This window comes from Pseudomonas sp. PDM24, assembly GCF_019218905.1.
Lineage (GTDB): Bacteria > Pseudomonadota > Gammaproteobacteria > Pseudomonadales > Pseudomonadaceae > Aquipseudomonas.
On sequence record NZ_JAHUWR010000007.1, the window covers coordinates 229204 to 285935 of the forward strand.

At 58.9% G+C, this 56732-nt stretch carries 52 protein-coding genes and 2 pseudogenes (2 of these 54 only partly in view); 27 read left to right on the top strand and 27 right to left on the bottom strand.

Annotated elements, in window-relative coordinates; all coding sequences use genetic code 11:
• Together KW837_RS22765 and algW are read right to left on the bottom strand one after the other, a co-directional pair.
• A protein-coding gene (locus KW837_RS22765) for a TonB-dependent siderophore receptor (RefSeq protein ID WP_218398693.1) crosses the window boundary here: on the bottom strand, positions 1-922 show its beginning. 1184 nt of this gene lie to the left of the window's left edge; the window shows 922 of its 2106 coding nt (coding positions 1-922); its start codon is at positions 920-922; its stop codon lies beyond the left edge, outside the window.
• A gap of 119 nt (positions 923-1041) precedes the next feature.
• Positions 1042-2199, bottom strand: a complete 1158-nt coding sequence (gene algW, locus KW837_RS22770) for a Do family serine endopeptidase AlgW (protein WP_123499015.1) — start codon at positions 2197-2199, stop codon at positions 1042-1044.
• A 103-nt stretch (positions 2200-2302) separates the two neighbouring features.
• Between algW and KW837_RS22775 the strand changes: the two genes are divergently transcribed.
• From KW837_RS22775 to cysN, 3 genes are all read left to right on the top strand, one after another.
• Positions 2303-3061 (top strand): Nif3-like dinuclear metal center hexameric protein, encoded by a 759-nt coding sequence (locus tag KW837_RS22775; RefSeq protein ID WP_218398694.1) that lies wholly within the window; start codon positions 2303-2305, stop codon positions 3059-3061.
• A 256-nt stretch (positions 3062-3317) separates the two neighbouring features.
• A complete protein-coding gene (gene cysD / locus KW837_RS22780; RefSeq protein WP_008008639.1) occupies positions 3318-4235 on the top strand; it encodes a sulfate adenylyltransferase subunit CysD in 918 nt (305 codons plus the stop codon).
• A 9-nt stretch (positions 4236-4244) separates the two neighbouring features.
• The gene (cysN, locus tag KW837_RS22785) at positions 4245-6143 is read left to right on the top strand and encodes a sulfate adenylyltransferase subunit CysN (RefSeq protein ID WP_218398695.1); all 1899 of its coding nucleotides are present in this window, start codon (positions 4245-4247) and stop codon (positions 6141-6143) included.
• Positions 6144-6305: 162 nt separating this feature from the next.
• Here the strand turns inward: cysN and KW837_RS22790 are convergent, their stop codons facing one another.
• The 3 genes from KW837_RS22790 to KW837_RS22800 are packed head-to-tail and all read right to left on the bottom strand — an operon-like array spanning position 6306 to position 9713.
• Positions 6306-7214, bottom strand: coding sequence for an acyltransferase (locus KW837_RS22790; protein WP_218398696.1), 909 nt, complete (start codon positions 7212-7214; stop codon positions 6306-6308).
• Positions 7215-9314, bottom strand: a complete 2100-nt coding sequence (pta, locus tag KW837_RS22795) for a phosphate acetyltransferase (RefSeq protein ID WP_123499023.1) — start codon at positions 9312-9314, stop codon at positions 7215-7217. It lies immediately after the preceding gene.
• Positions 9315-9374: 60 nt separating this feature from the next.
• Positions 9375-9713 (bottom strand): DUF3565 domain-containing protein, encoded by a 339-nt coding sequence (locus KW837_RS22800; RefSeq protein WP_123499035.1) that lies wholly within the window; start codon positions 9711-9713, stop codon positions 9375-9377.
• On the opposite strand from KW837_RS22800, the gene KW837_RS22805 reads away from it, so the two are divergent.
• The 3 genes from KW837_RS22805 to KW837_RS22815 all read left to right on the top strand — a co-directional run bounded on the left by KW837_RS22805 (position 9682) and on the right by KW837_RS22815 (position 12086).
• On the top strand, positions 9682-10167 hold the full coding sequence (locus tag KW837_RS22805; RefSeq protein WP_007901600.1) for a peptidylprolyl isomerase: 486 nt from the start codon (positions 9682-9684) through the stop codon (positions 10165-10167). The genes KW837_RS22800 and KW837_RS22805 overlap by 32 nt on opposite strands.
• A gap of 123 nt (positions 10168-10290) precedes the next feature.
• Positions 10291-10773 (top strand): glutathione peroxidase, encoded by a 483-nt coding sequence (locus KW837_RS22810; protein ID WP_218398697.1) that lies wholly within the window; start codon positions 10291-10293, stop codon positions 10771-10773.
• A 209-nt stretch (positions 10774-10982) separates the two neighbouring features.
• Positions 10983-12086, top strand: a complete 1104-nt coding sequence (locus tag KW837_RS22815) for an NADH:flavin oxidoreductase (protein WP_218398698.1) — start codon at positions 10983-10985, stop codon at positions 12084-12086.
• 119 nt (positions 12087-12205) lie between these two features.
• Here KW837_RS22815 and KW837_RS22820 read toward each other — a convergent pair whose 3' ends face one another.
• Entirely contained in the window at positions 12206-13405 is a 1200-nt protein-coding gene (locus KW837_RS22820) for a glycosyltransferase family 1 protein (RefSeq protein WP_218398699.1), read from the bottom strand.
• A gap of 40 nt (positions 13406-13445) precedes the next feature.
• Entirely contained in the window at positions 13446-14201 is a 756-nt protein-coding gene (gene cysZ, locus KW837_RS22825) for a sulfate transporter CysZ (protein WP_218398700.1), read from the bottom strand.
• A gap of 316 nt (positions 14202-14517) precedes the next feature.
• Here cysZ and trxB point away from each other — a divergent pair, with 316 nt between their 5' ends.
• Complete coding sequence (gene trxB / locus KW837_RS22830) at positions 14518-15474, top strand: thioredoxin-disulfide reductase (protein WP_008070552.1); 957 nt, start codon at positions 14518-14520, stop codon at positions 15472-15474.
• 191 nt (positions 15475-15665) lie between these two features.
• Here the strand turns inward: trxB and KW837_RS22835 are convergent, their stop codons facing one another.
• From KW837_RS22835 to KW837_RS22865, 7 genes are all read right to left on the bottom strand, one after another.
• Positions 15666-16916: an aspartate aminotransferase family protein gene (locus KW837_RS22835; protein ID WP_218398701.1), complete on the bottom strand. Its 1251-nt coding sequence runs from the start codon at positions 16914-16916 to the stop codon at positions 15666-15668.
• 194 nt (positions 16917-17110) lie between these two features.
• Positions 17111-17449 carry a HopJ type III effector protein gene (locus KW837_RS22840; protein ID WP_218398702.1) on the bottom strand — a complete coding sequence of 113 codons (339 nt, stop codon included), beginning with the start codon at positions 17447-17449 and terminating at the stop codon, positions 17111-17113.
• Entirely contained in the window at positions 17442-17738 is a 297-nt protein-coding gene (locus KW837_RS22845) for a DUF1244 domain-containing protein (protein ID WP_018927179.1), read from the bottom strand. Before KW837_RS22845 ends, KW837_RS22840 begins: the two co-directional genes overlap by 8 nt.
• Positions 17739-17806: 68 nt before the next feature.
• Positions 17807-18178 carry a dihydroneopterin triphosphate 2'-epimerase gene (gene folX / locus KW837_RS22850; RefSeq protein ID WP_007901645.1) on the bottom strand — a complete coding sequence of 124 codons (372 nt, stop codon included), beginning with the start codon at positions 18176-18178 and terminating at the stop codon, positions 17807-17809.
• Between the two features lie 2 nt (positions 18179-18180).
• Positions 18181-18756 carry a GTP cyclohydrolase I FolE gene (folE, locus tag KW837_RS22855; RefSeq protein WP_123501388.1) on the bottom strand — a complete coding sequence of 192 codons (576 nt, stop codon included), beginning with the start codon at positions 18754-18756 and terminating at the stop codon, positions 18181-18183.
• Positions 18757-18778: 22 nt separating this feature from the next.
• Complete coding sequence (gene folM, locus KW837_RS22860; protein WP_218398703.1) at positions 18779-19489, bottom strand: dihydromonapterin reductase; 711 nt, start codon at positions 19487-19489, stop codon at positions 18779-18781.
• A gap of 176 nt (positions 19490-19665) precedes the next feature.
• Positions 19666-20235 carry an antibiotic biosynthesis monooxygenase gene (locus KW837_RS22865; RefSeq protein WP_218398704.1) on the bottom strand — a complete coding sequence of 190 codons (570 nt, stop codon included), beginning with the start codon at positions 20233-20235 and terminating at the stop codon, positions 19666-19668.
• Positions 20236-20444: 209 nt separating this feature from the next.
• On the opposite strand from KW837_RS22865, the gene KW837_RS22870 reads away from it, so the two are divergent.
• A complete protein-coding gene (locus tag KW837_RS22870; RefSeq protein WP_218398705.1) occupies positions 20445-21404 on the top strand; it encodes a MerR family transcriptional regulator in 960 nt (319 codons plus the stop codon).
• 19 nt (positions 21405-21423) lie between these two features.
• On the opposite strand, the gene KW837_RS22875 is transcribed toward KW837_RS22870, so the two are convergent.
• Both KW837_RS22875 and KW837_RS22880 read right to left on the bottom strand, forming a co-directional pair.
• Positions 21424-22029 carry a hypothetical protein gene (locus KW837_RS22875; protein WP_007901651.1) on the bottom strand — a complete coding sequence of 202 codons (606 nt, stop codon included), beginning with the start codon at positions 22027-22029 and terminating at the stop codon, positions 21424-21426.
• A 54-nt stretch (positions 22030-22083) separates the two neighbouring features.
• Positions 22084-22560 (bottom strand): PAS domain-containing protein, encoded by a 477-nt coding sequence (locus KW837_RS22880; protein ID WP_218398706.1) that lies wholly within the window; start codon positions 22558-22560, stop codon positions 22084-22086.
• A 103-nt stretch (positions 22561-22663) separates the two neighbouring features.
• Between KW837_RS22880 and KW837_RS22885 the strand changes: the two genes are divergently transcribed.
• The 4 genes from KW837_RS22885 to KW837_RS22900 all read left to right on the top strand — a co-directional run bounded on the left by KW837_RS22885 (position 22664) and on the right by KW837_RS22900 (position 26006).
• A complete protein-coding gene (locus KW837_RS22885) occupies positions 22664-23119 on the top strand; it encodes a flavodoxin (protein ID WP_218398707.1) in 456 nt (151 codons plus the stop codon).
• 167 nt (positions 23120-23286) lie between these two features.
• On the top strand, positions 23287-24069 hold the full coding sequence (locus KW837_RS22890; RefSeq protein WP_218398708.1) for a class II aldolase/adducin family protein: 783 nt from the start codon (positions 23287-23289) through the stop codon (positions 24067-24069).
• Positions 24070-24972, top strand: coding sequence for an alpha/beta fold hydrolase (locus tag KW837_RS22895; RefSeq protein ID WP_218398709.1), 903 nt, complete (start codon positions 24070-24072; stop codon positions 24970-24972).
• 122 nt (positions 24973-25094) lie between these two features.
• Positions 25095-26006 (top strand): SDR family oxidoreductase, encoded by a 912-nt coding sequence (locus tag KW837_RS22900; protein WP_063341524.1) that lies wholly within the window; start codon positions 25095-25097, stop codon positions 26004-26006.
• Positions 26007-26050: 44 nt separating this feature from the next.
• Here the strand turns inward: KW837_RS22900 and KW837_RS22905 are convergent, their stop codons facing one another.
• The 3 genes from KW837_RS22905 to KW837_RS22915 all read right to left on the bottom strand — a co-directional run bounded on the left by KW837_RS22905 (position 26051) and on the right by KW837_RS22915 (position 28789).
• The gene (locus KW837_RS22905) at positions 26051-26308 is read right to left on the bottom strand and encodes an immunity protein (RefSeq protein WP_218398710.1); all 258 of its coding nucleotides are present in this window, start codon (positions 26306-26308) and stop codon (positions 26051-26053) included.
• Positions 26305-28326, bottom strand: coding sequence for an S-type pyocin domain-containing protein (locus KW837_RS22910; protein WP_218398711.1), 2022 nt, complete (start codon positions 28324-28326; stop codon positions 26305-26307). The genes KW837_RS22905 and KW837_RS22910 overlap by 4 nt, the downstream gene beginning before the upstream one ends.
• Before the next feature lie 253 nt (positions 28327-28579).
• Entirely contained in the window at positions 28580-28789 is a 210-nt protein-coding gene (locus tag KW837_RS22915) for a hypothetical protein (protein WP_148050134.1), read from the bottom strand.
• A gap of 373 nt (positions 28790-29162) precedes the next feature.
• Here KW837_RS22915 and KW837_RS22920 point away from each other — a divergent pair, with 373 nt between their 5' ends.
• The 4 genes from KW837_RS22920 (at position 29163) to KW837_RS22935 (ending at position 38654) form a co-directional block, all read left to right on the top strand.
• On the top strand, positions 29163-30956 hold the full coding sequence (locus KW837_RS22920; protein ID WP_218398712.1) for a DUF1302 domain-containing protein: 1794 nt from the start codon (positions 29163-29165) through the stop codon (positions 30954-30956).
• Between the two features lie 23 nt (positions 30957-30979).
• Positions 30980-32347, top strand: coding sequence for a DUF1329 domain-containing protein (locus KW837_RS22925; RefSeq protein WP_218398713.1), 1368 nt, complete (start codon positions 30980-30982; stop codon positions 32345-32347).
• 140 nt (positions 32348-32487) lie between these two features.
• Positions 32488-35043 carry a LuxR C-terminal-related transcriptional regulator gene (locus KW837_RS22930; protein ID WP_218398714.1) on the top strand — a complete coding sequence of 852 codons (2556 nt, stop codon included), beginning with the start codon at positions 32488-32490 and terminating at the stop codon, positions 35041-35043.
• Positions 35044-35207: 164 nt separating this feature from the next.
• Positions 35208-38654 carry a dermonecrotic toxin domain-containing protein gene (locus KW837_RS22935; protein ID WP_218398715.1) on the top strand — a complete coding sequence of 1149 codons (3447 nt, stop codon included), beginning with the start codon at positions 35208-35210 and terminating at the stop codon, positions 38652-38654.
• A 17-nt stretch (positions 38655-38671) separates the two neighbouring features.
• Here KW837_RS22935 and KW837_RS22940 read toward each other — a convergent pair whose 3' ends face one another.
• A complete protein-coding gene (locus KW837_RS22940; RefSeq protein ID WP_218398716.1) occupies positions 38672-39451 on the bottom strand; it encodes an IclR family transcriptional regulator in 780 nt (259 codons plus the stop codon).
• A gap of 164 nt (positions 39452-39615) precedes the next feature.
• Between KW837_RS22940 and hmgA the strand changes: the two genes are divergently transcribed.
• From hmgA to maiA, 3 genes are read left to right on the top strand one after another with little or no spacing between them, the layout of a single operon-like run.
• Positions 39616-40920 (top strand): homogentisate 1,2-dioxygenase, encoded by a 1305-nt coding sequence (gene hmgA / locus KW837_RS22945; RefSeq protein ID WP_218398717.1) that lies wholly within the window; start codon positions 39616-39618, stop codon positions 40918-40920.
• A gap of 2 nt (positions 40921-40922) precedes the next feature.
• Positions 40923-42227: a fumarylacetoacetase gene (fahA, locus tag KW837_RS22950; protein WP_218398718.1), complete on the top strand. Its 1305-nt coding sequence runs from the start codon at positions 40923-40925 to the stop codon at positions 42225-42227.
• Between the two features lie 12 nt (positions 42228-42239).
• On the top strand, positions 42240-42875 hold the full coding sequence (gene maiA, locus KW837_RS22955; protein WP_218398719.1) for a maleylacetoacetate isomerase: 636 nt from the start codon (positions 42240-42242) through the stop codon (positions 42873-42875).
• Positions 42876-43119: 244 nt separating this feature from the next.
• Here the strand turns inward: maiA and KW837_RS22960 are convergent, their stop codons facing one another.
• The gene (locus tag KW837_RS22960) at positions 43120-43923 is read right to left on the bottom strand and encodes a SirB1 family protein (RefSeq protein ID WP_218398720.1); all 804 of its coding nucleotides are present in this window, start codon (positions 43921-43923) and stop codon (positions 43120-43122) included.
• A 183-nt stretch (positions 43924-44106) separates the two neighbouring features.
• Here KW837_RS22960 and KW837_RS22965 point away from each other — a divergent pair, with 183 nt between their 5' ends.
• The 4 genes from KW837_RS22965 to KW837_RS22980 all read left to right on the top strand — a co-directional run bounded on the left by KW837_RS22965 (position 44107) and on the right by KW837_RS22980 (position 48449).
• Entirely contained in the window at positions 44107-45126 is a 1020-nt protein-coding gene (locus tag KW837_RS22965; protein WP_218398721.1) for a Glu/Leu/Phe/Val dehydrogenase dimerization domain-containing protein, read from the top strand.
• A 108-nt stretch (positions 45127-45234) separates the two neighbouring features.
• Positions 45235-46329 carry a pyruvate dehydrogenase (acetyl-transferring) E1 component subunit alpha gene (pdhA, locus tag KW837_RS22970; protein WP_218398722.1) on the top strand — a complete coding sequence of 365 codons (1095 nt, stop codon included), beginning with the start codon at positions 45235-45237 and terminating at the stop codon, positions 46327-46329.
• Positions 46322-47311, top strand: coding sequence for an alpha-ketoacid dehydrogenase subunit beta (locus tag KW837_RS22975; RefSeq protein ID WP_218398723.1), 990 nt, complete (start codon positions 46322-46324; stop codon positions 47309-47311). The genes pdhA and KW837_RS22975 overlap by 8 nt, the downstream gene beginning before the upstream one ends.
• Positions 47312-47339: 28 nt before the next feature.
• Positions 47340-48449, top strand: coding sequence for a dihydrolipoamide acetyltransferase family protein (locus tag KW837_RS22980; RefSeq protein ID WP_218398724.1), 1110 nt, complete (start codon positions 47340-47342; stop codon positions 48447-48449).
• A 177-nt stretch (positions 48450-48626) separates the two neighbouring features.
• On the opposite strand, the pseudogene KW837_RS22985 reads toward KW837_RS22980, so the two are convergent.
• Positions 48627-48881, bottom strand: a pseudogene (locus KW837_RS22985) (YebG family protein); the annotation flags it as partial.
• A gap of 359 nt (positions 48882-49240) precedes the next feature.
• Between KW837_RS22985 and KW837_RS22990 the strand changes: the two are divergent.
• Positions 49241-49741 carry a phosphate-starvation-inducible protein PsiE gene (locus KW837_RS22990; RefSeq protein WP_007903272.1) on the top strand — a complete coding sequence of 167 codons (501 nt, stop codon included), beginning with the start codon at positions 49241-49243 and terminating at the stop codon, positions 49739-49741.
• Here the strand turns inward: KW837_RS22990 and KW837_RS22995 are convergent.
• From KW837_RS22995 to KW837_RS23005, 3 genes are all read right to left on the bottom strand, one after another.
• Entirely contained in the window at positions 49738-50055 is a 318-nt protein-coding gene (locus tag KW837_RS22995) for a DUF3509 domain-containing protein (RefSeq protein ID WP_123496706.1), read from the bottom strand. The genes KW837_RS22990 and KW837_RS22995 overlap by 4 nt on opposite strands.
• Before the next feature lie 354 nt (positions 50056-50409).
• Positions 50410-51711 carry a serine/threonine transporter gene (locus KW837_RS23000; protein ID WP_218398725.1) on the bottom strand — a complete coding sequence of 434 codons (1302 nt, stop codon included), beginning with the start codon at positions 51709-51711 and terminating at the stop codon, positions 50410-50412.
• A 78-nt stretch (positions 51712-51789) separates the two neighbouring features.
• Positions 51790-53166 carry an L-serine ammonia-lyase gene (locus KW837_RS23005; protein WP_218398726.1) on the bottom strand — a complete coding sequence of 459 codons (1377 nt, stop codon included), beginning with the start codon at positions 53164-53166 and terminating at the stop codon, positions 51790-51792.
• A 135-nt stretch (positions 53167-53301) separates the two neighbouring features.
• Between KW837_RS23005 and KW837_RS23010 the strand changes: the two genes are divergently transcribed.
• Together KW837_RS23010 and KW837_RS23015 are read left to right on the top strand one after the other, a co-directional pair.
• The gene (locus tag KW837_RS23010) at positions 53302-54249 is read left to right on the top strand and encodes a LysR substrate-binding domain-containing protein (RefSeq protein ID WP_123496709.1); all 948 of its coding nucleotides are present in this window, start codon (positions 53302-53304) and stop codon (positions 54247-54249) included.
• 216 nt (positions 54250-54465) lie between these two features.
• Positions 54466-54873: an HPF/RaiA family ribosome-associated protein gene (locus KW837_RS23015; RefSeq protein ID WP_008070486.1), complete on the top strand. Its 408-nt coding sequence runs from the start codon at positions 54466-54468 to the stop codon at positions 54871-54873.
• Positions 54874-55047: 174 nt separating this feature from the next.
• Here KW837_RS23015 and KW837_RS23020 read toward each other — a convergent pair.
• A pseudogene (locus KW837_RS23020) lies at positions 55048-55285 on the bottom strand (TonB-dependent receptor domain-containing protein); the annotation flags it as partial.
• A 26-nt stretch (positions 55286-55311) separates the two neighbouring features.
• Complete coding sequence (locus tag KW837_RS23025; protein WP_218398727.1) at positions 55312-56229, bottom strand: AraC family transcriptional regulator; 918 nt, start codon at positions 56227-56229, stop codon at positions 55312-55314.
• A gap of 255 nt (positions 56230-56484) precedes the next feature.
• Here KW837_RS23025 and KW837_RS23030 point away from each other — a divergent pair, with 255 nt between their 5' ends.
• Positions 56485-56732 carry the 5' end (the start) of a DMT family transporter gene (locus tag KW837_RS23030; protein ID WP_218398728.1) on the top strand. It continues 655 nt past the right edge of the window, so the window shows 248 of its 903 coding nt (coding positions 1-248); it begins with the start codon at positions 56485-56487; its stop codon lies off the right edge, out of view.

Here is a 56732-nt window from a genome sequence, read left to right on the forward strand (position 1 = left end):
GCAGTTTCCAGCGGTCGTTGAGCTGATGTTCGAGGGCGGCTTGCAGCAGATTGTTGTGGTTGTCGATGTCGCCATCGTTGGGTTCGCCAAGGAAGGTCGAACGGGAGACACCGCTCCATTTATTGTTCGGCGCGACGACACCGCGATCGAAGGTCGAGCTGTGGCGCACGAACTCACTCTCCACCAACAGGTGGGTGTCCGGGTTCAGTTGCCAGCTGAACGAAGGCGCAACGAACACACGCTGACTGTCGACGTGATCGCGGAAGCTGTGGTTGTCCTCGACAGCCAGGTTCACCCGGGACAGAACGTTGCCATCATCATCCAGCGGTGTGTTGACGTCCACGGCGGTGCGATAGCGATCCCAACTGCCGGTGCTGGTTTGCAGAGTGGTGAAGGCTTCAGGCTGGGGTTTCTTGGTGACGATGTTCACCGTACCGCCCGGATCGCCACGACCATAGAGGCTGGCGGCCGGGCCTTTGAGCACTTCGATGCGTTCGATGTTGGCCACGTCCGGCGTGCTTGGATAGCCGCGGTTGGCGCTGAAACCGTCCTTGTAGAACTCCGACGTGGTGAAGCCGCGCACGCTGTATTCGTAGAGCGTCAGGCCGCCGAAGTTGTTCTGTTTCGACACGCCGCCGGCAAATTCCAGCGCGCGTTCGACGCTGGTGCTGCCCAGATCCTTGAGCACACTGATGGGAACCACACTGATCGATTGCGGGATATCGCGAGTGGCCGTGTCGGTTTTGGTTGCGCTGGAAGAGCGCGTGGCGCGGTAACCCCTGACCGGGCCGGTGGGGGATTCGTAGTCGGAGGTGACGCTGATGGCGTCCAGTTCAACGGTTTGCGACTCTTTGGCGAAGACCGGATCCCCCAGCAAACCGAGGGCCAGGCCTGCGAGGGAAGCCATTGTTCGAGACGACATGTTATGTTGTTCCAATAGTGACATTGAAACAATATAACATGCCTAATGAGAATGTATTCGTTTAAGGCTGGCTGTCTCTGTGCTTTCAAAGACCTCGGAAAGATCGCAGCCTGCGGCAGCTACTCTTCTTTTTCCTTGATCGGCGCGGGTGGCGGACGCAAACCGATTTCTGCCGTGAGCTTGAGCTCTTTACCGTTGCGCATTACCTGAATGGTGACCTTGTCGGTCGGCTTGATTCGCGCCACCTGGTTCATCGAGCGGCGACCGTCGCCGGCCGGTTCACCGTCGATGCTAAGGATCACGTCGCCCAGTTGCAGGCCGGCCTTTTGCGCCGGGCCGTCACGGAAAATCCCCGCGACCACAATCCCCGGACGTCCCGACAGACCAAACGATTCCGCCAGTTCCTGACTCAAGGGTTGCACTTCGATGCCGAGCCAACCGCGAATCACCTGGCCGTGTTCGATGATCGACTTCATCACTTCCATCGCCAGTTTGACCGGGATCGCGAAGCCGATGCCCTGAGAACCGCCAGACTTGGAGAAGATCGCCGTGTTGATGCCGGTCAGGTTGCCATTGGCGTCCACCAGTGCACCGCCGGAGTTGCCGGGGTTGATCGCGGCATCGGTCTGGATGAAGTCTTCGTAGTTGTTCAGCCCCAGCTGATTGCGCCCGGTGGCGCTGATGATGCCCATGGTCACGGTCTGGCCGACGCCGAAGGGGTTGCCGATGGCCAGGGCCACGTCGCCGATGCGGATATTGTCGGAACGGCCGACGGTGATCGACGGCAGGTTTTTCAGGTCAATCTTCAATACCGCGAGGTCGGTTTCCGGGTCGCTGCCGATGACCCGGGCCAGGGTTTCACGGCCATCCTTGAGCGCCACCACGATCTGGTCGGCACCGCTGGTCACGTGGTTGTTGGTCAGCAGATAACCTTCCGGGCTCATGATCACGCCCGAACCGAGGCTCGACTCCATGCGCTTCTGCTTGGGCGAGTTGTCGCCGAAGAAGCGGCGGAACTGAGGGTCTTCGAACAGCGGATGGCTGGGCTTGTTGACCACTTTGGTGGTGTACAGATTGACCACCGACGGCGCGGCCGTGGTCACCGCGTCGGCATAGGACACCGGGCCCTGCTGCAGACCGATGGTTTGCGGGGCTTGCTGCAGATTGACGTCCAGGCTCGGTAACCCGACCCACTCCGGGTAACGCTGCATAATCAATAGAGCGATAAGCACGCCGGCCAACAGCGGCCAGCCGGAAAAACGCAGCGCCTTGAGCATTAAGCAAGTCCTACAGAGGTTGCAGGCGGTGTGAGACCGCCCATAATGTCGCGCATTATACGAGGCCGAGCGCGCCTCTGAACGGGATATTTAGGAGTCTTTTATGGCCGTTGCCCTGAGCACCCTGGTCGAAGAAGCCGACCGCTACCTGGCAAGTGCGAAGATCGCCGATTACTGCCCCAATGGTTTGCAGGTCGAAGGCCGGCCGCAAGTGATGCGCATCGTCAGCGGTGTTACTGCAAGCCAGGCGTTGCTGGACGCCGCGGTAGAGGCCCAAGCCGATCTGGTGCTGGTGCATCACGGCTATTTCTGGAAAGGTGAAAACCCGTGCATCACCGGCATGAAGCAGCGCCGGTTGAAAACCTTGCTCAAGCAGGATATCAGCCTGCTGTCCTATCACTTGCCGCTGGATCTGCACCCGGAAGTCGGTAATAACGTGCAGCTTGCCCGGCAACTGGACATCACCGTCGAAGGCCCGCTGGATCCGGACAATCTGAAAATCGTTGGCCTGGTCGGCTCGTTGAGCGAACCGATGACCCCTCGCGATTTCGCCCGTCGCGTGCAGGAAGTCATGGGGCGCGAGCCATTGCTGATCGAAGGCAGCGAGATGATTCGTCGGGTCGGCTGGTGCACCGGTGGTGGCCAAGGGTACATTGATCAGGCGGTGTTGGCCGGCGTTGATCTGTACCTCAGCGGCGAGGCCTCGGAGCAGACGTTCCACAGCGCCCGGGAAAACGACATCAGCTTCATCGCCGCCGGCCACCACGCCACCGAGCGTTACGGCGTGCAGGCATTGGGGGATTACCTGGCGCGACGCTTCGCCCTTGAGCACATCTTTATTGATTGCCCGAACCCTATCTGATTTCAAAACTGAATGGGGTTGCCCTGTAGGAGCGAGGCTTGCCCGCGAAGAACGATAACGCGGTTCATCAGGAATACCGCGTTATCGTTCTTCGCGGGCAAGCCTCGCTCCTACAGGGTGTGGTGCCAAACGAGGGGGTATATTCATATACCCTTTCGATCTAGCCAGCGTCCTGATTAGAAGAGGGCGCTGTGCTAGGATTCCCCGCTCGAACACGGCCCGCAGGCCGTCCATAAGATCGTTTTCGTGAGTAGCCATGGTCGACAAACTGACGCATCTGAAACAGCTGGAGGCCGAAAGCATCCACATCATCCGCGAGGTCGCCGCCGAGTTCGATAACCCGGTGATGCTGTACTCCGTCGGTAAAGACTCCGCCGTGATGCTGCACCTGGCACGCAAGGCATTCTTCCCGGGCAAACTTCCGTTTCCGGTGATGCACGTCGACACCCAGTGGAAGTTCAAGGAAATGTACGCGTTCCGCGACCGCATGGTCGAAGAACTCGGCCTGGACCTGCTGGTGCACGTGAATCCCGAGGGTGTTGCACAGGGTATCAACCCGCTCACCCACGGCAGTGCCAAGCACACCGATATCATGAAGACCGAAGGCCTCAAGCAGGCCCTCGACAAGTACGGCTTCGATGCGGCATTCGGTGGCGCCCGTCGCGACGAAGAGAAATCCCGTGCCAAAGAGCGCGTGTATTCCTTCCGCGATACCAAGCACCGCTGGGACCCGAAAAACCAGCGTCCCGAGTTGTGGAACGTCTACAACGGCAAGGTCAACAAGGGCGAATCGATCCGCGTATTCCCGTTGTCGAACTGGACCGAGCTGGACATCTGGCAGTACATCTACCTCGAAGGTATCCCGATCGTGCCGCTGTATTTCGCAGCCGAACGCGATGTCATCGAGATGAATGGCACCTGGATCATGATCGACGACGAGCGCCTGCTCAATCACCTGAGCGACGAAGACAAGGCGCGCATCGTCAAGAAAAAGGTCCGTTTCCGTACGCTGGGCGACTACCCGTTGACCGGTGCGGTCGAGTCCGAGGCCACCAGCCTGACCGACATCATTCAGGAAATGCTCCTGACGCGAACTTCCGAACGCCAGGGCCGGGTCATCGATCACGATGGCGCCGGTTCGATGGAAGAAAAGAAACGTCAGGGTTATTTCTAAGGGGTTGTCATGTCGCACGCATCTGATTTGATCAGCGAGGACATCCTCGCCTACCTGGGCCAGCACGAACGCAAGGAAATGCTGCGCTTTCTGACCTGTGGCAACGTCGACGACGGCAAGAGCACCCTGATCGGGCGCCTGCTGCACGACTCCAAGATGATCTACGAAGATCACCTGGAAGCCATTACCCGCGACTCGAAAAAAGTCGGCACCACCGGTGAAGACATCGACCTGGCGTTGCTGGTCGACGGCTTGCAGGCCGAGCGTGAGCAGGGCATCACCATTGATGTCGCCTACCGCTATTTCTCCACCGCCAAGCGCAAATTCATCATCGCCGATACCCCCGGCCATGAGCAGTACACCCGCAACATGGCCACCGGTGCCTCCACCTGTGACTTGGCGATCATTCTGGTCGACGCCCGTTATGGCGTGCAGACGCAGACCCGTCGCCACAGCTTTATCGCCTCGTTGCTGGGCATCAAGCACATCGTTGTCGCCATCAACAAGATGGACCTCAACGGCTTCGACGAAAAAATCTTCGAGTCGATCAAGGCCGATTACCTGAAGTTCGCCGAAGGCATCGCGTTCAAGCCGACCACCATGGCGTTCGTGCCGATGTCGGCGCTCAAGGGCGACAACGTGGTGAACAAGTCCGAGCGCTCGCCGTGGTACACCGGCCAGTCGCTGATGGAAATCCTCGAAACCGTCGAAATCGCCAGCGACCGCAACTACACCGACCTGCGTTTCCCGGTGCAGTACGTCAACCGCCCGAACCTGAACTTCCGTGGTTTCGCCGGCACCCTGGCCAGCGGCATCGTGCACAAGGGCGATGAAGTCGTTGTGTTGCCGTCGGGCAAGAGCAGCCGGGTGAAATCCATTGTCACCTTCGAAGGTGAACTGGAGCATGCAGGTCCTGGTCAAGCCGTGACGCTGACCATGGAAGACGAAATCGACATCTCCCGCGGCGACTTGCTGGTGCATGCCGACAACCAGCCGCAAGTGACTGACGCCTTCGACGCCATGCTGGTGTGGATGGCCGAAGAGCCGATGCTGCCGGGCAAGAAATACGACATCAAGCGCGCCACGACTTACGTGCCGGGTTCGATCACCAGCATCGTCAATCGCGTGGACGTGAACACCCTGGCCGAAGGTCCCGCCAGCTCGCTGCAGTTGAACGAGATCGGTCGGGTCAAGATCAGCCTCGACGCGGCCATCGCGCTGGACGGTTATGACAGCAACCGCACCACCGGTTCGTTCATCGTCATCGATCGACTGACCAACGGCACGGTCGCGGCCGGCATGATCATCGCTCAGCCGTTGAGCCATGGCAGCAGCACCCACCACGGCAAACTGGCGCATGTGGCTACCGAAGAACGCGCCCAGCGCTTCGGCCAGCAACCGGCCACCGTGTTGTTCAGCGGCCTGTCGGGCGCTGGCAAAAGCACTCTGGCTTACGCGGTTGAACGCAAGCTGTTCGACATGGGCCGCGCAGTGTTTGTGCTCGATGGCCAGAACCTGCGTCATGACCTGAATAAAGGCCTGCCACATGATCGTGCCGGGCGTACCGAAAACTGGCGTCGTGCAGCGCACGTTGCGCGGCAGTTCAACGAAGCGGGTCTGTTGACCTTGGCAGCCTTCGTTGCGCCGAGTGCTGAAGGTCGTGAGCAGGCCAGGGAACTGATCGGCAAGGAGCGTCTGCTGACGGTCTACGTCCAGGCCTCTCCGACGGTCTGTGCCGAGCGTGATCCGCAAGGTCTGTACGCGGCGGGTGGCGATAACATCCCGGGCGAATCCTTCCCGTACGACGTGCCGCTGAATGCCGATCTGGTGATCGACACCCAGTCGCTGTCGCTGGAAGAAAGCGTCAAGCAAGTGCTGGATCTGCTGCGCAAGCGTGGCGCGATCTAAGCGTTAGCTGCCAATAAAAAACCCGCAGATGAGTGATCGTCTGCGGGTTTTTTTGTGTCTGGGAGGACGCCTTCGCGGGCAAGCCTCGCTCCTACAGGTTAATTGCGATCACCCCGACCTGTAGGAGCGAGGCTTGCCCGCGAAGAGGCCGGTACAAACACCTCAAACTTTGGCGGGATACTCCCGGTGCATCTGCCCCAGCAGCGCATCCTTGTCATTCCACAGCTGATTGATCCAACCCTGAAACTCCAGGCGATATACACCGTCCTGGTCGTAGTTCTTGCCGACGAACTGCGGTGGAATCTTCAGCTCCTGAAAATGCACCACCACATCCTTCACGTTCCCACAGAGCAAATCCCAATAACCCGGCCGCCCGGCCGGATAGTGAATGGTCACGTTGACGATGGCTTCCAGCTGGTCGCCCATGGCATCCAGCACGAAGGCAATACCACCTGCTTTCGGCTTGAGCAGGTAGCGGAACGGTGAGCTCTGCTGTACGTGCTTGCCCTCGGTGAAGCGCGTGCCTTCGACGAAGTTGAAAATCCCCACCGGGTTATTGCGGAACTTGTCGCAGGTCTTGCGGGTGGTTTCCAGGTCTTTGCCTTTCTTCTCCGGGTGCTTCTCCAGGTAGGCCTTGGAGTAGCGCTTCATGAACGGAAAGCCGAGCGCCCACCACGCCAGACCGATCACTGGAACCCAGATCAGTTGCTGTTTGAGAAAGAACTTCAGCGGGCGGATGCGCCGGTTGAGCACGTACTGCAACACCATGATGTCGACCCAGCTCTGGTGGTTGCTGGTGATCAGGTACGAGTGCTGATAGTCCAGACCTTCCAGCCCGCTGAGCTGCCAGCGCGTGTGCCCGAGCAGATCCATCCAGGCCTTGTTGTTGCTGATCCAGGCTTCGTGGATATGGCTCATCAGCCAATCGGTAAAACGTTGGGCGGCGGGGAAGGGCAGCAGCAGTTTGAAGATCGCCACCACGAACAGCGGCGTGCAGCAGACAATCGTGTTCAGCGCCAACAACAGCGAGGCGATCACGCCGCGCACGGGTGCAGGTAGAAAATCCAGCATTTAAACATCCAAAGGTCGGTTGGCAGCTTGAATCGCGGTCAACGCGATGGTGTAGACGATGTCGTCGACCTGCGCGCCGCGCGGCAGGTCATTCACTGGTTTGCGCAGGCCTTGCAGCATCGGCCCGAGGCTGACGCAGTCGGCGCTGCGCTGCACGGCTTTGTGGGTGGTGTTGCCGGTGTTCAAGTCGGGGAACACGAACACCGTGGCACGCCCGGCGACCTGGCTGTTCGGCGCCAGTTGCCGGGCAACGGTTTCGTTGGCGGCGGCGTCGTATTGCAATGGGCCGTCGATCAGTAGCGAGTTCTGTTGTTCATGGGCGAGCAACGTCGCTTCGCGCACCTTCTCGACTTCTTCGCCGCTAGCCGATTCACCGCTGGAGTAGCTGATCATCGCCACGCGCGGGGTGATGCCGAAGGCGGCTGCCGAGTCGGCGCTTTGCAGCGCGATCTCGGCCAGTTCGCTGGCGCTGGGGTGCGGGTTCATCACGCAGTCGCCGTAGACCAGCACTTCCTCGGGGAAAAGCATGAAGAACACTGACGACACCAGCGTGCAGCCCGGCGCGGTCTTGATCAGTTGCAGGGCCGGGCGGATGGTATTGGCGGTGGAGTGAATGACCCCTGACACCAGCCCGTCGACTTCATCCAGCGCCAGCATCATGGTGCCGATCACCACGGTGTCTTCCAGTTGTTGCTCGGCCATCGGCGCGTTGAGGCTTTTAGTCTTGCGCAGTGCAACCATTGGCTCGACGTAGCGTTCGCGAATCAGGTCCGGATCGAGGATTTCCAGCCCCGGCGGCAACTCGATGCCTTGGGCGCGGGCGACGGCTTCGACGTCCGCCGGTTTGGCCAGCAACACGCAACGGGCAATGCCGCGGGCCTGGCAGATCGCGGCGGCCTGCACGGTCAACGGCTCGCTGCCTTCGGGCAACACGATGCGCTTGTTGGCGGCCTGGGCGCGCTGGATCAACTGGTAGCGGAACACCGCAGGCGACAGGCGCATTTCCCGTGGCGTGCCGCAGCGCTGGTGCAGCCAGTTGGCGTCAAGGTGGCTGGCGACGAAATCGGTGATGATTTCCGCACGTTCGCGGTCGTCGATCGGGATTTCCTTGTTCAAACTGTTCAACTGGTTGGCGGTGTCGTAGGAACCGGTGCTGACCGATAACACCGGCAAGCCGGCCTGCAAGGCGCCACGGCACAGATCCATGATGCGCGGGTCGGGAAGGGTGTCGCTGGTCAGCAACAGGCCGGCCAGAGGCACGCCGTTCATCGCCGCGAGGCTGACGGCGAGGATGATGTCGTCGCGATCGCCGGGGGTTACCACCAGCACACCGGGTTTGAGCAGCTCCACAGTGTTGCGCACGGTGCGGGCGCAGATGATGATGTTGGTCATGCGCCGGGTTTCATAGTCGCCGGCGTTGAGCACCTGAGCGCCCATCAGGTCGGCCACGTCACGGGTGCGCGGTGCATTCAGTTCCGGTTGATACGGGATGCAGCCGAGCAGGCGGAAGTCGCCACTGCGCAGCAATGGCGAGTGCTCCTTCAGGCGCGAGGCGAAGGCCTCCATGCTTTCGTCGGTCTTGACCTTGTTGAGGATCACGCCCAGGACTTTCGGGTCTTTCGGCCCGCCGAACAATTGCGCCTGCAATTCCACCCGGCCGGACAATTCAGTCAGCACTTCGTTTTCCGGTGCCGAGACCAGAATCACATCGGCGTCCAGGCTCTTGGCCAAATGCAGGTTGACCCGCGCCGCGTAACTGGCGCTGCGGGTCGGGACCATGCCTTCGACAATCAGCACGTCCTTGCCGACAGCGGCTTGCTGATAAAGGGTGATGATTTCTTCGAGCAGTTCGTCCAACTGACCGTCGCCGAGCATTCGCTCAACGTGGGCCAGGCCCAGTGGCTGAGGCGGTTTCAAACCGTGGGTGCGGGCCACCAGTTCGGTGGAGCGTTCAGGGCCCGTGTCACCCGGGTGCGGCTGGGCAATCGGTTTGAAAAAGCCGACTTTGAGACCGGCCCGCTCAAGCGTACGCACCAGCCCGAGGCTGATGGAGGTCAGACCCACACCAAAATCGGTGGGCGCGATAAAAAAAGTTTGCATGCGGATTCTCTAAGGGTGCATGGCAATGGTGAGCGCCTATGGCTGGCGTTCTACCGAAATTCAGTCGTCAAGGTTATCGCTAACCGAGCCTTGTGCGCACCATCCGCAATCAAAGGGCTGGCCTATTTTTTCATTACGCAACGAAGGGTCCAGCACCCAGGCCCGGGATTGCCACGGCGGCTGGTGCCGCAGGTGTTGGGTATGGCCGCAGGAAAGCTCGGCTACCCAGTGTCCGTCTTCATCCTGATGGAAGCCTGTGACCGTCGAGCCCTTTGCCGCACCCCGTCTGTCCGGGTTGTGTTCGCTTTCAGACGATTGCTTCGCTAAACTTGGTCTTTCTATATTCTTATGCAAAAGGTCTCGCCCCATGCTGATCGCCGCCAATAAGGCTGTCTCCATCGACTATACCCTGACCAACGACGCTGGTGAGGTCATCGACAGCTCCGCCGGCGGCGCGCCGCTGGTCTACCTGCAAGGCGCAGGTAACATCATCCCGGGCCTGGAAAAGGCACTGGAAGGCAAAGCAGTCGGTGACGAACTGACTGTCGCCGTAGAACCTGAAGATGCCTATGGCGAATACGCTGCCGAACTGGTCAGCACTTTGAGCCGCAGCATGTTCGAAGGCGTCGACGAGCTGGAAGTGGGCATGCAGTTCCACGCATCCGCTCCGGACGGCCAGATGCAGATCGTCACCATTCGTGATCTGGACGGCGACGATGTCACTGTCGACGGCAACCATCCGTTGGCCGGTCAGCGCCTGAATTTCCAGGTCAAGATCATCGACATCCGTGACGCCAGCCAGGAAGAAATCGCTCATGGTCACGTCCATGGCGAAGGTGGCCATCACCACTGATTTTCTGCGCTAAGCTTTCGAGAGCTGGAGAGGCGCCCGAGGGCGCCTTTTTAGTCCGCGGCTGTCCTTGATGGCACCGCCAAGTGGCTGTTTTGAGAAGAACACTGGAATTTGGAGTTCGTCATGAGTGCTTTTCACGACCTTAAACTGACAGCCCTGGATGGTCAGGAGCTACCTTTGGCGCCCTTCAAGGGGTGTGTCGTGCTGGTGGTCAACGTTGCCTCCAAATGTGGTTTGACCCCACAGTACGCGGCGCTGGAAAACCTCTACCAGCAATACAAGGACAAGGGCTTCAGAGTGCTGGGCTTACCGTGCAACCAGTTTGCCGGGCAGGAACCGGGCACCGAGCAGGAGATCCAGGCGTTCTGCAGCCTCAACTATGGCGTGACCTTTCCGTTGTCCAGCAAGCTGGAAGTCAACGGCCATGAGCGTCATCAGTTGTATCGTCTGCTGGCGGGCGAAGGCGCGGAATTTCCGGGCGACATCACCTGGAACTTCGAGAAATTCCTGCTGGGCAAGGATGGTCGCGTGCTGGCGCGATTCTCGCCGCGTACGGCGCCAGATGATCATGCTGTCATCCAGGCGATCGAAAAAGCGCTGAGCTGACATCCCCTCTGTAGGAGCGAGGCTTGCCCGCGAAAGCGTCATCTCATTCAACATTGATATCGACTGACATGACGCCTTCGCGGGCAAGCCTCGCTCCTACAATGCTTCCTATCTTTTAGACCTTAATCACCGCAATCAATAGTGCTGTGCATCGCTTGCCGCCCCGCATATTATCGCCGTCATAAAGTCTATGTCCCGTGGAGCGTCCCATGCCTGTCAAAGCCCTGTTCAAGCCTTTTCACCTAGGCGCTCTCGAGTTGCCGACCCGCGTCGTCATGGCGCCGATGACCCGCTCGTTTTCGCCGGGCGGCGTGCCCAATTCCAAAGTGATCGAGTACTACCGTCGTCGCGCCGCTGCCGGTGTTGGGCTGATCATCACCGAAGGCACCACCGTCGGTCACAAGGCCTCCAACGGCTATCCGAACGTGCCGCATTTCTATGGTGAAGCGGCATTGGCCGGCTGGAAGAAAGTCGTCGATGCGGTGCATGCCGAGGGCGGGAAAATCGTTCCGCAACTGTGGCATGTGGGCAGCGTGCGCCGCATCGGCACCGAGCCGGACGCCAGCGTGCCGGGTTACGGTCCGTCGGAAAAATTGAAGGACGGTCAGGTCGTGGTTCACGGCATGACCAAGGAAGATATCCAGGACGTGATTGCCGCATTCGCCCAAGCCGCCAAGGATGCTCAGAGCATCGGCATGGACGGCGTGGAAATCCACGGTGCCCACGGTTATCTGGTGGACCAGTTTTTCTGGGAAGGCAGCAATCAGCGCACTGACGAATACGGTGGCAGTCTGGCGAACCGTTCGCGCTTCGCCATCGAACTGATTCAGGCGGTGCGTACAGCGGTCGGTGAAGGTTTCCCGATTATCTTCCGTTTCTCCCAGTGGAAGCAGCAGGATTACACCGCGCGCTTGGTACAAACCCCGCAAGCCCTGGGCGAATTCCTCCAGCCATTGTCCGACGCTGGCGTGGACATTTTCCACTGCTCGACGCGGCGTTTCTGGGAGCCGGAGTTCGACGGTTCCGAGCTGAACCTGGCCGGCTGGACTCGCAAACTAACTGGCAAGCCAACCATCACCGTTGGCAGCGTCGGCCTGGATGGCGAGTTCCTGCAATTCATGGTCAACACCGACAAGATCGCCCAACCGGCCAGCCTGGAAAAACTGCTGGAGCGGCTGAATAACGATGAGTTCGATCTGGTGGCCGTGGGGCGTGCGTTGCTGGTGGATCCGGACTGGGCGCAGAAAGTGCGGGACGGTCGTGAGCAAGACATTCTGCCGTTCAGCCGTGAGGCGTTGATGACGCTGGTTTAAGCGGCATCCGGGCGGGCCTCTTCGCGGGCAAGCCTCGCTCCTACAGAATTTGTGTCGATCACACTATTTTGACCCGACACAAGCCCTAATGTAGGAGCGAGGCTTGCCCGCGAAGCTTTTCAAGGCAACAACGCTGCATCAGGCAAGGATTGCCCCTGCAAACAAGCCCCGCGCAACTGCCCCTCGAACTGCTCGATAATCGCCGCCCAACCCTGACGACTCGCATGCTGGCGCGCATTAAGACGCACGCAGCGCAAGGTTTCACGCTCCTCCAGCAGCCAGCGTGCTGCATCGCAGAACGCCTCTTCATCCCCGGGCATGGCCAGTACGCCGTTGTAACCATGGCGAATATGCTGGGCCGCCGCAGCCTGATCGTACGCCACCACCCCCAGCCCCGAGGCCAATGCCTCAAGCACCACATTGCCGAAAGTTTCGGTCAAGCTCGGAAACAGAAACACATCCCCCGACGCATAGTGACTGGCCAAGGCTTCGCCGCGTTGTGAGCCGCAGAAAATCGCTTCGGGCAATTCCTTCTCCAGCATCGATCGTTGCGGCCCATCACCAACCACAATCAATTTCATTTTTCGCTGTGGATAAGTCATTTTCAGCGTGTCGAAACACCGCTTGAGCAAGCCAAGATTTTTCTCTGGCGCCAGGCGTCCTACGTGGATCAAGGCAATATCTTCCTCGGCCAGTCCCCATTGCTCGCGCAGCGATTTCAGCCGTTTGGCCGGATGAAACAACTGGCTGTCGACGCCTCGAGAGAGCAGCGCCAGGCGCTCGAAACGGCGGCGTTCCAGCTCCAGTCGCTGGCTGGCGCTGGGCACCAGGGTCAGGGTCGAGCGATTGTGAAACCAGCGCAGGTAGTGAGTCAGCAAGCGGGTCAGCAGCCCGAAGCCGTATTGGCTGGAGTACTGTTGAAAATTGGTATGAAAGCCACTGACCACCGAAATCCCCAAACGCCGTGCCGCGCGCAATGCGGATAACCCCAGCGGTCCTTCAGTGGCGATGTACAACACGTCCGGACGATGGCGTTTCCAGCGCCGCAGCAACTTGTGCATCGACGACTGACCCCATTGCAGGCCGGGATAACCCGGCAACGGCCAGCCTCGACACAACAGCAACTCATCGTTGCTGCCCATGAGCGGGTCGCCACCCTGACGTGGCCGAACCAACTCCACCTGATGCCCGCGTGCGCGCAAACCGTCGAACAAGCGGCCAAGGGTATTGGCAACGCCGTTGATTTCCGGAGGGAAGGTTTCGGTGATCAGGGTGATATGCAGAGTTGTCGTCATGACCTCAGTGTCGGCTGAGGCCATGTCGTCATTGTGACGGTTGAGTGATGGATTTGTGACGCGATCAGCGGTGTTCTGCCACCAGATTTTCCGCGCCACGCTCACGTACCCAGAACAGCGTTGCGCCGGCTACTGCCGCCGGCATCATCAGAATGTTGACCACCGGAATCAGCAACACCAGATACACGCTCCCGCCGAAACCGAGGCTCTGCCAGCGTTTCTGCCGCAGCCAGGCGAGCATTTCGTTCCAGCCCAGTTTGTGGTTATCCGCCGGGTAATCGATGTACTGGATCGCCATCATCCACACCCCGAACAGCAGCCACAGCGGCGCGGCGATGATGTTGACCACCGGGATCAACGACAGGATGAACAGCCCGATGGCCCTGGGCAGGAAGTAGCCGAGTTTGCGCATTTCCCGGGAAAGGGTGCGCGGGATCATGGCGATCAGTTCGCCCCAGCTGAAGGCCGGGAAGTCGTCGGTGCCGCGCACCACCACTTCGACTTTCTCCGCGAGGAAGCCATTGAACGGCGCGGCGATGATGTTGGCGAGCATGGTGAAGGTGAAAAACACCATCAACACCACCAACACGACAAAAATCGGCCAGAGGATGTAGCTCAGAAAGCTCAGCCAATCGGGCAGGGACGGCATCAGCGTATCGACCCACATACTGAACTGATGGCCAGCCAGATAGATCAATCCGACGAACAGCACCAGGTTGATTGCCAGCGGCAACAACACGAACAAGCGCAGGCTGGGACTCAGGACCAGCTTGAGGCCCTCGCGCAGGTATTGCGGGCCAGACAGAACGGGGGCGGGCATAACGTGCTCCGAGCAAAGGGTAAACGCGCCGACCTTACCGGCTTTGCCTGACAGGCGAAAGCGCGGTAGCGGCATCGACATTAACTGTAACAAAGGCGTCTATATATTCACCTCGATGGGATAGAGACCGCCTATGAGCTGGATTGTTAAACCGTATTTCCTTAATCTTCGCCCCCTCGATACGCTGCACCCATTCTTTTTACAGGACTGTCGAGCCCAAGCCTTCCCCAAGTGCTTTCAACGGTCCTTTTTTATTCCCGCCGGCAATCCGGCGTTCCGCGCCCAGTGTTTCGGGCCCGGTCAACAGGAGCAGGTCATGTCTGAAGTTCGTCATTCGCGAGTGATTATTCTCGGTTCCGGCCCTGCCGGTTACAGCGCTGCGGTCTACGCAGCCCGTGCCAACCTCAAGCCACTGCTGATCACTGGCATGCAGGCTGGCGGTCAACTGACCACCACCACCGAAGTCGACAACTGGCCGGGCGACGTCCACGGCCTGACCGGCCCGGCGCTGATGGAGCGGATGAAAGAGCACGCCGAGCGCTTTGAAACCGAGATCGTGTTCGATCACATCAATGCCGTGGACTTCGCCGCCAAGCCGTACACCCTGATTGGCGACAGCGCGACCTACACCTGCGACGCACTCATCATCGCCACCGGCGCCAGCGCCCGCTACCTAGGCCTGCCGTCGGAAGAAACGTTCATGGGCAAAGGCGTTTCGGCCTGTGCGACCTGCGACGGTTTCTTCTATCGCAACAAGCCCGTGGCTGTGGTCGGTGGCGGTAATACGGCTGTGGAAGAAGCCCTGTACCTGGCCAACATCGCCAGCACCGTAACCTTGATCCACCGTCGCGAAACGTTCCGCGCCGAGAAGATCCTGATCGACAAGCTCAATGCCCGGGTTGCCGAAGGCAAGATTGTCCTGAAACTGAACTCCACCCTGGACGAAGTGCTGGGCGACAACATGGGCGTGACCGGTGCTCGCCTGAAGAACAACGACGGCAGCTTCGACGAGCTGAAAGTCGACGGCGTGTTCATCGCCATCGGCCACACCCCGAACACTTCATTGTTCGAAGGTCAGCTGACGTTGAAAGACGGCTACCTGGTTGTGCAGGGCGGCCGTGACGGCAACGCCACTGCGACCAACCTCGAAGGCATCTTCGCTGCCGGTGACGTGGCTGACCACGTCTACCGTCAGGCCATCACCTCGGCCGGCGCCGGTTGCATGGCGGCACTGGATGCCGAGCGCTACCTCGACGATCTGCAGAACGCTTGATTCTGATTCTGTAGAAAGCAAAAAACCGGCTTCGGCCGGTTTTTTTGTGTACACGATTTAATGCCTGATCACATTTTCGGTGTGGGAGCGGGCTTGCTCGCGAATGCGATGTGTCAGGCAATATGAATGTCGACTGACATGCCGCATTCGCGAGCAAGCCCGCTCCCACATGGACTGCGTGGACTTTGGGATTAGGACAATTTCGCGAGGCACGCCTCAAGAATATCCAGCCCTTCCTCCAGCACTGCCGCCTCTGTAGTTAAAGGCGCGAGCAGCCGAATGATGTGCCGCGATTTGCCGCTGGGCATCAGCAGCAAGCCCGCGTCTCGGGCAAGGGCCAGCAGCTGCGTCAACTGCGCCGAGGCCGGTGTGCCATCGGCATTGATCAGCTCGATGCCGCGCATGGCACCGACGCCGGTCAAGCGGCCCAGATACGGTGACAGTTCGCGGGCTCGCCAGGATTCGTAGCGGCTGACAATCGCTTCTTCCTGTTGCGCACTCCAGGCGTGCAGATGCGCGTCAGTCATTTCGTCCAGGGTCGCCAACGCGGCGGCACAGGCGATGGGATTACCCGAATAGGTGCCGCCCAATCCGCCCTTGGGCAAGTTATCGAGTAGCGACTTGCGCCCGACGACCGCACCCAGCGGCACGCCGCCGGCAATGCTTTTGCCCAGCAGGATCAGGTCCGGTTCAATACCCAATCGCGAGAACGCAAACCGCTGGCCGGTACGGCCGAAGCCGGACTGGATTTCATCGGCGATCAGCAGGATGCCTTTGTCATCACAGAAACGTCGCAGCGCTTGGGCAAATTCCACATCCATCGCCAGGAAACCCGCTTCACCCTGTACCGGTTCGACGATAAAACAGGCCACGTCATCAACGTCGATTTCGACGCTGAACAGCCGCTCCATCGCCTTCAGGGCCTCGGCGCAGGTCACGTCATTGTCTTTGCTGGGGAAGGGCAGGTGAAACACCGGCCCCGGTAGCACACCGACTTTCTGCTTGTAGGGCGCGACTTTGCCGTTGAGGTTGAGGGTGGCGAGTGTGCGACCGTGGAAGGCGCCGTCGAAGGCGATGACTGCCGTGCGGCCGGTGGCGCCACGGACGATCTTCAGGGCGTTTTCCGCCGCTTCTGCACCGCTGTTGGTGAGCATGCCGCTGACCGGGTAATCCACCGGGATAAACGCCGTCAGACGATCCATCAGTTCGAGGTAAGGCGCATGCGGGGCGGCGTTGAACGCGTAGTGGGTCAGCCGGGTGGCTTGCTCGCGAATGGCCTCGACGATGCGTGGATGGCAATGGCCGAGGTTCAGCACGCCGATACCACCGACGAAATCGATGTAGCGTTTGCCATCGGTGCCCCAGACCTCGGCGTTTTTGCCGTGGCTGAGCGTGACGGGATGAACGATGTTGATTGACTGACTGATGTTTTCGCTGCTCATGGATACCGGACTCAGAAGAAGGGATGCTTCTTTTTATCTAAGCCGCGAGCAGCGGTGCCCGGCAAACGAAATAAAGTCGCCGGGTCAATATTAAAAGTCGGGATGTGCCGCTAATACCTGTAGGAGTACGGCTTGCCGGCGATGGCGTTCTTGGGATCGCCTTCGCGGGCAAGCCTCGCTCCTACAAAAAGCGTTCAGCAGCGAGTCAGTGGCTGCTGCGAGAACTTCACACCGGCCAAGCCATGAGCGATCAACGCGCGGATATTGCCGTGGTCGCTGCCTTCAGGCGTGGCCACCACCGAACGGTAATGCTCGCCAAACGCTAACAGCGCTTCTTCATCACTCAAGCCTTCCAGCAATGCCAGGCCCAGGGTCTTGCACGAACCTTCGTTTTGCCCGGCGGCGTTTTCCACACCGCCGTTATTGAACGCCTGGGGCTGATAGTCGTAACCGGCTGCGATGAATGCCAAGGTATCGGCGAAAGCGTGTTCGCCGCTCTTGAGGCTGGCGCGCAGGGTGTTCAAATCACTCATTGGGTTTTCCTTTGGCGAACGCCGCTTGCTGGTCGGCGCTGGCTTCTTTCTGGTATTGGGCTTTCCACTCGGCGTACGGCATGCCGTAAACCACTTCGCGGGCTTCGTCGAGGCTGACGTCGATCTGGCGTTCATCGGCAGCGGCCTTGTACCACTTGGACAGGCAGTTGCGGCAGAAACCCGAGAGGTTCATCAGGTCGATGTTCTGCACGTCCTTGCGGCTGTCCAGGTGCGCGACCAGCCGGCGAAAGGCGGCGGCTTCAAGTTCCAGGCGTTGTTGATCGTTCATGATGGGCTCTGTGCAATCAAATCGTGGCGCGGATGATAAAAGCCTGGCGACCGATGCGCCAGACGCGGTCAGCGGCTCGCGGCCAGGGTAATCGACACCGACTCGGCGAAGCGCAAGGCATGGGGCTTGTCGACTTCGACTTCGGCGTACAGCACTGACTCGTTGACCATGATCAGGTCCAGCAATTCCTGGGTCAGGCGTTCGAGCAGGGCAAAGCGATTGCCCTCCACGTGGGCGATGATCGCCTTGGTGATGGTGCGGTAATTCAACGCGTGATCGATATCGTTGTCACGCACTGCATCCTGAGCGGCGTACAGGATGGTCAGGTTGATCAGCACATCCTGCTTGTTGAGGATTTCGTCCTCGTTGATCCCGATGAAAGTTCGCAAACACAGGTCCTTGACCCGGATGCGTGCCATTCCTGGTTGAAGTTGTGGCATTGCTACTTGCTCCGTCCAATCAATTGCAGGAACTCCTGGCGGGTATTACTCGACTCGCGGAAGGCACCGAGCATCACCGAGGTATTCATGGTCGAATTCTGTTTTTCGACGCCGCGCATCATCATGCACATGTGCTGGGCTTCGATGACCACCGCGACACCGGCGGCGTCGGTCACTTGCTGCACGGCGTCGGCGATTTGCCGGGTGAGGTTTTCCTGGATTTGCAGTCGGCGGGCGAACATATCCACAAGCCGCGCAATCTTTGACAGGCCCAGCACCTTGCCCGTTGGAATATAAGCCACATGGGCCTTGCCGATGAAGGGCAGCATGTGATGTTCGCAGAGCGAGTACAGCTCGATGTTGTCGACGATGATCATTTCATCGTTGTCTGAGGCAAACAGCGCGCCGTTGACGATCTCGTCGACACTTTGCTCGTAACCATGACACAGGTATTGCATCGCCTTGGCGGCGCGCACCGGGGTGTCTTGCAGCCCTTCGCGGTCGGGGTTTTCACCGAGGCCGATCAGGATCTCGCGATAGCTCTGGGACAAGGAGTTGTGTGGCGGGAATAACGTCATGGGACATCCTCGCGGGAGCGGCTTATTTGACGTGCCGTCCGCCGTTGACGGTCAGGGTCGTGCCGGTGACATAAGGGTTGTCGAGCAAATAACGCAGGCTCTGGTAGATCACTTCGCTGCCGGGCTCGATGCCCAGTGCCGATTTGGCCAGAACCCTGGCGCGGTACGCCGCGTCGTCGTCGGGATTGAACAGTAGCAGGGCTGGCGCGATACCGTTGACCTTGATGCGGGGCGCGTATTTCGCGGCAAAGGACAGGGTCAGGCTGTCGAGCCCGGCTTTGCTGGCGCAGTAGCCGATATGCTTGCTGCTGCCCCTGCGGGTCACATCATCGCTGATGTGCACGATGTCGGCGGGACTTGAACGCCGTAGCAGGTCGGCACAGTGCAGGTTGATCAGGTAGGGCGCCAGCATATGCACGCTGAACATGCGGGTGAAAGCCGCGGCTTCGGTGCCCGGGGTTTCGGCCAGCCATTCGGAAGCGTTATGGACAACCGCCCGCAAACTGTCGGTGTGGTTTTTCAGTTCGCCGATGAACGCAAGGATGCCGGCCTCGCTGGAAAAGTCCGCAAACACCGAGGTTGCCCCCAGATCACGCAGGGTTTGCACACCAGGGCGTTCGCTGCGATAGCTGAAAATGACCGGATGGCCGTCTTCGAGCAAACGCTGCGCACAGTGCAGGCCAACACGCTGGCCGGCACCGGTGATGAGGATTGGGGCTGCGGTAGAGGTCATGAACGGCTCGCGTCGCGGTAAGAGCAAAACTATACCAGCGACGGGAGTTGTTCACCTACGTCCTGCGATGGCCTTGCTTTTGTAGGAGCAAGGCTTGCCCGCGAAGGAGACGACTCGGTCTATCTGTCAAACCGTGTCATCGTTCTTCGCGGGCAAGCCTCGCTCCTACAAAGGGGTTATTGATTTTGGGGGGTGGGTTCGGCGGGCAACGGACGTGCAGATGGGGTATGCAGCCACCCGGCCAGCAGACGCGTCGACAGCGGAATGAAGAAATACACCATCAATGGCGTCAGGCACAGGGTGCTGACAAACACGCGGGTCAGCAAACCCGTTTCAGCCAGCAGCGGCCCCAATACAAAGTTGAACAACAGGGACACCGGAAAGAACGCCAACCAGATGGCCACGGCCTGTTTCCAGCGTGGCGGACGTTGGCCGACCGTACCGAACCAGCCATCGATGCCACTGACCCGATGTTCCGAAGGATTGGCAAACAGATCACTGCCGCGCCCCAGCCAGGCAGTGCGCGATGCGGAATGCTCCCAGGCGTGCATGGTCTGCTCGTCGGCGAAGCGGAAGATAATCTGGAACTCGTCATCATTGGGCGGCGGAGCCAGTACGCCAGAGCCCAGGTAACCGGGGAAATCGGTGGCCAGTTGTTCGCCTTCGCGCAACCAGGCCATCAGGTCCTGGTAACGCCCATCGGCGACGCGGCGCGCAACCATCAGGGTGACGGGTGAGGTAGACATTTTGTATCTCCGTAGGGCAAACGCGTCGCTCCGGATAAGAGCTTCGCCAGACACAGCGCCGGGGTGGTGGGCTGCGTCTCAAGACAAGCAAGGATTATTCCTGATTTTTTCTGGGACGTCTGTGCCAATTGGTTCAACGGCGTGTTGATTACTAATGGGGCAGTGGAGTTAGAATGGATCCAACTTTATACAGGGACGTAGATTACAAAATGCCTGTGCTGACCGACCTTGCACCTGGCTTGCCCTTCAGCACCTCCCTGATTCGAGAAGAACTGTTTCCGATCCGTGAGGTTGCGCGTCTGACAGGGGTCAACCCGGTCACGCTACGTGCATGGGAGCGGCGGTACGGTTTGATACAACCCACACGCACCGAAAGCGGGCACCGTTTGTATTCGGTGACCGATATCGAGCGGGTTCGTAGCATCCTCGGCTGGATTGAACGCGGTGTTGCCGTCAGCAAGGTCGGCAAGATACTGGCCAAGACCGAACCGCTCAAAGTACTGGCGCAGGTCATTCCCAACGAACTCGTTCAAGCCAACTATGACCAATGGCAGCAGCAGGTCAAGGCTGCGGTGAGTGCTTTCGACGAAGTTCAGCTGGAGCACGTCTACGGTCAGGTTTTTTCCAGTTACCCGCTGACGGTGGTATTTCAGGACATTCTGATTCCGGTCTGGAAGCTATTGCTACAACGCCATGAAGCGTTCGGTCAGATTAGCGAGTGGCTTTTTCTGGATGGTTTTCTACGATCTCGAGTGTTGCAACGCCTGTTGCTAGTGCGAGTCATGCAACCGCGACGAGTCATTGTCTGCGCCTTGGCCGATCAATGCCGTGAACTCGACGTGTTGGTCACGGCGCTGTATCTGAGCAGCGTCGATTCGGCTATTCAGTTGTTGGCGATCGGTCAGCCCTTCGAAGAGTTGGTTCTGGTTTGCGAGAAGATCAGGCCCAAGGCACTGATAATGATTTCCAACCACGCGCCGGCGGGGGAACTGCCTAGACGTTTGAAACGCTTGGCCATGAGCCTGGATTGTCAGGTGTTGCTGGCCGGAGAGGCATCGGACCTGGCGCAGGAGAGCCTGGCTGGATCATCGATCGGTTGTCTGGGAAGCGAGGGAGTGTTGATGCGCCAGCGTCTGAAGCAGTTCCTGGCGGGAAACCTGGATACCTGAGCGTAGATAGACTGAAAGATCAGATATGCAGGGCAGGATGGGTCAGGCGATGTTGCTGAAGAATGTACTGACGCAGACGTTCGGTTTCGTCCTTGTCACTCTGGCTCAATTCGTAGGCGTAGAAACCCTGCTCGGTTTCACGCTCGAAGGTGCCGCGCAACGCAATCCGCTCATAACCTGACGGGCTGAACCACAACGCGAAATGCTTCGGCGCCTTGGTCTTGTTGCGAACCTCCAGCAAAACCCCTTTGAACGATATTTCATGCACCCACATCGTGCCGGGTTGGCCCTTGGCATTTTCCAGTGCCACGGGCTCTTCTAAAACCAGGCGCCATGGCCGAATCATCGGCCCGTCTTCATAGATGCTGGGGACGCCGAGGCGTAGATGCATGGCGTGAAACTCATCTTCCACCAAGTGCAGCGGGAAGGTCATTTGCTGATTTTCGAAATTGGCCTGGATAGTGACTTGTTCATGAGCAGCCAGGCGTGTGAGCAAGTCACGAATCTGCGAGCCACCGTTGACGAGCAGACTCGACGTCGCATCCCGCACATTGAGTTGCGGGTTGTGTTGCATGTTCTGGATAAAATCCAGCTCATCCTGCGTCAGGAGTGCGTCGCGCTGCATGGTTTGCTCGAAAGAAATAATTACAAAGTCATCGGTGATTGTAGTAAATGACCACTAATTCGCAGATTGGTTTGAGCCGTTCGTCGTTTTGAGTGCGGCAATTTCTGCCTGTGCCTCGGCCAATTGCGCTTCCAGCTGCGCGACTCGCTGCTGCGCCTTGACCTGAACCGTGACGTCTTTCTGCACCCCGACAAAATAGGTCTGTCCGTCGAGCGGGTTTTTTACCGTGGAAAGCGACAGTTCGTTCCAGAACGGAGTGCCGTCCTTGCGGTAATTCCTGAGGATTTCCCGGCAAGAGCCGCCACTGCCCAACGCCTGCCGAATCAAGGCGAGGGCTGGCTGATCCCGGTCCCCTGCCTGCAAAAAACGGCAATCCTGATAGAGGATTTCTTCGCTGGAATAACCGGTCAGGCGCTCGAATGCCGGGTTTACGTAAATCAGGATGTTGTCCTGTTCGCCTTCTTTTTCGGCAATCACGATGCCGTCGTTGGAGGCGTTGATCACCATTTGCAGCAGTTGGGCATTGATCATCGCAGAGTCCTTTGCGTATTGATTGATACGCTGCATTCTAAAAGATCAATGAGGGCGGTGCTGTTAATATCTCCTACTTTTATTTAGATTCAGGATCAGATTGATGAAAGTCGCCATCCTTTCCGGCTCGGTGTACGGCACGGCTGAAGAAGTCGCCCGTCACGCCGCAAGCATTTTGAACGCCGCCGGTTTTGAAACATTGTACAACCCGCGTGCGACCCTCGCCGATGTTCAAGCTTTTGGCCCCGAAGCGTTTTTGGCGGTGACCTCGACCACCGGCATGGGCGAATTACCGGACAATCTGCAGCCGCTGTATTTCTCCATCCGCGATCAATTGCCCGCTGCCTGGCGTGGTTTGCCGGGCGCGGTGCTCGGTTTGGGCGACTCCAGTTATGGCGATACGTTCTGCGGCGGCGGCGAACAAATGCGTGAATTGTTCGGTGAGATGGGCGTGCGTGAAGTCCTGCCGATGCTGCGCCTGGACGCCAGCGAAACCGTGACGCCGGAAACCGACGCCGAGCCTTGGCTGGCGGAACTGGTCAGCGCACTGCGAGGCTGACGTTCGCGGGTGCTCTGACAATGGATCCAGACTCACCCGCGCACTGACTCGCTCGGCCATCAAGCTGGCTGCCAATGCAACTACACGAAGTCCGGGGGCTGACTAGACTGCTGTAACGCAGCAAAAAACAATAAAAACCCAGAAAAATAAAAAAGAGAATCCTTGCCGTGAGCGTAGCCCCCGTCCAATCGCCACACAGCATCAAAGACAAAGTCAGTGCCGCCGAATGGCAGACCCGCGTCGATCTGGCCGCCTGTTATCGTCTGGTGGCCTTGCACGGCTGGGACGATCTGATTTTCACGCATATTTCCGCCAAGGTGCCGGGCACTGAAGACTTCCTGATCAACCCGTTCGGGCTGATGTTCCATGAAATCACCGCGTCGAGCCTGGTCAAGGTCGATCAGGCCGGCAACAAGTTGATGGACAGCCCTTACGAGATCAACCCGGCGGGTTACACCATCCACAGCGCCGTGCATGAAGTCCGTCATGATGTTGTGTGTGTACTGCACACCCACACCGCGGCGGGGGTGGCGGTATCGGCGCAGAAGCAGGGCATCTTGCCGATCAGTCAGCAGTCCTTGTTCGTCCTTTCCAGCCTGGCCTGTCACGCCTACGAAGGCGTTGCGCTGAACCATGAAGAAAAGGCGCGACTGCAAGCCGACCTCGGAGAAAGCAATTTCCTGATGCTGCACAACCACGGTCTGCTGACTTGTGGCGGCACCATCGCCGACACGTTCCTGATGATGTTTACCTTTCAGCGCGCCTGCGAGATTCAAGTGCTGGCGCAGAACGGTGGTGCGGAGCTGATCGCCATCGAACCGCAGATTCTGGCGGGTGCCAAGGCGATGATCGCCGGTGTCACCAAAAGTGCTCAAGGGATGGGCGGCGCGCTGGCCTGGCCGGCGCTGCTGCGCAAACTCGATAAACAAGACCCCGGTTATAAACTCTAAATGGCCCTCGCCGAGATTCCTTTATGTGTCTGGCGCAAACGCGGCCAGACGTTCGTATTCCGCGGTCAGCCCCTGCGCTATTGGGCCGCGGGGCAAGGCGAACCGCTGTTGTTGATCCATGGCTTCCCGACCGCCAGCTGGGACTGGCATTACCTGTGGCAGCCACTGGCGCAGCGCTATCGGGTGATTGCCTGCGACATGCTCGGTTTCGGCGATTCGGCCAAACCGGTGAACGACGACTATAGCCTGCTGGCACAGGCCGATTTGCAACAGGCCTTGCTGGCGCATCTGAACGTTGACCAACCCGTTCACATTTTGGCACACGATTATGGCGACAGCGTGGCCCAGGAGCTGTTGGCCCGGCACTATGAAACGCGCGCTGATATCGCCAGTTGCGTGTTCCTCAATGGCGGGCTGTTTCCCGAAACCCATCACCCGGTGTTGATGCAAAAACTCCTGCTCAGCCCTTTGGGCTGGATGATCGGGCGAGCCTTTACCCGAGACGCGTTGGTGAAGAGTTTCCAGCAGGTCTTCGGTCCGCAGACCCGGCCCACGGAAAGTGAACTGGATGATTTCTGGAGCCTGGTCGACAGCAATCACGGGCAACGGATCATGCACAAATTGATCAGTTATATCCCGCAGCGCCGTGTCCAGCGTGAACGTTGGGTCAGTGCCATGCAGCGTGGCGAGGTGCCGTTGCGGGTCATCGATGGCGAGGTCGATCCGGTTTCTGGCGCGCACATGGTGGCGCGCTATCGGCAACTGATTCCCGACCCGGACACCATTCTGCTACCTGAAATCGGCCATTACCCGCAGATCGAAGCGCCGGCGCAGGTGCTCAAGCACTATCTGGAGTTTCGCGACCGGCTGGTTTCACCGCCGCGTAAAGTGGCGTGTTCCTGACTATCCCGCTGCCTTATTGCGCACCATTCAGCCGCCCCCGTGTTCATTGTGACCGGCAGCGCTGTGGCTGACACTCGCACTCATTATCCCTTGCAATGTCCCTTGGCCTGCTGGAGTTCCCCATGAATGAGTCTGTGCGCTTCGAAGATAAAGTGGTGATCGTCACCGGTGCGGGCGGTGGTTTGGGGCGGGCGCACGCGCTGCTGTTCGCAAAGCAGGGCGCCAAAGTGCTGGTCAATGATCTCGGCGGTTCGGCTCAAGGCGAAGGCGCCAATGCATCGGCTGCCGATCGTGTGGTCGCAGAAATTCGCGAAGCGGGCGGCACCGCCGAAGCCAACCACGATTCCGTCACCGACGGTGACAAAATCGTGCAACACGCCCTCGACACATTCGGCCGTGTCGATGTTGTGGTGAACAACGCCGGCATCCTGCGAGACAAGACCTTTCACAAAATGGACGACAGCGACTGGGACCTGGTTTACCGCGTCCACGTCGAAGGCGCCTACAAGGTCACTCGCGCCGCCTGGCCGCACATGCGTGAGCAAAACTATGGCCGCGTGATCTTCACTGCCTCGACCTCGGGTATCTACGGCAACTTCGGTCAGTCCAACTATGGCATGGCCAAACTCGGCCTCTATGGCCTGACCCGCACACTGGCCATCGAAGGCCGCAAGAACAACATCCTGGTCAACGCCATCGCCCCGACCGGCGGCACCCGCATGACCGAAGGCCTGATCCCGCCACACGTGTTCGAGCAACTCAAACCGGAACTGGTCAGCCCGCTGGTGGTGTACCTGGCCAGCGAACATTGCCAGGAAACTTCGGGGCTATTCGAAGTGGGTGGCGGCTGGATGGGCAAAGTGCGCTGGGAGCGCAGCCTGGGCGCCGGGTTTGATCCGCGGGTTGGTTTCTCTCCGGAAGATGTGGCGGCGCATTGGCAGCAGATTTGTGATTTTGAGGGGGCCGCGCATCCGAAGGACAATATTGAGGCGCTGAAGGAAATGATGGAGAACTTGCAGAAGTATTCGATTTAAGTGGAGGGGGCCACCAAGCTGAGGCTTGGTGGCCGAATTGCTAGTTAAGAGTATTTGTTTTCGATCATGAACTTGGGAGCTTTCCAGTTCGGGCCTTTGATAGCGACAGGGCCTTCACCGTTGGCCAGTACACCCTCCTCGAAAAGCCTTGCATAGGTTTTCAGCAGCTCGCCACTTTCAATGACTTCATGTCGATAGCGTCCAAACATTCTGTCTAGAGATGGAATAGCGGAACCGAGTGCGAAAACGGTCAAGACATCTTCTACTGTTTCATTTTTAACTACTTGCTCGACGATGCTCACTGTTTGCCTCCTTTCAAAAAATTCTTGAAAAATATTTCATCTTGTCTATCCGCAGCCGTTATGGCGTCTTTTGTGTAGAGCAACGACTCATCATCATGAAGCTTGAAGTCTTCCAGGGTCGCCGTGTGCGCGTTGTTCCAGATCGGCAAATCTTTGTCGGGTTTGAAGTCATCGCTGAGCCCCAGCGCTCGAAACCTCTCAAGCTCCCTCATCTCATGAGTGTAGTAGCGCAGATCCGTGTCAGTGAGCTGCGAGTATCCGTTAAGGATTTTCTCAAGGCGTTGCACCATCATGTCATTGGCATCGGATTGATCGAGTCGTGCGATGTGTAATTTCACAGCATCAATTCCGGTTTGGGTAATGACAGCCGTGCGCCAGTCCAGATCCAGTATCGGCCCTCCCGCCTGCTCCGGATTGAAAAGACGCCCGCTGTATTTACCTTTGACGGAAGCCCCTTGATAGGGACTGCTGATAACGACATACAGCGGCGCAATACCCGAATCATCTGGAAAGACGATGATGGACCTGTCCCAACCCTCCACCAGTATGGGATGCAAATCCAGACGCCCTTCGAGGGGCACGATCGGGATTCCGGGATACGTCGGCGTATCAGCCTGAACAATCGGCCGTTCGGTCGAGCTGTTACCCGGTGTGACGGCGGGTGTCCAGGTCAGGGTATTGGTTGGCGAGTCAGGCAGGCCTAGCCGATAAACGTTGTTCTGCGCATCGAATGTTGCGTGCCTCACCGGAACGCTGGGGCGAATGTCGAACCCGTCGGCCGTGATGACAAACACCTCTGCGCCTGAGCCGATGGGTCTGTAGCCAATCCCGACCGGCAGATCCAGTGTTCCTTGCCGGTCCGCGATCGCTCGCAGTGACTGTGCGCTTTCTGACGTCAGTTCCGCGAGCGGTACGCTCATCGTAAAGCGTTCGCCGTTTCCCAGGCGCGAAGGCGTCAGCAGAGCGGCGAAACCGATCAGTGCCAAGCCCAGTGTCGCGGCGCCTGCCGCAGTTGCCACCTGCAATGCCGAACGCAGTGCGGTGATTATCGCGGCCGATGTTTCGGGAGCGAGGATGACGGCGGTCGAGGCGAAGGAAAATACCGGGCTGGAAGAGGCTGTCGCTCCCATAGCGGGATATACCCGCAGGGCTGCTGAAGCCGCTTGCTGTTTCTCGTGCTCCTGCCGTTCAGCTTCAACACGAAGCAGTTCTGCCTGACGTTGAGCCTCAGCCAGTGCTGCAAGCCGTGCTTGTTCGACAGCCACTTGTCGTGCGGCGGCTTCGGCGGCAACGAGCGCTTGTTCGGTAGCCAGTCGTTGATCCTCAGCCAGCGCTGCAAGGCGTGCCTGCTCTCGAGCAAGGGCCTCAGCTTGCTCGTTGATCCGTGCCAACTCGGCGGCGATCCGTCGGGCTTCCTGCTCCGCTGCCATTCGCGCCTGATCTTCGGCTTGCACAGCAGCCAGCCAGTTGAGCACGTTGACCTGTTGCTGATTGAGAAGCTGGATGGCTTGGCTCAGAAGCCTCGCTTCATGAGCTGCCCGGTAGGATTGGCTCCACAACTCCCGTACTGCGGCTGACCGGTCCGCTCGCCGGATAGCTGAGGCCCGATTCAGAAAATCATTGAAGTTTTTGCCAATCGGATCACTTCCATAAAAGCGGTTGGCGATGGCGGTCTGTCCGTGAAGTTCTGCAGTCTTGCGTTGAATCAGCGTGTTTCTGACACCCAGTTCGCGAATCAATGCCGCCGCCGGCGATAGAGGATGCGTTGGGCCTTCCAGCCGTGTCGAGGCCAGCTCGGCCTCAATTGATTGTGCTAATAATGTGGACTTTGCACCGAACTCTTGTTCAAGGGCTATCTGAGTGCCGTACATTATTTCGCGGGTTTTATGGTTGGCCCCTGCCGGCCCGAACATACCGCTAAATGAATAGCCCTGCGTGGTGTCCTTAAAGGGGTCCCAGTTATCTGGGGCCTCTGCAGTAATATGTGTTGCATCAAGAATTAATGGCGGTTTCTGCATATTCAATTCCTTTGAATTTGCTGTTCAGGGTTTCTATGTGATCAATGGATATAGGTTTCAGAAGATATTCTGGTTTGTCGCAGTAGAGAGTGCTCTTCCATTGATTGATAAGTTATTGCTTTACGTTACAGTGGAATTGGAAGTCATGGGTCCGAGAAGTACGTAGGGAACCACTCGTATAGTCGAGAGAAGTTTCCTTGACTGAATAAATAATTAGAAATGTCTTTATCTTGAAGAGGATTTTTCTTACCTGCTACAGCGAAACATCTTGTAGGAATACTTGTATGAAGCCTGATTGCCAGACAAAACCATCGCCCATAAAAAAGGCCGCTGCAAACGCAGCGGCCAAAGCAAGACGTGGATCAAGGAGCAATAAATCAACGTCAGTGAACAGGGGGCGATGAGTCGAAAAAATACGCTTCAAATCATCTGGAATCTGTCGCCAACGGGGTGGGTCAATCATCCCCGTCGCTTCGTGCTTTCAGGCCGTTTGCCGTGAAAGCCCGGCAAGAATAAGGGCTTGAGCGCAAAGGAAAAATAGCGATTCCAGACATGCACTGTTGCAGGCTGAGCAACAGTCGCAGGCTGACACTTGTAGCAGCCTCGCGAGCTCGGCAGCTGCTACAAGCGAGCGCCTGCTACGCACCCCGGCTTCACCCTGTCCCATGCGCTGCACTGATAACCCTCCATCCAGCCCATCCATACCTCGCGCAAACCCCCGTCCCATGCGGGCATTCATCCTTTGGAGGGACAACGCGAATACCTCCTTGGTGCGCTTATCGCTCCCGGCGTGCGGCAGTAGGGTGGGGCCTTCTGTCACTCACCGGGGAAGACGCATGACAAAAACAACAATGCGCGCCATCTTCAAACCGCAAGCGCTGGCCGCTGCGGTGGCCTTGGGCTGCTGTGCCCAGGCGCAGGCTGTTTCATTCAACATCGGCGAAATCGAGGGGCAGTTCGATTCCTCGTTGTCGGTCGGCGCGAGCTGGGGCATGCGCGATGCCGACAAGTCACTGGTGGGCACCGTCAACGGCGGTACCGGCCAGTCTTCGACCGGTGATGACGGGCGCCTGAACTTCAAGAAAGGCGAGACCTTCTCCAAGATCTTCAAAGGTATCCACGACCTCGAATTGAAATACGGCGACACAGGCGTGTTCGTCCGTGGCAAGTACTGGTACGACTTCGAGCTGAAGGACGAAGACCGCGAGTTCAAACAGATCAGCGACAGCGGTCGCAAAGAAGGCGCCAAGTCTTCGGGCGCACAGATCCTCGATGCATTCGTCTATCACAACTATTCCATCGCCGATCTGCCGGGCACCGTGCGCGCCGGCAAGCAGGTGGTCAGCTGGGGTGAAAGTACCTTCATCGGCAACTCGATCAACAGCATCAACCCGGTCGACGTTTCCGCATTCCGTCGTCCGGGGGCGGAGATCAAGGAAGGCCTGATTCCGGTGAACATGCTGTTCGCTTCCCAGGGCCTGACCGATCAGCTCACGGTGGAAGGTTTCTACCAACTGGAGTGGGATCAGACCGTTCTCGACAACTGCGGCACTTTCTTCGGCGTCGACGTGGCGGCGGACGGCTGCAACAACGGTTATACCGTCGGCAGCCCGGCGATTGCGCCGTTGGCGCCGCTGGCGTCAGCCTTTGGCCAACCTATTCAGGTCACCCGTGAGGGCGTCATCGTGCCCCGTGGCGGCGACCGCGATGCCCGGGATTCAGGGCAGTGGGGCACCGCCTTGCGCTGGCTCGGTGACGACACCGAATACGGCCTCTACTTCATGAACTACCACAGTCGCACACCGACCGTCGGCACCACCACCGCCGGGCTGTCCACACTGGCCAGCCTGCCGGGCATGGTCAGCATTGCCAACCGTCTGGCCCCGGGCAGCGGCTCGGGCCTGGCGCAAAGCGTGATGCTCGGGCGCGGCCAGTATTACCTCGAATACCCGGAAGACATTCGTCTGTACGGCGCAAGCTTCTCCACCACTTTGCCCACCGGGACTGCCTGGACCGGCGAAATCAGCTACCGGCCCAACGCTCCGGTGCAGGTCAATACCAACGACCTGACACTGGCGTTGCTTAACCCGATCGCCGGCGGCGCCGCATCGCCTGTCGCGACCCGGCCAGGTGCCGACAACACGGGTTATCGCCGCAAGGAAGTGACCCAGGTCCAAAGCACCCTGACGCACTTTTTCGACCAGGTATTGGGCGCCCAACGGCTGACCCTGGTGGGTGAAGCAGCGGTGGTACGGGTTGGTGGTCTGGAGTCGCGAAGCAAGCTGCGTTATGGCCGCGATTCGGTTTACGGCCAGTACGGTTTCGGCGGCGATACCGACGGCTTCGTCACCTCAACTTCCTGGGGTTACCGCGCCCGGGCGATCCTTGATTACGCCAACGTGATCGGCGGGATCAACCTCAAACCCAACCTGTCCTGGTCCCATGACGTCGCCGGCTACGGTCCCAACGGGCTGTTCAACGAAGGCGCCAAGGCGGTCAGCGTCGGTGTCGATGCCGATTACCGCAACACCTATACCGCGAGCCTCAGTTACACCGACTTCTTCGGCGGTGACTACAACGTCCTGGAAGACCGTGACTTCCTGGCGCTGAGCTTCGGTGTGAACTTCTGATCTGGCTGAGAAGGATGATGTTAATGCGCAAGATGATTCTGCAATGCGGCGCCCTGGCCCTGAGCCTGCTGGCCGCCAACGTGATGGCGGCGGTCTCGCCGGAAGAAGCCAACAAGCTCGGCAACACACTCACGCCGCTGGGCGCCGAGAAGGCCGGCAACGCCGACGGCTCGATCCCGGCCTGGACCGGTGGCATCCCGAAAAACGCCGGCGCTGTCGACAGCAAAGGCTTCCTGGCTGACCCGTTCGCCAACGAAAAACCGTTGTTCACCATCACCGCCGCGACTGTTGATAAGTACAAGGACAAGCTTTCGGATGGGCAGGTGGCGATGTTCAAGCGCTACCCGGAAACCTACAAGATCCCGGTCTACGCGACCCATCGCACCGTGGGCCTGCCGGCGGAAATCTACGAGTCGGCCAAGCGCAGCGCGCTGAATGTGAACAGCATCAACGACGGTAACGGCCTGGCCAATTTCACCGGCAATCGCTATTACGCATTCCCGATTCCGAAGAACGGCGTCGAGGTGCTGTGGAACCACATCACCCGTTATCACGGCGGCAACCTGCGCCGCATCATCACTCAGGTGACCCCGCAGACCAATGGCAGCTACACGCCGATCCGCTTCGAGGAAGAGATCGCCGTACCGCAACTGATGAAGGACCTGGACCCGGAAAAAGGCGCCAACGTACTGACCTTCTTCAAACAGTCGGTGACCGCGCCGGCGCGGTTGGCGGGTAACGTGTTGCTGGTGCATGAAACCCTCGACCAAGTGAAAGAGCCGCGTCTGGCGTGGATCTACAACGCCGGTCAACGTCGGGTACGACGCGCGCCGCAAGTGGCCTACGACGGGCCGGGCACCGCCGCCGATGGTTTGCGCACGTCGGATAACTTCGACATGTTCTCCGGTGCGCCGGATCGCTACGACTGGAAACTGATCGGCAAAAAGGAAATGTACATTCCCTACAACAGCTACAAACTCGACTCGCCGAGCCTCAAGTACGATGACGTGGTCAAGGCCGGGCACATCAATCAGGACCTGACCCGTTACGAGTTGCACCGGGTCTGGGAAGTGGTCGGCACGGTCAAGCCGAGCGAACGGCACATCTACGCCAAACGCCATATGTACCTCGACGAAGACAGCTGGCAAGTGGCGCTGGCGGATCACTACGACGGTCGCGGTCAACTGTGGCGAGTGGCCGAAGGTCACGCCCAGTATTACTACGATCACCAGACGCCGGCCTACACCCTGGAGGCGCTCTACGACATCATTGCCGGCCGATACATTGCCTTGGGCATGAAGAACGAAGAGAAGCACAGCTTCGAATTCGGCTTCGACGCCAAGTCAGCGGACTACACTCCGTCGGCCCTGCGCGCCGAGGGCGTTCGGTAAGGGTTTTGATACATTGGCATCACCAGAGGCGACCTGCGGGTCGCCTTTTTTATGGGCGCCAATCAGCGTCCTGAATACTTCTCAACAAGCGGGTTATAGAGGGCTAGGGTGGCCGGACAATTATAAAAAGGCACGCCGCAATGACCGCCATGACTCCGTGTCTGGACCGTTCTGGATTCCTGCCCCGCCTGTCCTCTCATCACCTGTCGCGGGCTCGTTTAAGCGAGCCGTTATTGGCTTCGACGGCCCGGGTGAAATTACTCTGCGCACCCGCCGGCAGTGGCAAGAGCGCGTTGCTCGCCGAATGCCTGTTGCAGGCGCCAACCCAGTGCCGGGTGCATTGGTTGCCAATGTCTGGCGTGGCCTCGAGCGCGGCGGATTTTCGTAGGCGTCTGGCAGAAACGTTGGGACTGGCCTCATCGGATGAGACCGGGTTGCTGGGCGATCTGGCGCGACTGCAGACGCCGACTTGGCTGTTTCTCGATGACTATTGCCGTCTGCCGAACCCGGAGCTGGATCAGTTACTGGATCGCATGTTGGCGATCAGCAGCCCGATGCTGACCTGGTGGCTGGGTGCCCGCCGCCGGCCGCCATGCAACTGGCCAAGATTGCTGCTCGACGCTGAGTTGTACGAGTGCGAGAGCCCTTCGCTGGCGTTCACCCAAGGTGAAGTCGAGCAGATATTGCAGCCCTGGGTACCCGAGCAAGCCGGTAAGGTGGCCAGTCGGATTATCCAGCGCACCGGCGGCTGGTGTGCCGGTGTACGGATTGCATTGCTGCAGAAGTGCGACTGGTCACGTCAGGACAACTCCCTGGGACGGGCGGCCACCTTGCTCGATTACCTGGGGCATGAGTTGTTCAGCTCGCTGACGCCTGAGTTGAGCGAGGTCTGGCGCGTGCTGGCCCACTTGCCCCGCTTCAATGCCCGATTGTGCGATCACCTGTTCGGGGCCGGGGAGGGCGCTCAATACTTGCGGACCTTGCAAGCGCTGGGCTGTTTTATCGAACCTTGGGGGGACTCCAGCGACTGGCTGCAGATTTTCACCCCGTTCACGCAGTTGTTGCGCGATGAACAATGGCCGGCGGGACGCTCTTGGCATCGGCGTGCATGCCAGTGGTTCTGTGCTGAACAGGACTGGAAATCAGCCTTCGAACAGGCCTTGCTCGCCGAGGAATACGAGGTGGCGGTCAGCCTGTTGCAGCACTTCAGTTTCGAGCACTTGTTCGAAGAGCAAATGGTCGTGCTGTTGCTGCGTTTGCATGAGCAGCAAGGCGAAGAACTGACGCTGGGGAGTCCGCAGTTGGTGGGCTTGATTACCGCTGCGCTGTTGTTCGCCGGACGCTTTGAACAAGCGACTCTGTGCATTGCTCATTTGGCGCATTTCACGCCTCAACCCTCGGCAGTGCTTCAGCGTCAACTGATTGCACGCTGGCAGGCCCTGCAGGGTTGGTTACTGCATTTGCAGGGACGAATGGAGTCTTCGCGTGCGCACTTTCTTGATGCATTGAGCGCCCTCGATCCTGAATGCTGGACGGCGCGCCTGATGTGTTTGTCCGGTCTGACGCAACAGGCCCTGCTAAGGGGCGAACTCGACGTCGCGCAAGCCCATAACCGCGAGGCGTTGTGCCTGGCGCGGGCGCAAGGTTCGCTGGTGTTCGAGGGCTTGATGGAACTCGATCATGCGCAATTGCTGGAGCAACGGGGTGCGGCGGTGCGGGCTGAAAGTCTGCTCGCCAATATGCATGAATTGCTTTGCCTGCAATCTGACCGCGCAGTGCCTCTACTGGGGCGAATTGCCTTGCGTCGAGGGCGCCTGGCCTTGTGTCAGGGGCTGGATGAACAGGCCGCGGATTTTTTTCAGGCCGGGTTGGAGGACTGCGTACGCAATCATGACAAACGTGCGCTGTACGGTTTTCTCGGGCAGGCACAACTGGCGGCCAATCAGGGCGACTACGCCCAAGCCTTCGTCCGCCTGCGCGACGCCGAGCGATTGATGCAGCAGCGGCAGATTCCGGACACGGTCTACCGTGGTGCTCTGCTGCAGGTCAGCAGTCAGTGCTGGTTGCAACAGGGGCGTCCCGAACTGGCCCGTGAGGCGTTGAGCCGGGTGCTCAACCATTATCGGGGGCCACAGGCCCGGCAGGCCCCACCGGCGACACTGGAGTTGATTCCGCGGATTGAGTATTTGTTGATTCTGGCCGAGGTCAAACTGCAACGGGTGGAGGATCCCTTGGCTCGACTCGCCACCCTGCTTGAGAACACACAAGCGAACGGGATGATCAGCCTGGAAGCCGAGCTTCTGCTGGCGATGGCCGAGGCGGCCTTCATGGTGGGCGAACAGGGGAATGCCCGGCAGTTTTTCGAAAAAGGCGTAGCGAAGGCGAACCGTTGTAACTTGCAGCCGTTGTTGGCGCAGTTGAACAGGCGTTGTCCCGGTTTCTTGTCGGAACTGCACATGATCGATAATAACGAGCCATTTTCTGACAAGGATATTAATGAAAGTCCACTGAGCCTGAGGGAGTTGGAAGTGCTTGAGTTGATTGCGTCAGGAAGTTCGAACCGACAAATAGCCGATAAGTTATTCATCTCATTGCATACCGTTAAAACACATGTCCGGCGAATTCATGGAAAGTTAGGGGTCGAACGCAGGACGCACGCAGTGGCAAGGGCAAGAATGCTGGGGTTGTGCGGTTAATTGTTTTTTAATTATGTTGTGAATCTGTTTTGATGTCTTGGGTGTTTAATGTTTTGCAAAGAGTGGTGGGTATTACTGTTGGTTTTGAATGCGTTAAGTTAATTGCACTGGTTCAGGCAATGTTTCGTTGTCTGGTTTTTAAGGTGCATTAATGGAATATGTATATGAGCGTTCAGGAAATACCGTTTACACAGGAAGATCTTGGGAAGGTGGTTGAAGGTTTTACCGCGCTGGAAGAAGTGCTCAACAAAACCCCATCGTTTAAATCAATCGTGCAAGACGTTTTGTTAAAGGAACTTCAGCAACTGTTGCCGGAGGTCTACATCAGCAGGACTTACATCAATGCCCGACGTTCAGGCATTGTGAATCAGGAGCCGACTGGTCTGTTCTTGGACGTATTCATGGAGTGTCTGAGTCGTGGGCGCGCTCCTGTTTATGACGCGAGTCAGTACGGCGTCTATGACTGGTCCGGCTCCACGGATGAGTTGGACCGGGTCGACGGTCTGGACGTGGTTGTTCTGGGGGCGCTGATCGGCGATGTGCTGGGTACACTGGCGCAAAAATACACGCAAGTTCTGGGGCAACACTGGGCGGCACCTCTGGGCAAGGATGCCCAAGGTCGTGAATCGGTCTCTCGCAGCAGTGATCTGCGGGACGTGTATGCGGCGCTTTTCTGGCAAGAGTTGAAAGCAACGGTACAAATGCAAGGGGTGAGGTCGGAAGTAGAAAAGAGCTACGAAGTTTACATCAGGGGCAATTCCCAGACGCCGGCTTACAGTCTTTCTCTGGAGCTGGAAAACGGACGATTTGCAACGCTGGCTTGTTGTTTTGTCATGTATTTAAGTGGCCGGTCCATCGATGAACTTGTACCTGCCAATGATGACTGGGTCATCCTTTACACCCCCACGAACGGGCTGGAAACGTTCCAGACGTCGGCAATAATGCACCGCTCGCTGGAGCAGCGCCTGAGCGATCCGAAAACCCGGGCGCAGTTGCTCAAAGATATTTCACTGGAGGACGCTGAACAGGTCATAAGTGTTCCTGATATCCGTTATTTAAAAACCCATGGCGAAATTTTCCAGGTTGCCATCGACAACCTGTTGGATAAACAACGGCGTGACGTCGCTTATGGCATTCGCCGCTTGCTGGAGCCAGATGCGGATCTGCCAGGCATCGTCCAATCCATTGAGCAGACTCAACGTCTGGATGAGTTGAACGGTTATGCCAAGAGCCGCACCGCACGTCTGCTCGCATTGATGACGATGAACGCCAGGCCCCAATGGCTGAAGGACACTTCCACCACCCATCAGAAAACATTTGCCGCTTTGGAACAGGCGTTGCTCAGAAGCCAGGTGGCATTGCATGAGGCGATGGGGGGGCTGTCCTCCTTTCAGGACTATGTGCGGCGTGTCGTTGAAGAACATATCTCCCAGGGCGATCGCAATCTAAATCGCGTTGATCCCGATACTGTTTGGGTGTCGGTAAAGCATTCGGTGCGTATGGGCGCCAGGCACATCGAACATGTCCAGCGTAAAACCCTGACACAGCTGTTCATGTATGGTGTGCATGATGTTGCAGGGCAATACACGATTCAGTTTGAAGAATTTCACGACAACACACTACTGTCAGAGTCCAATATCGAAAGGGCCATCCGGCAATTTGATCTTCGTTTGGAATACGCCAGTGAACGAAGTTATCGCCTCAGCGATCCGCAAGTTAAAGACGCCCTGCGAGAAGTATTGAGTCAACAGATTGCACTGAGTAACTTCGCCGCGTTGCTTCAAAAACATATCAGCCCCCAAGCACAGGACATCGCGCAGCGCTATCTGTTTGGCGATCCGGGCGTGGAGGCATACAGCGTTGCTTTTCGCAGCCACTACCGGCCGTTTAAAGACATGATCGTTTACCGTGCCAGAGGTGCAATGGCTGATTTTTCGATGCATGTGCTCTATGCGCCTGGCGCACCGACGGGGCAGCAATGGTATGAGTTCCCCGATCTGACGGCGCTCAAACGTCAATTCATCCGCTGGGGGTTCGAGCAGCGCGATCGTGACTTCCTGATCGGGCAGGCTTTCAGCATGGATCGTGCGGATCTCGTGAAGAGATATCTATCTGAAGTCGAGCCGGCGACGGTGTACCAGCAGTGGTGGTGGGGTGGTGTCACTTTGGTGAAATGGGCGACGGAAGACGGACCGTTGATGGGCGCCATCCATAACATCGTCGGCTGGGAAATTGCCGAAGAACAAGTGGTCACACCCGGCTGGTACAGGAAGGCCGCGCCACAAGATCGCGAACTTTTCACAAGGCTGAACACAGATTTCAAAGCCATCTACCAGGTATCAAAAGAACCACTGCATATCGAAACGCTTGCCGTCTTCTCACGCAAACTGGTCATGAAGGCGTTGAACGATTATCTGCGTCGATCCGGCCCACATCCGGAAATCGACCCGGATCGGGTGAGCGTCAAGTTGCGTGGACACGACTATATGACACTCACCAATGTGTTCATTCAGTGGCAGATTTGGCGTGCTGATGGAACGGTGTGGTTCGGTTCCATGGATAACTCGTCGCTGGGGCGCTTGAATGAGGCCACTGTCACTGCGCTGATCAAGTTAATGCCGGGCGAGAAATATGAGCAGTATCTACGGCAGGATTTTCTGGCAACGCCTTCTTATGATCTGAAAGCAAAGCTTTACTGCAAGACCGTGCAGAACGAAATGCTCAGGGCGGCATTGACACAAAAAATGCAGGGCTCTCTTTCCGGTGAGCACTTCAATTGGCTCAAGGGGCTGATCGAGGATCTGGATCATGATCGTATTCACAATACGCTTCCGTTGCAGACGGGGGGGGTGCCAGGCGAAGGCGTTTATACGCTGGCGCTCGAGGGGCGACGGTTGGAGGGGGCCTATACGTTCGGGCGCAAGGTGGCTGGCAGGTTGGAATACCTGATCTACATTCCGAAAGCACCGGATGGCCTGGCATTTCGTCCCATTGAGTCGTTGACTCAGGGCTTAAAGGGAGGCGCACTGGGTATTCATGTTGCCGGACTTGTCAGGCTGGAAGACAGAGGCGTAGTGCAACGTTATATCGACAACTGCCGCAACGCTTCAGGTGCCTTGCCGACGCCAAGTTTGCGAGACAGTTACCCTGTGACCCACTTCAAGTTCGAATACCACAGTATGGTGTTGCGGCTTATCTATGACGTCGACTATCAGACGAGCACGCGTGCGGAAATTTTCTGGCGTAATGTGATGATCGGCGCAGAACTGGTGGTGGATGTCATCTCGCTGTTTATCCCTCCAGTGGCTATGGTGGTCAGCGTCCTGCGTATCACGCGTTCGATCGTTCAGGGTGTGATTGCTTACAGTCTGGGCGATGAAGATGCCGGCAAAGCCTACCTCGCCTCGGCCTGGAGAAGCACCATCCTCGCGTATGTGGGCTTCGTGGCGGGGGTTGGCACGTCGACTTCGGCGGTGGGCCTGTTGTTGCAGATCAAGGACATCTCCGAAATTTTGTCGACCGCGACCGGCGTTCCGGTGGGCGCTGGCTATGTCACTGCGGTGACGTCCACGTACCTGATTCAGGACAGTAAAACCCGAATCACAGACTGATCCTGCCGGGTCAGCCGTTACTCAGGCTGATACCCCATCCGCCAACTCACGGCCCGCGTCGCCGCCAACAACCGCTGCGCCGCAGGGCCGTTTTCATCGGCATGGAACAACGAGGCCGGGCCGACGATGGTCATCACCGCGGCCACCTGCCCAACCGCATTGAACACCGGTGCCGACAACGCATCCACGCCGGGCATCAGCAAGCCGTGAACATGGTGCAAGCCGCGTTCGCGGATCTGTTCGCACAATGTGGCGTAAGCCTGCTCATCGGCCAACGGATGAACGTCGACGGCGCGAACTTCGAGATCGCGCAACTCATCGCTTTCACGGTGGGGCAAATAGGCACTGAACACCAGCCCCGTCGACGAACTGAGCAATGGTAGAACCGAGCCCAATTGCGTGACCACCGTCACCGCGCGCACCGCCGGTTCGATGTGCACCACCGTCGCGCCCTGATTGCCCCACACTGCCAAAAAACAGGTCTCATTCAGATCGTCGCGCAGTTCGGCCAAGGGCAGGGCGGCGACTTTCAGCACGTCCATACTGTTCAGGGCAGCGAGGCCGACCCGCAGCGCTTCACGGCCCAGGCCGTAATGGTTGGTGGCGGTGTTCTGCTCGGCAAACCCGCTGGAGATCAGCGCCTGTAGATAACGGTGAACCTTGCTTGCCGGCATCTGCACGTGTTCGGCCAGACGCGACAGCGAGGTGGATGGCGACAGCTCGGCAAGCGCCTTGAGGATGTCGGTGCCGACCTCGGCCGAGCGGACTTTCTGTTTACCGTTGCTTTCGCTGGTCATGGAGGCGGTGTGATCCCGGGACGAATGGGCGTCTTTATAGCTTGACGGTCAATACCAATCAAATTACGTTATGCGTAATTGAATTACGATAAAAATAACCCTGGCGTGCCAAGATCTCTTCAGCAGAGTGACAGGCCATTGCCAACTCCCGTTCAGGAGGCTCCATGAACCTCGATTCAACGGCGCCAGCACTGGCTTATCAGTCAGGCTTTGGTAACGAATTCAGCAGCGAAGCGTTACCCGGCGCACTGCCCGTCGGCCAGAATTCCCCGCAAAAAGCCCCTTACGGTCTTTACACCGAATTGTTCTCAGGCACTGCGTTCACCATGGCTCGCAGCGAAGCGCGGCGTACCTGGATGTACCGGATTCAGCCGTCGGCCAATCACCCGGCATTCGTCAAACTGGATCGGCAATTGGCCGGTGGCCCGTTGGGTGAAGTGACCCCCAATCGCCTGCGCTGGAATCCCTTGGAGATTCCGACCGAGCCGACCGATTTCATCGACGGGTTGGTGAGCATGGCTGCCAACTCAGGCATGGAAAAACCGGCCGGGATCAGCATCTATAACTACCGCGCCAACCGTTCCATGGAGCGCGTGTTCTTCAACGCCGACGGCGAATTGCTGCTGGTGCCGCAACTGGGTCGCCTGCGCATCGCCACCGAACTGGGCGTGCTGGAACTGGAACCGCTGGAAATCGCCGTTCTGCCTCGCGGGCTGAAATTTCGCGTCGAACTGCTCGACCCGCAAGCCCGCGGCTACATCGCCGAAAACCATGGCGCCCCTCTGCGCCTGCCGGACCTGGGGCCGATCGGCAGTAACGGCCTGGCTAACCCGCGAGACTTCCTGACGCCGGTGGCCCATTACGAAAACCTCAAGCAACCGACCACCCTGGTGCAGAAATTCCTCGGCCAGTTGTGGGGTTGCGAGCTCGATCATTCGCCGCTGAACGTGGTCGCCTGGCACGGCAATAACGTGCCGTACAAATATGACCTGCGCCGCTTCAACACCATCGGCACGGTCAGTTTCGATCATCCGGACCCATCGATTTTCACGGTTCTGACTTCGCCGACCAGCGTGCACGGTCTGGCCAACCTGGATTTCGTGATCTTCCCGCCACGCTGGATGGTCGCCGAGAAGACATTCCGTCCACCGTGGTTCCACCGCAACCTGATGAACGAATTCATGGGCCTGATCCAGGGCGAATACGATGCCAAGGCCGAAGGCTTTGTGCCCGGCGGTGCTTCGTTGCACAGCTGCATGAGCGCCCACGGCCCCGACGGCGAAACCTGCACCAAGGCGATCAACGCGGAACTGGCGCCGGCTAAAATCGACAACACCATGGCTTTCATGTTCGAGACCAGCCAAGTGTTGCGCCCGAGCCGATTCGCCCTGGATTGCCCACAATTGCAAAACAATTACGACGCCTGCTGGGCCACGCTGCCCGCGACTTTCGACCCGACCCGGAGATAACCATGACTCAGACTTCCATCACTCGTAGCTGGGTTGCCTCCGCCAACGGCCACGCGGATTTTCCGCTGCAGAACCTGCCGTTGGGCGTGTTCAGCGTGAAGGGCTCCGCGCCGCGCAGTGGCGTGGCGATCGGCGACCACATCTTTGATCTGGAAGCGGCACTGGATGCCGGGCTGTTCGATGGCATTGCGAAGAAAGCTGTCGAAGCCACCCGCGGTGGTCAGCTGAATGCGTTTTTCGAACTGGGTCGCGAGGCACGCGTGGCCTTGCGTGAACGCTTGATCGAGTTGTTCAAGGAAGGCAGCACCCTGCACGGCAAGATCGAAGCCCAAGGCGCCAAACTGCTGCCGCTGGCGGCGGATTGCGAAATGCACTTGCCGGCGAAGATCAACGACTACACCGACTTCTACGTCGGCATCGAGCACGCGCAGAATGTCGGCAAACTGTTCCGTCCGGACAACCCGTTGCTGCCGAACTACAAGTACGTGCCGATTGGTTACCACGGCCGTGCCTCGACCATTCGCCCGTCCGGCACTGACGTGCGTCGGCCGAAAGGCCAGACCCTGCCGGCCGGCCAGACCGAGCCGACGTTTGGTCCGTGCGCACGTCTGGACTATGAATTGGAACTGGGTATCTGGATCGGTCAGGGCAACGCGATGGGCGACTCCATCGCCATCGGTGACGCCGCCGACCACATCGCCGGTTTCTGCCTGCTCAACGACTGGTCGGCGCGAGACATCCAGGCCTGGGAATACCAGCCGTTGGGTCCGTTCCTGTCCAAGAGTTTCATCACCAGCATTTCGCCGTGGGTGGTGACGGCCGAAGCGCTGGAGCCGTTCCGCCGTGCCCAACCTGCGCGCCCGGAAGGCGATCCGCAGCCGCTGCCGTACCTGTTCGACAAACGTGATCAGGCTGCCGGTGCCTTCGACATCGAACTCGAAGTGCTGCTGCTGACCGAATCGATGCGCGAGCAACATCTGCCAGCCCATCGCCTGGCCCTCAGCAACACACAACACATGTACTGGACCGTCGCACAACTGGTTGCGCACCACAGCGTCAACGGCTGCCAGTTGCAGGCCGGTGATCTGTTCGGTTCGGGCACGCTGTCCGGTCCTGAAAACGGTCAGTTCGGCAGCTTGCTGGAAATCACCGAGGGCGGTAAAAAGCCGATCGAACTGGCCTCGGGCGAGGTGCGTAAATTTCTTGAGGACGGCGACGAAATCATTCTGCGCGCACGTTGCAGCCGCGAGGGTTTTGCTTCCATCGGTTTCGGCGAATGCCGCGGCAAAGTGCTGCCAGCACGCTAAGAGGATCGGGTCATGGAACTCTATACCTACTATCGTTCGACTTCGTCCTACCGGGTGCGCATTGCGTTGGCGCTCAAGGGGCTGGATTACCAGGCGCTGCCGGTCAACCTGATCGCGCCGCAAGGTGGCGAACATCGGCAGCCGACCTATCTGGGCATCAACCCCCAAGGTCGGGTGCCGGCCTTGCGCACTGATGAGGGCGAGTTGCTGATCCAGTCACCGGCGATCATCGAGTATCTGGAGGAGCGTTATCCACAGGTGCCATTGCTGTCCAAGGACCTCGTCGCCCGTGCCCATGAGCGTGGCGTGGCGGCGGTGATCGGCTGCGATGTTCATCCCCTGCACAACGTCAGCGTGCTCAATCAGCTTCGGCAGTTGGGGCACGATGAGCCGCAGGTGGTTGAGTGGATCGGTCACTGGATCAGGCAAGGGTTGGCGACGGTGGAGCAGTTGATCGGTGACACCGGTTACTGCTTTGGCGATCAGCCGGGGCTGGCGGATGTCTATTTGATCCCGCAGTTGTATGCGGCCGAGCGCTTCAATATTTCCCTTGAGGCCTACCCGCGAATTCGTCGAGTGGCGGCGCTGGCGGCGACACACCCCGCCTTCTTCCTGGCCCATCCGGCAAATCAGCCCGACACCCCTTAATGGCTCACATAGACCTAATGTGGGAGCGGGCTTGCTCGCGAAGAACGATAATGCGGTGCTCCTGATGGACCGAGGCGTCTGGTTCGCCGGCAAGCCTGGCTCCTACATGGCGCGGTGATATCGGTTGGATCGCATCTGACCTTTGTAGGAGCGAGGCTTGCCCGCGAAGAACGATAACGCGGTATTCCTGATGGACCGAGGCGTCTGTTTCGCGGGCAAGCCTCGCTCCTACAACGGGGGGTGATTAGTGCACGACCGAGTTGGGTGGCAAATGCCCGAGCCGTTCGGTGAGGCGAATCCGCTGGATCGGGTCGTCACAGAGCAGCAGCGCGTGCTCCAGGTCAAAACGCTCGGCATTCGGGCAGTCCAGTCGTTGGTAGAGACTGGCCCGGGCCAGATAGTCGGAGGCGCTGGCGTTGCCCAATTCAAGCACGCGCTCGGCGTCGATCAGGGCGTCGATGTAGTCATCATTCGTGAGGTACAACTGGCGCAGGTTGCGCGACAGCCGCTGCAGCATCTGCACCGGTTCGGCTGTCAGTAAATGCTCGGCGCCGAGCTGCATGTTCGGGCCGTACTGGCGTTGCAGTAACTCCCGGCAGTCGTTGGGGTATAGCCGTCGCCCGCCGCAAGGGTCGAGCAGATGATCGGCGCCTTGCACCCGCAGCAGGAAATGCCCGGGGAAGTTGACCCCGACCATGGGAATCTCCAGCCTTCTGGCCAGTTCCAGCGCAATCAGGCCCAGCACCAGCGGTTGGCCCCGCCGACGCTCCAGCACTTTATGGAGTAACGCCACTTGCGGACGCAAGGGCGTGGAGTCGTCCTGAGCGAACCCCAGGTCATTCATTCGGCGCAACAACGGTTGGGCCAATTCACTCACCGGCAGCATCGGCAACCCGTAGCTGACCCGCTGTTGCAGGTCCTTGAAATCCGCCAGCACCGTCTCGGGATTCAGTTCCTTATCGTGTTCGACGGCCATCCACAGTGCCGCCTCGAACAGCGCGGGCGGTGATCGTTGCAGACAGTCGAAAAAACGTTGGCGCGGGGTCATCAAAATCTCCGGGGAATGCCTCGTTTTAGCCCCGTCTCAGGCTTTCGTCCAGTGTCGGGCACAGGCGCTAGCAGGTTATGTCCGAAAGCCTCTAAAGCGACGCCGCTTATTCCGGGGCGTTTCTGCAATTTTTGTGCACAAGCTTATACTGGCGACTACAAGAAGTGATTCGGGAGCCCTACGATGTTCGCTCTCATGCAAAGCACTCGCCTTGAATCGCTGCACCTGAGCGTCGATCCGGTCACCGGGTTGAAGGCGGTGATTGCCATCCACAACAGCCGTCTGGGACCTGCCCTGGGCGGGTGTCGTTACCTTGCTTACCCCAGCGATGAATCCGCGATCGAGGATGCTGTGCGCCTTGCCCAAGGCATGAGTTACAAGGCGGCCCTGGCTGGCCTGGCTCAGGGTGGTGGCGTTGCGGTGATTGTTCGCCCGGCCCATGTGGAAAACCGCGCCGCGCTATTTGAAGCTTTCGGGCGCCGCATTAACGAACTCGACGGTCGCTACATCACCGCCATCGACGCCGGCACTTCGGTGGCGGACATGGATTGCATCGCCCAACAGACGCAGTTCGTTACCAGCACCACCGCCGCGGGCGACCCTGCACCGCATGCCGCCATGGGCGTATTCGCTGGTATTCGCAGCACCGCCATGGCCCGCTTGGGCAGCGATAATCTCGAAGGCTTGCGCATAGCCATTCAAGGCCTGGGCAATGTCGGTTATGCCTTGGCCGAACAGCTACACGCCGCCGGTGCCGAGCTGCTGGTCAGCGACATCGATCATGGAAAGGTGCAGCTGGCCATGGAGCAATTGGGTGCTCATCCAATCGCCAACGATGCACTGCTCAGCACACCGTGCGACATACTCGCGCCTTGCGGCCTGGGCGGTGTGCTAAACACCAACAGTGTGTCGCAACTGCGCTGCGCAGCGGTCGCCGGTTCGGCGAACAACCAACTGATCCATCTGGAAATCGCCGATCAACTGGAACGCCGGGGCATTTTGTATGCGCCCGATTACGTGATCAATGCCGGTGGGCTGATCTACGTGTCGCTCAAACACCGCGGGGAAGAGCTGACGACCATCACCGCGCACCTGTCGAAAATCAGTTCACGGCTGACCGAAGTCTTCGCCCATGCCCAGGCGGAAAAGCGCTCTCCGGCCCGGGTGGCGGATGAGTTGGCGGAGAAAGTGTTGTACCGGTGAAAAGTTTGAAAGGAGTGAGAGCCTATCCGGCCGTTGCTCCCCAAGCCCTGCGCCACAAACGTCGGGCCTGACAATCGCACGCTGACCCCGCGTGCCAGGAGCCCTGTGATGCTTCACAAGGTTGAGCTGCCTTACACCCGATTTTTATCCCCTGATGGCCTGCCACTCGGCAATCTTCCCGCCTGGGCCGACGATTTCAATCTGTTGACGCGTCTGTATCGGCAGATGGTCCTGACCCGCCTTTTCGATCAGAAAGCTGTCGCCTTGCAACGCACTGGGCGCATCGGCACCTACGCGCCGACCCTGGGCCAGGAAGCCATTGGTGTCGCGGTCGGCAGCCTGATGCACGCCGAAGACGTGCTGATCCCGTATTACCGCGACACCGCTGTGCAATTGATGCGCGGTGTACGCATGGAAGAAATCCTGCTGTATTGGGGCGGCGACGAGCGTGGCAGCGACTTTGCCGACCCGGCGGTGGCCCAGGATTTCCCGATCTGCGTGCCGATCGCCACCCAGGCCCTGCATGCCTGTGGCGTCGCCAGCGCCTTCAAGATCCGCGGCGAGCATCGGGTCGCCGTCACCACTTGCGGCGACGGCGGAACCAGCAAAGGTGATTTCCTCGAAGCCCTCAACGTTGCTGGCGCCTGGCAGTTGCCGGTGGTGTTCATGGTCAACAACAACCAATGGGCGATCTCGGTGCCGCGACGAATCCAGTGCGGCGCTCCGACGCTGGCGCAGAAAGCCATTGGCGCCGGGTTCCACGGGGAGCAAGTCGACGGCAATGACATGCTCGCCGTTTACGACCGCGTGCAAGCCGCCCTCGAACGGGCGCGTCATGGTAAAGGCCCGGTGTTGCTCGAATGCCTGAGCTATCGGCTCGGCGATCACACCACCGCCGACGATGCCACACGCTACCGGTCGGCGGACGAGGTCAAGCAGGCCTGGCTCGAAGAACCGATCAAACGCCTGCAACGGTTTATGGCCGGGCAGGGTGTGTGGGACGAAGGCCGCGAACAGGCGCTAATCAGCGAATGCCAGGGTTTGGTGCAGCGTGCTGTGGATAACTTCGAAGCGGCGGGCCTGCAGGCGCCGGAATCGGTGATGGATCATGTCTACGCCCAATGGCCGCAAGCCCTGGCCGAACAGCGCGAAGAATTTCTGGAGCGGGTGGCGCGACGGACGGGAGGTTCGGGCCATGAGTAACGGCAAAGTGACGCTGCTGGAAGCGGTGAATCTTGCGTTGCATCGGGCCATGAGCGAGGACGAGAACGTCATCGTCCTCGGTGAAGACGTCGGGGTAAACGGTGGCGTGTTCCGCGCCACGCTGGGCCTGCGCGACACCTTCGGTTTCAAGCGGGTGATCGACTCGCCGCTGGCCGAAACCATGCTCGGCGGGCTGGTGGTGGGCATGGCGGCCCAAGGCCTGAAACCGGTGGTGGAAATCCAGTTCATGGGGTTTATTTACGCCACCATGGAGCACCTGGTGTCCCACGCCAGCCGCATGCGCAATCGCACGCGCGGGAGGATTACCTGCCCGATGGTGATGCGCTCGCCCATGGGCGCAGGGATTCGCGCGCCGGAACATCACAGCGAAAGCACTGAAGCGCTGTTCGCGCACATTCCGGGGCTGCGGGTGGTGATCCCGTCCTCGCCGGCCCGGGCCTATGGCTTGTTGCTCGCAGCCATCGACGACCCGGATCCAGTGATATTTCTCGAACCGACCCGACTCTATCGAATGAACCCGCAACCGCTGCTGGATGACGGCAAACGCTTGCCGCTGGACAGCTGTTTCACCCTGCGTGAAGGCAGCGACATTACCTTGATCAGTTGGGGCGCCAGCGTGATGGAAACCCTGCAAGCCGCCACGAAACTGGCCGAGCAGGGCGTCTCGGCGGAAGTGATCGATGTCGCCAGTATCAAACCGCTGGACCTCGACACGATGGAAGCCTCGGTGCGCAAGACCGGTCGTTGCGTGATCGTGCATGAAGCGCCGCGCTCCTGCGGGGTCGGCGCGGAAATCGCCGCCAGTCTCTACGAACGGGTGTTTCTGGAGTTGCAGGCACCGATCCAGCGAGTCACCGCGCCAGACATTCCGCCGCCGCTGTATCGACTGGAATCGCTGTACATGCCCGGCATCGAAGACATTCTTCATGCCTGCGACACCGTCATGCAGCACTACCCCTGAACAGACGCCTGAGGCCGAGGAGGTTGCGATGAAATATTTCAAACTGCCGGATCTGGGCGAAGGCTTGCAGGAAGCGGAAATCGTCCGTTGGCACGTCAAGGTCGGCGATACCGTCAAGGCCGATCAACTGCTGGTGTCGGTGGAAACCGCCAAGGCGCTGGTGGACATTCCCGCACCCTACGACGGTGTGGTGGCAAAAACCTTTGGTGGCGAGGGCGACATCCTTCACGTTGGCGAACCTCTGCTCGGTTACGAAGGCGACGCGGATGCGGGCACCGTGGTCGGTCGGCTTGAGGGCGGCGGCACGAATCAGGAGGATGCATTTTTCATCGGCGCTGCGCCTTCGACTCGTGAGCACCTGGCGAACCGTGCCACGCCGGCGGTGCGTCAACTGGCTCGGCAACTCGGTGTTGAACTGAGCGCCTTGGCCGGCTCCGGCCAGGACGGCCAGATCACCCGCAGTGACGTGGAAAACGCAGCCCAGACGGAACGCGAACGCTTCGGCGGCGAGAAGCTGCGCGGGGTGCGACGCAGCATGGCGCTGAACATGGCCAGGTCCCATGCCGAAGTGGTGCCGGTGACGATTTTCGGTGATGCCGATCTGTATCGCTGGGGGCAGGCGCGAGAACCGCTGATTCGCCTGGCCAAGGCGATGGCGGCGGCCTGCGCGGTGGAACCGGTGCTCAACAGCGCCTTTGACGGCAAAACCCTGGCGCTCAAGCAACACGAACGACTCGATCTGGGCATTGCCGTGGATACGCCGGACGGCTTGTTCGTGCCGGTGCTGCGCGATGTCGGTCAGCGCACGGCGGCGGATTTGAAAGAAGGTGTGATGCGTCTGCGGGCCGACGTGCAGGCGCGCTCGATCCCGCCCCAGGAAATGATGGGTGCGACCCTGACCCTGTCGAACTTCGGCACCTTGTTCGGCCGCTACGCCAACCCGGTAGTGGTGCCGCCGCAAGTGGCGATCCTCGCCGCCGGGGCGATCCGCGATGAACCGGTGGCGGTCGAGGGCGCGGTGGTGGTGCATCCGATCCTGCCGCTGTCCCTGACTTTCGATCACCGCGTGGTCACCGGCGGCGAGGCGGCGCGGTTCTTCAAAGCGTTGGTCGAGGCGCTGGAACAACCCGAGGTCTAGATTTCCCGCAGGCATGAAAAAGGCCCTGAGCCATTTGACTCAGGGCCTATTCAATTCGGGCATTGCTTACTTGGGTGTCTTGGCGGCTTTGGCTGGCTTGGTCGGCTCAGCGCCCGCTACTTCAACTGGTGCAGCTACTTCAACAGGTTCAGTGGCTTTAACAGGTTCAATGGCTTCGGCGGGTGCATTCAACAGTTCAGACAGTGCGTCCGGCTGGCTCTTGAATGCCTTGGCGAATACATCACGGTTCTTCGCCATGTAGATCCCGGCTTCTTCCACTTGCTGTTCGGTCAGGGACGGAACGGCTTTTTGCAACACTTCAGCCAGCAATTCGGCCAGTTCGAGCATTTTGTCATGACGGTCAGCTTCGGCTTTATCCATGAACAAGCGCTCCAGATCTCGGCTGCTGCGGTATACCACTTCGACGGCCATTCACCACCTCACATGCCTTCACATTAGTTGTCTGTTTCGACTACTGTATTTATATACAGCGAAAAGGATAAGCGAATCCCTGCGCTTTGGGTAGTGGCTTTTTAATGTAGACCGAATTCAGGGGTTGTCAGGTGAACCGTGTTGTCCCTATTCGCGAGCAAGCCCGCTCCCACAGGATATGCGCTGTCCCTTGTGGGAGCGGGCTTGCTCGCGAATAGGCCGGCAAAAGCACCACAAAAGTGTCCAGTAGCAGCCCATCGCTATCTCACCCAACAGCCTCTGGCCTTTTTTCTGCATGCAGAACAACCGTCACGTCCAACGCGCATCATCCGCTCGAACCGAGCTAAGGAACAATCAAAGTGAAAATCAACTGGGCCGAGAACCTGCGGCAGAACGTGCACCAACTGGCCGAGTCCCTGGGCAACCTGTTCGTCGAGACCTTCCACTACCTGGCGCTGTTCGCCATCGGTGCGGTGACCGCGTGGGCGGCGGTGATGGAATTCCTCGGAATGCTCGAACAGGGGCACATCAAGATCGATGACATCTTGCTGCTGTTCATCTACCTGGAACTGGGGGCGATGGTCGGGATTTACTTCAAGACCAACCACATGCCGGTGCGTTTCCTGATCTATGTGGCGATCACCGCGCTGACGCGGCTGCTGATCTCCAACGTCTCGCACCACAATCCGCCGGACCTTGGGATCATCTATCTGTGCGGCGGGATTCTGCTGCTGGCGTTTGCGATTCTGGTGGTGCGTTACGCCTCGTCGCAGTTCCCTTCAGTGAAGATCGAACACCCGCAACGCAAGATCGGTGCGGGTTCCGGCGAGCATCCCGAAGTGGAGAAGGGCGAGATTTAAAGCCCCATTGAAGGTCGGGGCCGGGATTTGACCAAGGGCGGCGGCGGGTTACGATTGTCGCCGTCGGTCATGGCTTCGAGGATGGCCACGGCGCTGTGGCCTTGTTCGATGGCGATGCCGAATTGAATGCTTTGCACCAGGCGTTTGAGGCGCTTGGGATCATTGCGTTGTTCGGCGCTGATCATCCGTTTGGCCACCACGCGACCACTTTTGGAGAGGGTCAGCATGATGCTGCCGTCCAGCCCCTGAATGCTCAGGTTGACTTGATAATCCGGTGCAAAGGCATCGGTAATGAGCTGAAAAGGATTGTCCATAATGCGTCACCGCCTGATTGAACGTGCAGTTGTTGACGGCCGTGATCGGGATTAGTTCGCAACACCAGACCATCGGCCTTCCATGTTCATGTGCTTTCATCCGTGCCGCGTAAGGGATGTAGCAAGGTGCATGCCGGAAAAACTGTCGGACAATGGATACGGCAAAAAAGTGGCGAGCACTCTGGCTAATGCCGGTCAGTCAAGGACAACTCGGACCTGTAGGAGCCAGGCTTGCCGGCGAAAGCGCACTCAAGGACGCCTTCGCCGGCAAGCCTGGCTCCTACGAAAAGCGGTTTGCTCGCTTGACTGACCGGCATTAGGCACTCTGGCCTGCCTTCTTTTTGCCTGCCCGTTTCAGGGCATGAACGAGTAGATGATCGCAGACAGTGCAATCAAACCGATCAACACCACGAACACGTTCGAGGCCTGATTCGAGTACTGGCGCAAGGCCGGCACGCGGCGGATGGCGTACATCGGCATCAGGAACAACAGGCACGCGATGATCGGCCCGCCGAGGGTTTCGATCATGCCCAGGATGCTCGGATTGAAGGTCGCCACGGCCCAGCAGCTGAGGATCATGAACAGCGCAGTAATGCGGTTCAGCCAACGGGCGGACATGACGCGACCACGGCCACGCAGGCTTTTCACGATCAGGCCCTGAAAGCCTTCGCTGGCGCCGATGTAATGGCCGAGGAAGGATTTGGTGATCGCTACCAGCGCAATCAACGGTGCGGCATAAGCGATGACCGGTGTCTGGAAGTGGTTGGCCAGGTACGACAGGATCGAAATGTTCTGCGCCTTCGCAGCGGCCAAATCAGCCGGGGACAACGCCAGCACGCAGCTGAAGCAAAAGAACATCACCGTGACGACCATCATGGCGTGAGCGATCGCGAGAATGCCGCTGCTTTTGCGTTCGGCTTGTTCGCCGTAACGCTGTTTCTGATCGACGGCGAAGGCCGAGATGATCGGCGAATGGTTGAACGAGAACACCATCACCGGAATCGCCAGCCACAAAGTCTTGAAGAACAGCGGCAGCGGCATGCCTTCACTGGCGGTAGCGAAGAACGCGCCGTTCCAGTTTGGAATCAGGCTGACGCCGAGCAGCAGCAATGCCGCGACGAACGGGTAAACCAGCACGCTCATGCATTTGACGATGACGCTCTGACCGCAACGCACGATCGCCATCAAGCCGAGAATCAGCCCCAGCGACAGAATCGCCCGAGGGGGCGGCGTCATGTGCAACTGGTGCTCCATGAGGCTGCTCAGGGTGTTGGTCAGCGCCACGCTGTACACCAGCAGAATCGGGAAGATCGCGAAGAAATACAGCAGCGTGATCAGCTTGCCGGCGCCGACGCCGAAGTGTTCTTCCACCACTTCGGTAATGTCCCCGGAACGCCCGGACAGCACGAAACGCGTCAGGCCACGGTGGGCGAAGAAGGTCATCGGAAAGGCCAGTACCGCCAGGAGCAGCAGCGGCCAGAAACCACCGACACCGGCGTTGATCGGCAGGAACAACGTGCCGGCGCCAATCGCCGTGCCATAGAGGCCAAGCATCCAGGTGGTGTCGTGTTTGCTCCAGCCTTTGTGGGTTATTTCGCTATTGCGGGTCAGATCTACAGCAGGATTATCGGCAGCAGGTGTACGTATTTCGGTCATCGTTTTCGCCTCGTTATTATTCTTGCTCGGGCTCACGTGTTGCGGACGGTCAGGCAGGCACCTGCTTCGGAGTGCTCCTCAGCACTCCACCCAGCTCACCGCCAGGCCGCCCCGTGAAGTTTCTTTGTATTTGTCGTGCATGTCGGCGCCGGTATCGCGCATGGTGCGGATCACCCGGTCCAGGGAAATGAAGTGTTTGCCGTCACCGCGCAGGGCCATTTGCGTGGCGTTGATCGCCTTCACGGCAGCAATTGCGTTGCGCTCGATGCACGGCACCTGCACCAGACCGCCGACGGGGTCGCAGGTCAGGCCGAGGTTGTGTTCCAGGCCGATTTCGGCGGCGTTTTCCAGTTGCTCGGGAGTCGCTCCGAGTATGTCGGCCAGGCCGGCGGCGGCCATGGCGCAGGCGGAACCGACTTCACCCTGGCAGCCGACTTCGGCGCCGGAGATCGAGGCGTTTTTCTTGCAGAGAATGCCTACAGCGGCAGCGCCCAAAAAGAACGCCACGACGTCATCGTCCGACGCGTCCGGGTTGAATTTCATGTAGTAGTGCAGCACGGCGGGAATGATCCCCGCCGCCCCGTTTGTAGGCGCGGTCACCATGCGTCCGCCAGCCGCGTTCTCTTCGTTCACGGCGAGGGCGAACAGGTTGACCCACTCCATGGCTGACAGGGTGGAACTGATGACATTCGGTTTGCCGATTTCCAACAGGCTGCGGTGCAATTTCGCGGCGCGGCGCGGAACATTCAGACCCCCGGGCAGAATGCCTTCGTGACGCAAACCTTGCTCGACGCACTCGCGCATCACCGACCAGATATGCAGCAAGCCCTGGCGGATCTCGGCGTCGCTGCGCCAGACCCGTTCGTTGGCCATCATCAGCTCGGAAACCCGCAGACCGTGCTGGTTGCAGAGCTTGAGCAACTCGGCGGCACTGGAAAAATCGTAGGGCAGCACCACATCGCTGGCTGGCGCAATGCCGGACTCGGCTTCTGCTGCTTCGATGATGAAACCACCACCCACCGAGTAGTACGTCTGCTCGAACAGCTCACCGGTTTCGCCGAAGGCTGTCAGAGACATCGCGTTGGGGTGGTAGGGCAAGCTCTCGTCCAGCAGCAGGAGATCGCGCTGCCAGTTGAAGGCAATAGTCGACTTGCCGGCCAGACTCAGTTCGCCGGTTTCACGCAAGGTTTGGATTCGGCTGTCGATTGAGTTCGGATCAATGCTGTCTGGCCATTCGCCCATCAGGCCCATAACGCAGGCACGGTCGGTGGCGTGACCGACGCCAGTGGCCGAAAGGGAGCCATAGAGGCGGATTTCTACCCGCCGTACGTCGGCCAGCAAATGTTGGTCAATCAGTGCCTGGGCGAAGGTCGCGGCGGCGCGCATCGGGCCGACGGTATGGGAGCTGGACGGACCGATGCCAACTTTGAAGAGATCGAAAACACTGATAGCCATGCTAAAGCCTATACAAGCAATGGAAGAGAAATCGCCGCCATTTTTGTAGGCCAAGCGCAAGGTGGGCGATACTGCCAACCTCGGTCCTACGTGACCAACGAAACTTCCTAAGACAGCCTTTAGCAGGACTAAACAATGAGTCGCCAATTGCACGCCCAGACCTACGTTTGGCTGCACGTGTTTTCGTGTGCCGCGCGGCACTTGTCCTTCACCCGTTGCGCCGAAGAGCTGCACATCACGCCGGGTGCGGTCAGTCAGCAAATTCGCCAACTGGAAGAGCGGCTAGGTTTTCGCCTGTTTCATCGTCGCGCCCGGGGTGTGGAGTTGAGCGCTGAAGGCCAGCGATTGGCTATCACCGTCAACGAAGCCTACGGCAGCATCGATGCGGAATTGCGACGACTGGATGCGGGAATGATCAGCGGGATTTTGCGATTGCGCTCGATTCCATCGTTCCTGAGCAAGTGGTTGACCCCCAGGTTGCCGCGTTTGCAGCAGCGTTTTCCGGACATTCAATTGCGGCTGGTGGCAGAAGACAGCAGCGTGCCATTGCATGAGGGCGACTTCGATTTGGCCATCGACCTCAATGACGGCAGTTATCCGGGATTGTTATCCACAACCTTGTTGGATGAGCAGATCTTTCCGGTGTGCGCCCCGAGCCTTTTGCGCGCAAGGCCGCCACTGCACGGCCCGGCGGATCTGGTGCATTTTCCGTTGCTGCACGACATCACCGCCTGGCGCGGCAGTTACGAATACGCGGAATGGGAGTTCTACCTCAACGCCATCGGCTTCGAGGGCGCGGATGTGCGGCGCGGGCATACCTTCAATCGCAATCACCTGACTATTGAAGCGGCGATTGCCGGGATGGGCGTGGCGATTGCGCGACGAACGCTGCTCAACGATGAACTCGAGCGCGGGACGTTGATCGTGCCGTTTGGCCTGGCGGTGCCCAATCACAAGCGTTACGTGCTGCTTTATGCGCCGGGCGCGCTGAGCCATCCGGGCGTGCGCGCGGTGCATGACTGGCTGGTGGAAGAAGCGGGGATATTTCGTAGCCTGCATCCGCTGGCGGAGCAGCAGATGTGACAGCAGCCTGGAACATCAGCCAGGGGCGACCCAACTCCCGACATTAACAGCGCTTTTACCCGTTGTCCGGCTTTTTTTGCGAATGAATATTTATCTTTTTTTAGGGGTTGAAATGTTCTGCGCACACACCGATTGTGTAACCAAGAGGTCACGGTGATGAAGCCCAAGGGCCAGCCGAAGGGCCTCTCGCGAGCTAGCTGAAATAAGGGATGAACTATGCAAATCCAAGTCAATAGCGATAACCATATTCAAAGCAGCATCCGACTGGAGGAGTGGGTACGTACTACCATTGAGAGCACGCTCGAACGTTATGAAGAGGACCTGACCCGCGTCGAGGTCCACCTGCGGGACGAGAACGGCGACAAGCCCGGTCCCCACGATATGCGCTGTCAGCTGGAAGCGCGGCCAAAAGGCCATCAACCGATTTCTGTTACCCATAAAGCCGCTAACCTGGAACTGGCGATCGACGGTGCGGCTGAAAAACTCGAACATGCGCTTGAACATCTGTTCGGCAAACTGCGGGGCAAACCACGTGCCGCTGTGGTGCCGTTCGAAAGGCCTACGGCCGATGCGCTGCTGGAAGACGAGTTTCTCGAGAACGAACAGGCTGCACAAAACGGCTGAGGCCTGATTTACTTTTTCACTTTCTCTCCACCTGAAAAACGGGCCTGCTTATGCAGGCCCGTTCTTGTTTATGGTGTTTGCCGGCTCCTGTGGTTCCATGGAAACCTGTGGCGAGGGAGCAAGCTCCCTCGCCACAAAGTGTCTTGCCTCAGACCGGGGTAGTAATCAAAACGCGGTTTCGCCACGGGCGATCACATAGTCATTGGCTTGATTGCTTTCATACTGATTGTCGAAATTGATCAGGAATGCGCCAATCTCGGCACGCAACGCGCCATTGTCGTAGCGGGTCCAGCTTCCAGGTGCGCGCCTTCTCCGGTTTGACTTCGCCGCTGGTCACCCGGTTAGGCGTCTGGCTGTACTACACGCTGCCAAATGAAGCTTCGGTATTGGCGTAGAGGTTCCAGCTGTCGGTCACCGAAAATCGACTGGATTGCATCGCTAGCGCAAGAACGCCTGCCGATATTCCCCGGGCGTCCCGCCCAAAGCCTGGCGAAACCGATTAGTGAAATGACTCGCACTGGCAAACCCACAGGCCAACGCAATATCCCCCAACGGCTGCGACGTTGTGCGCAACAATTCCCGCGCGCGGCTCAGTCGCCGAGCCAACACATACTGATGCGGCGGCAAACCGAAGCTCACTCGGAACATTCGCGCAAAGTGATATTCGGACAGCGCACATAACCCCGCCAATTGCCCAAGGCTGATGGCTTCGGCCATTTGATGATCGATGAACTCCACCAACTGCCGCCGCTGATGCGCCGCCAACCCACCCTTGAGGCGCAAGCCCTCACGCACACCGACCTGGCTGAGCAGGGCATGGCTGAGCATTTCGTGGGCCAGGCTGCTGGTGAGCAGGCGTTCGCCCGGCTCATCCCAGTTGAGGGCGATCAACTGCCGAAAGCGCCGGGCTTGCTGCGGGTCTTCAAGGAACGTGCGCTCGCGCAGCTGCAATTCCCGAGGTTCGCGATCCAGCAGCGTGACGCAACCAAGGGCAAATTGTTCGGGGCTGAAATACAGGTGGGCCAGGCGAATATCGCCGTTGATTACCCAGCCTGACTGATGGTCGGCCGGCAGAATGCACAGCTTGTCCGGGCCGCCCTTGGTGCCGGGCTGGTCGCGGCGAAAAGTACCGGTACCGCCAGCGATGTAGCAAGACAAGGTGTGATGGCTCGGCGCTTCGTAATCCTGGGCATCGTGGTGGTTGTTCCACAAAGCTGCGGCCATGCCGTCACCGAGCTCGGCGCTGTGCTCCAGACGAGCATTGGGCGAGCGGTTAAGCGCTTGAAAGACTTGCAGGGTATCGAGTGTCCTGTCTCGCAAATACGGTTCCCTTTTGACGGTGTCTGTTTCCGCCATGCTGCGTTGCCGCTCCTCGCCATAGCGGGCTATGACTCGTCGCGGCGCCTTGCCTGACGGCAACAGCCCCTCGTCAAAAAGGAACGTATTTGCGAGACAGGACACTTGTGCGGCCATGATCGGTTCTCTCCAACGCCTTGCATCCTACTCCGTAGAGGTTGGCCTGCCAGCCCGCCGGCCGACAAAAGCGCAAGTTTATGCAAGTGCAGAAGGGTTTCGCGCCGGACACTGAAGGCCTATTCAGGAGTCTTCACCATGAACATTTCGTTGTATCTACTGACCGTGCTGATCTGGGGCACCACCTGGATTGCCTTGAAATGGCAACTGGGCGTGGTGGCGATTCCAGTGTCGATCGTTTATCGCTTCGGCCTTGCCGCATTGGTCTTGTTCGTGATGTTGCTGCTCAGCCGCCGTCTGCAAGTGATGAACCGTCGCGGACATCTGATCTGCCTGGCGCAGGGCTTGTGCCTGTTCTGCATCAATTTCATGTGCTTTCTTACCGC

Excerpts from the sequence above, each read along its gene's own strand:
- algW (WP_123499015.1), bottom strand. The coding sequence starts at position 2,199 with ATGCTCAAGGCGCTGCGTTTTTCCGGCTGGCCGCTGTTGGCCGGCGTG.
- KW837_RS22775 (WP_218398694.1), top strand. The coding sequence starts at position 2,303 with ATGGCCGTTGCCCTGAGCACCCTGGTCGAAGAAGCCGACCGCTACCTG.
- cysD (WP_008008639.1), top strand. The coding sequence starts at position 3,318 with ATGGTCGACAAACTGACGCATCTGAAACAGCTGGAGGCCGAAAGCATC.
- cysN (WP_218398695.1), top strand. The coding sequence starts at position 4,245 with ATGTCGCACGCATCTGATTTGATCAGCGAGGACATCCTCGCCTACCTG.
- KW837_RS22790 (WP_218398696.1), bottom strand. The coding sequence starts at position 7,214 with ATGCTGGATTTTCTACCTGCACCCGTGCGCGGCGTGATCGCCTCGCTG.
- pta (WP_123499023.1), bottom strand. The coding sequence starts at position 9,314 with ATGCAAACTTTTTTTATCGCGCCCACCGATTTTGGTGTGGGTCTGACC.
- KW837_RS22805 (WP_007901600.1), top strand. The coding sequence starts at position 9,682 with ATGCTGATCGCCGCCAATAAGGCTGTCTCCATCGACTATACCCTGACC.
- KW837_RS22800 (WP_123499035.1), bottom strand. The coding sequence starts at position 9,713 with ATGGAGACAGCCTTATTGGCGGCGATCAGCATGGGGCGAGACCTTTTG.
- KW837_RS22810 (WP_218398697.1), top strand. The coding sequence starts at position 10,291 with ATGAGTGCTTTTCACGACCTTAAACTGACAGCCCTGGATGGTCAGGAG.
- KW837_RS22815 (WP_218398698.1), top strand. The coding sequence starts at position 10,983 with ATGCCTGTCAAAGCCCTGTTCAAGCCTTTTCACCTAGGCGCTCTCGAG.
- KW837_RS22820 (WP_218398699.1), bottom strand. The coding sequence starts at position 13,405 with ATGGCCTCAGCCGACACTGAGGTCATGACGACAACTCTGCATATCACC.
- cysZ (WP_218398700.1), bottom strand. The coding sequence starts at position 14,201 with ATGCCCGCCCCCGTTCTGTCTGGCCCGCAATACCTGCGCGAGGGCCTC.
- trxB (WP_008070552.1), top strand. The coding sequence starts at position 14,518 with ATGTCTGAAGTTCGTCATTCGCGAGTGATTATTCTCGGTTCCGGCCCT.
- KW837_RS22835 (WP_218398701.1), bottom strand. The coding sequence starts at position 16,916 with ATGAGCAGCGAAAACATCAGTCAGTCAATCAACATCGTTCATCCCGTC.
- KW837_RS22840 (WP_218398702.1), bottom strand. The coding sequence starts at position 17,449 with ATGAGTGATTTGAACACCCTGCGCGCCAGCCTCAAGAGCGGCGAACAC.
- KW837_RS22845 (WP_018927179.1), bottom strand. The coding sequence starts at position 17,738 with ATGAACGATCAACAACGCCTGGAACTTGAAGCCGCCGCCTTTCGCCGG.
- folX (WP_007901645.1), bottom strand. The coding sequence starts at position 18,178 with ATGCCACAACTTCAACCAGGAATGGCACGCATCCGGGTCAAGGACCTG.
- folE (WP_123501388.1), bottom strand. The coding sequence starts at position 18,756 with ATGACGTTATTCCCGCCACACAACTCCTTGTCCCAGAGCTATCGCGAG.
- folM (WP_218398703.1), bottom strand. The coding sequence starts at position 19,489 with ATGACCTCTACCGCAGCCCCAATCCTCATCACCGGTGCCGGCCAGCGT.
- KW837_RS22865 (WP_218398704.1), bottom strand. The coding sequence starts at position 20,235 with ATGTCTACCTCACCCGTCACCCTGATGGTTGCGCGCCGCGTCGCCGAT.
- KW837_RS22870 (WP_218398705.1), top strand. The coding sequence starts at position 20,445 with ATGCCTGTGCTGACCGACCTTGCACCTGGCTTGCCCTTCAGCACCTCC.
- KW837_RS22875 (WP_007901651.1), bottom strand. The coding sequence starts at position 22,029 with ATGCAGCGCGACGCACTCCTGACGCAGGATGAGCTGGATTTTATCCAG.
- KW837_RS22880 (WP_218398706.1), bottom strand. The coding sequence starts at position 22,560 with ATGATCAATGCCCAACTGCTGCAAATGGTGATCAACGCCTCCAACGAC.
- KW837_RS22885 (WP_218398707.1), top strand. The coding sequence starts at position 22,664 with ATGAAAGTCGCCATCCTTTCCGGCTCGGTGTACGGCACGGCTGAAGAA.
- KW837_RS22895 (WP_218398709.1), top strand. The coding sequence starts at position 24,070 with ATGGCCCTCGCCGAGATTCCTTTATGTGTCTGGCGCAAACGCGGCCAG.
- KW837_RS22900 (WP_063341524.1), top strand. The coding sequence starts at position 25,095 with ATGAATGAGTCTGTGCGCTTCGAAGATAAAGTGGTGATCGTCACCGGT.
- KW837_RS22910 (WP_218398711.1), bottom strand. The coding sequence starts at position 28,326 with ATGCAGAAACCGCCATTAATTCTTGATGCAACACATATTACTGCAGAG.
- KW837_RS22915 (WP_148050134.1), bottom strand. The coding sequence starts at position 28,789 with ATGATTGACCCACCCCGTTGGCGACAGATTCCAGATGATTTGAAGCGT.
- KW837_RS22920 (WP_218398712.1), top strand. The coding sequence starts at position 29,163 with ATGACAAAAACAACAATGCGCGCCATCTTCAAACCGCAAGCGCTGGCC.
- KW837_RS22925 (WP_218398713.1), top strand. The coding sequence starts at position 30,980 with ATGCGCAAGATGATTCTGCAATGCGGCGCCCTGGCCCTGAGCCTGCTG.
- KW837_RS22930 (WP_218398714.1), top strand. The coding sequence starts at position 32,488 with ATGACCGCCATGACTCCGTGTCTGGACCGTTCTGGATTCCTGCCCCGC.
- KW837_RS22935 (WP_218398715.1), top strand. The coding sequence starts at position 35,208 with ATGAGCGTTCAGGAAATACCGTTTACACAGGAAGATCTTGGGAAGGTG.
- KW837_RS22940 (WP_218398716.1), bottom strand. The coding sequence starts at position 39,451 with ATGACCAGCGAAAGCAACGGTAAACAGAAAGTCCGCTCGGCCGAGGTC.
- hmgA (WP_218398717.1), top strand. The coding sequence starts at position 39,616 with ATGAACCTCGATTCAACGGCGCCAGCACTGGCTTATCAGTCAGGCTTT.
- fahA (WP_218398718.1), top strand. The coding sequence starts at position 40,923 with ATGACTCAGACTTCCATCACTCGTAGCTGGGTTGCCTCCGCCAACGGC.
- maiA (WP_218398719.1), top strand. The coding sequence starts at position 42,240 with ATGGAACTCTATACCTACTATCGTTCGACTTCGTCCTACCGGGTGCGC.
- KW837_RS22960 (WP_218398720.1), bottom strand. The coding sequence starts at position 43,923 with ATGACCCCGCGCCAACGTTTTTTCGACTGTCTGCAACGATCACCGCCC.
- KW837_RS22965 (WP_218398721.1), top strand. The coding sequence starts at position 44,107 with ATGTTCGCTCTCATGCAAAGCACTCGCCTTGAATCGCTGCACCTGAGC.
- pdhA (WP_218398722.1), top strand. The coding sequence starts at position 45,235 with ATGCTTCACAAGGTTGAGCTGCCTTACACCCGATTTTTATCCCCTGAT.
- KW837_RS22975 (WP_218398723.1), top strand. The coding sequence starts at position 46,322 with ATGAGTAACGGCAAAGTGACGCTGCTGGAAGCGGTGAATCTTGCGTTG.
- KW837_RS22980 (WP_218398724.1), top strand. The coding sequence starts at position 47,340 with ATGAAATATTTCAAACTGCCGGATCTGGGCGAAGGCTTGCAGGAAGCG.
- KW837_RS22995 (WP_123496706.1), bottom strand. The coding sequence starts at position 50,055 with ATGGACAATCCTTTTCAGCTCATTACCGATGCCTTTGCACCGGATTAT.
- KW837_RS23000 (WP_218398725.1), bottom strand. The coding sequence starts at position 51,711 with ATGACCGAAATACGTACACCTGCTGCCGATAATCCTGCTGTAGATCTG.
- KW837_RS23005 (WP_218398726.1), bottom strand. The coding sequence starts at position 53,166 with ATGGCTATCAGTGTTTTCGATCTCTTCAAAGTTGGCATCGGTCCGTCC.
- KW837_RS23010 (WP_123496709.1), top strand. The coding sequence starts at position 53,302 with ATGAGTCGCCAATTGCACGCCCAGACCTACGTTTGGCTGCACGTGTTT.
- KW837_RS23015 (WP_008070486.1), top strand. The coding sequence starts at position 54,466 with ATGCAAATCCAAGTCAATAGCGATAACCATATTCAAAGCAGCATCCGA.
- KW837_RS23025 (WP_218398727.1), bottom strand. The coding sequence starts at position 56,229 with ATGGCGGAAACAGACACCGTCAAAAGGGAACCGTATTTGCGAGACAGG.